The following is a 57,671-nucleotide window of genomic DNA, read 5'->3' as shown; positions in this document are numbered from 1 at the left end:
GGGAACCGCACCCCATTCCGATATTTTTCAGGGCACCTCCAAATCCGGTGGCCTCATGCCCCTTGAAATGATTCAAAGAGATGAAAATATCGGCATCCATGATGGCAGTACCAATCTTTGCTTCCGTGACGAGTTCGCCGCCTTTGACAGGTACGTAAGTCTCGTCGGTTCCTTTCAGACCATCGCCGATAATGATCTGACATCCTGTGGAAAACGGGCTGAAACCATTTTCCAGAGCGCTTTCCAGATGTTCCAGAGCGTCTTTTCTGCGTCCGACATAGAGGGTATTGCAGTCCGTGAGAAATGGTTTTCCGCCAAGTTCTTTTACAACATCCGCTACGGCCTTGGCCCAGTTTGGCCTTAGGAAGGAAAGATTTCCCGGTTCTCCAAAGTGAATCTTGATAGCTGTCATCTTTTTGTCAAAGTCAATGTCGCCGATTCCTGCGCGGCGGATGAGTTTCTTTAATTTTTCCGGAAGGCTTGTGCCCGGAAGGGCGCGGAGATCCGAAAAGTATACCTTTGATTTCTGTGTTTCCATATGTATCTCCCTTTCTGAATGATTTTTGGATCATCGTCTCTTAGTCCACAGTGAGCTCCAAAATATAATCGTCCATGACGAAGCCATTTCCGATATCTGTAACTTCTGAACGGACATTTTCGAATCCGAGATGATGGTACACGGCCAGCGTGTTTTCGTTATTTTTATTGCACGTTAGCCAGATTTTTTTCCATCCGCGTTTACGGCACATCTCTTTTAGGAATGCAGTCGTCTGTGAGGCAAGACCCTGTCCGCGGTAGTCCTTGTGAAGATAAAGCTTGCTCAGAAATACAGAATTTTCTTCCGGATGGATGCCCATATATCCAGCAAACACCCCGTCTGAAAAAATCTGATAGTATTCATAGCCGTCCTTTGCCTGGTCTTTTAGAGCCGGGTAAGACTGAAATTTGCCGACCATGTAATTGACTTGCTCAAGGCCGATGATAGGCACAAAATGTTCGTGCCAGATTTCGTTTGCAAGTGCAGCGATCCTGTCCAGAGCGACGTCAGTCTTTGCATGTTCAATCGAAAATGTTCCCATAAAAATTCCTCCTTCAAGGCTGTTTTTTCAACCCCTTATCTGTTATTATAAATATAAGAAGAAATTACTGCAAGACAAAAGTTGAGGTGTGGCTTATGGAAAGCTTTGTGACATTAAAGGATGTTCGAAAGATTTACAAGATGGGGGAAGTGGAGATACGAGCCGCAGACGGAATCGATTTTGAGATAGAAAAAGGAGAGTTCGCAGTCGTTGTAGGACCAAGCGGCGCTGGAAAAACAACTGTTTTGAACATTCTTGGTGGGATGGATACGGCTACGAGCGGACAAGTGCTGATTGATGGCGAGGATATTACAAAATATAAACCTAAGCAGCTGATCGGGTATCGGAGGGAGGATATCGGCTTTGTATTTCAGTTCTATAACCTGATACCAAATCTTACGGCGCTTGAAAATGTAGAACTGGCATTGCAGATTTGCAAGGAGCCGCTGGATGCAGAGACAGTTCTCCGCGAAGTCGGTTTGGAAAAGAGGATGAAAAATTTTCCGGCCCAGCTTTCAGGAGGCGAGCAGCAGAGAGTTTCCATTGCCAGAGCCCTTGCCAAGAATCCTAAGCTTTTGTTGTGTGATGAGCCTACAGGAGCTCTTGACTATAACACTGGGAAAGCGATTTTGAAGCTTTTGCAGGATACGTGTCGTGAAAAAGGGATGACGGTTATTTTGATCACGCACAATTCGGCCATCGCGCCGATGGCGGATCGAGTCATACATATCAAGAATGGAAAAGTATCGAAGATCATCCAAAATGATCATCCGGTGCCGGTTGAGACGATAGAGTGGTAATGGTGGTGACGATATGAAGAAGAAGGCATTGAGAAAAGAGTTTTGGATGGCAGTCCGGAAAAGCAAAGGCCGCTTTTTCTCCATTTTCTTTATCGTGGCGCTAGGCGTGGCGTTCTTTTCCGGGATACGGTCATCAGAGCCGGATATGCGTATCTCGGGAGATACGTATTACGATGAGACAAACATGATGGATCTGAAAGTGCAGGGTACCATGGGACTTACCGAAGATGATATCACGGCACTTTCAAAGGTCGAAGGAGTGGAGCGGGTCGAAGGGGGATACAGTGTCGATGCCGTCACAAAAATTGGCCAAAATGAAAAAGTTGTACATATTCAGTCGGATCTTCCAACCATCAACGACATTTCTGTGTCCAAGGGCCGGATGCCGGAAACGGTTGATGAGATCCTTCTGGATGAGGATTTCATGGAGTCATCCGGGTATCAGATTGGGGATAAGATCCGTTTTTCTTCTGGTACAGCAGATGAGATCACGGACAGCCTTGCCTCGGAGGAATATGAAATCGTCGGCGCCGGAAGCAGTTCCTGTTATATTTCATTTGAGAGGGGCAGTTCTTTGATCGGAAATGGAGAAATTGCCGGATTTGCAGTTGTCCTTCCGGATGCATTTTCCATGGATGTGTACACGGAAGCATATCTGTTGGTAGAGGGAGCCAGGGAGGAGACTGCTTATACCGACGGTTACGACGAGCGAGTCAAAGAAGTAAAAGAACGTGTGGAAGATATCGCGGATGCCCGATGCGAGGAAAGACTTTCACAGATTCGAGAAGAGGCAGACATCGAAATTTCAGATTCAGAGCAGGAGCTTCAGGAAGCCAGAGAAGAGGCTGACAGACAGCTCGCTGAAGCAGGACAGAAAATCTCGGACAGTGAAAAACAGCTTTCAGATGGCAGACAACAGGTTGTGGACGGGCAGGAGGCGCTGGCATCTGGAAAGGAAGAGATCGACAGCCGAAAAGGGACACTTCAGGAAGCAAAAGATCAGTATGAGTCAGGTATGAGGGAGCTGCAGACAGGGAAAGATGAGCTGGACGCCCAAAGGAAAAGCTTTCAAGCCAAACGGGACGCCGCTTACGACGAGTTTGACCGACAGGAGGCCATACTAAAAGAAAATGAGGAGAAACTTGCCCAGACGGCAGAACTGATTGAAAGCGGAGAAGCGGAGATTGCAAAACAGGAGCCAAAACTGGAAGAAGCAAGAAAATCCCTGGAAGAAGGCAAAGAAAAACTGAATGCGGCAAAGGAGATTTTCCTTAAGGAGAAAGAAAAAGCGGAAGCAGAAATAGCGGAAAAAGAGCAGGAAATTCAGGAAGGTCAGGAGAAGCTCGATGAGCTTTCCAGACAGATCGAAGAAATGGAACGGCAGATTGAGGAAAATCCGGATCTTTCAGATATATTGACACCTGTTCTTGAGGATTTGAAGAAACAGTGGAAAGAAGGAGATGAAAAACTTCAGGACGCAAGGCAGCAGATAGAAGAGGCAAAAACTCAGTTAAAAGAGAAAGAAGAGGAGCTGAATATCCAGGAAGCAAAGCTTGCAGAGATGGAAAAAACTTTGGAGTCATCAGAGCGGATGCTTGCCGAAAAAAAAGAACAGCTTGCAGATGCAAAAGTACAGTATCAAGCGGGAATAGAAAAGCTAAACGCCGGAAAGCAGGCGTTATTGGATGCAAAAGAAGAGGCAGAGAAGGGATTTGCCATGGGGGAAGCCCAGATCCAGGAAGCTGAAGCCAAGCTTCAGTCTGCCGAGACACAGCTTATGGATGCGGAAAATCAGATCATTTCAGGCGAAAAGCTCCTTTCAGAAGCAGAAAACCTTCTTGCCGAAAAAGAAAACCAGTTGAGTGAGGCACAGCAGGCGATCCTCTCCGGAGAAAAAGAATTGGCGGAAGGAAAAGAAGAGTACGAAAAGCAAAAGAGAGAAGCTGAAGAACAATTCAAGGAAGCGGAGCAAAAGATTGCGGATGCCAGGGCTGAGTTGGACGAGATAGGCCTGCCGACATGGTATGTAAGTGATCGGGATATCCTTACCGAGTATACAAGCTACGGAGAGAATGCAGACCGAATGCGGGCTATCGGAGAAGTATTTCCGGAACTTTTTTTCCTCGTGGCGGCACTCATAAGTTTGACGACGATGACCCGTATGGTTGAGGAGGAACGAGGGCAGATCGGGACTTTGAAGGCGCTTGGCTATGGAAAGAAATCCATTGCGGGAAAATATTTGCTCTATGCATTGCTTGCTACACTGGGAGGCAGTGTCCTCGGTGTGCTTGTAGGCGAGAAAGCACTGCCGTACATCATCATTTATTCTTACCGGATCATGTACACACATCTTCCGCATATCGTGATCCCATATCAGTGGAGTTATGCTGCTATGGCGACGGCAGCCGCGCTGGCATGCACATTGCTTGCCACGCTGTATGCATGCTACAAAGCGCTTGCAGCACAGCCGGCAGAATTGATGCGGCCGCCTTCTCCAAAAGAAGGAAAACGGATCCTTCTGGAGAGGATTGGATTTATATGGAAGCATTTGAGTTTTATCTGGAAATCCACTATTCGCAATCTGTTCCGATATAAGAAACGGCTATTCATGACCCTGGCAGGAATCGGGGGATGTATGGCACTGATGGTAGTCGGTTTTGGATTAAAAGATTCTATCATGTGCATCGGAACGCTCCAGTATCAGGAGCTTCAGGTGTATGACGGTATGGTTTATCTCAGCGATACAATAACAGATCAGGAAAAAGCAGATACGAAGGAACTGCTTTCGGATATGAAAAACGTAGATGGATATGCAGAAGCGGATATGAGGCGTGTCCAGGTATCAGCCAATGATCAGGGAGATGCAGAAAGTGTTTATCAATGCATTGTAAGAGATAAAGATGACATCAGCCGGTTCCTTGTATTTCGTGACAGAAAGAGCCAGGAGACCTATGAGCTTACAGATGATGGCGTTATCCTTACTGAAAAGATGGCAAAAACATTGGATGTGAAAAAAGGCGACAAGATTTATCTGGGAGCCGAAGGAGAAGAAAAGAAGGAAGTTACTGTGACAGACATCTGTGAAAACTATATGGAACATTATGTCTACATGACAGAGAACCTTTACGAAGAAGTGTACGGAGCTGTCCCGGAGTATAACACGCTTCTTTTTGATCTGAAAGATAATTCTCAGAAGAAACTCGATCAGACTGGGGAAAAAATATTAAAGCAGGACGGCGTCATGAATGTGACCTATACAAACAGTATAGAAGATCAGCTGAACACAATGCTTAAAAGTCTGAATCTTGTCATCGTCGTGCTGATCATATCAGCTGGAATGCTTGCCTTCGTTGTTCTCTACAACTTGAATAACATCAATATCACAGAAAGAAGAAGAGAGCTGGCTACGCTGAAAGTACTGGGATTTTACGACAACGAAGTAAGTTCCTATGTCTACAGGGAAAATATCCTGCTGACCTTCCTGAGTATCCTCATTGGGATGGGACTCGGATGGATCCTGCACCGGTTTGTCATAACGACAGTGGAAGTAGATGTTGTCATGTTCGGCAGAGTCATCAACTGGCAGAGCTATCTGTACAGTGCACTCTTTACAGTGGCATTCTCACTGTTTGTAAACTGGGTAATGTACTATAAGCTGAAGAAGATCGATATGGTTGAGTCGATGAAAAGTGTTGAATAGGTTGGATTGTTAGCACTCTTTTTGAAAGAGTGCTAATTTTCTATTGACTTTTTTAAATCCCGGTATTAAGATTACTGTTAGATGTCAAAAAGTAAAAAATTTTTAAGGAGTGATAGATATGTCAGTAAAAAAAGGAAGCCTTTCCATCAGCAGTGAAAATATTTTTCCGATCATCAAAAAGTGGGTCTATTCTGATCACGATATCTTTTTCCGTGAGCTGATTTCCAACGGATGCGATGCCATCACAAAAATCAGAAAGCTGGATATGATGGGAGAATACAGTCTGGCGGCAGATTATAAACCAGAGATCCATGTACTTGTAAATCCGGAAGAAAAGACACTGAAATTTATTGATAACGGGATTGGTATGACAGCCGATGAAGTGGAAGAGTACATTACACAGATCGCATTTTCCGGAGCAACCCAGTTCCTGGAAAAGTACAAAGACAAGACGACGGAAGACGATATGATCGGACATTTCGGACTTGGATTTTACTCTGCCTTTATGGTGGCAGACGAAGTGCATATCGACACTCTGTCTTACAAAGAAGGCGCTGAGCCGGTACACTGGGTAAGCGAAGGCGGAACAGACTATGAGATGCAGACCGGGAACAAAGAAGAGATCGGAACAGAGATCACACTCTTCCTGAATGAAGACAGTCTCGCATTTGCCAATGAATACCGCGCTCGGGAAGTACTCGAAAAATACTGTTCCTTCATGCCGGTGGAAATCTATCTGGCAAAAGAAAACGCAGAAAAAGAGTATGAGACGATCGATGAAAAAGATCTGAGAGATACCGATATTGTCGTGGAACATATCCACGAAGATGCAAAGATGGAAGAACGGGAAAAGGACAACGGCGAAAAAGAAATGGTAGAAATTTCCCCGGCACAGGACAAAGTAAAGATAGAAAAACGTCCGGTTCCGATCAATGATATCCATCCGCTTTGGGCGAAACATCCGAACGAATGCAAAAAAGAGGACTATATCGAATTTTACAGAAAAGTATTCCTCGATTACAAAGAACCGTTGTTCTGGATTCACCTGAACATGGATTACCCGTTCAATCTGAAAGGAATCCTCTACTTCCCGAAGATCAACACGGAATACGACTCTATCGAAGGAACGATAAAACTGTACAACAATCAGGTATTCATCGCGGACAACATCAAAGAGATCATTCCGGAATACCTGATGCTCCTCAAAGGTGTTATCGACTGCCCGGATCTGCCGCTGAATGTGTCAAGAAGTGCACTTCAAAATGACGGCTTCGTAAACAAAGTGGCAGAATATATTTCCAAGAAAGTGGCAGATAAGCTGACTGGAATGTGTAATACAGATCTTGAGAACTATGAAAAATACTGGGATGATATCAGCCCGTTCGTCAAATTCGGATGTCTCAAAGATCAGAAATTCTGCGATAAAATGATGGACTCCATCCTCTTTAAAAATCTTGACCATAAATACCTTACGATGAAAGAACTCATCGGAGAAGCACCGGAAGAGACAGAAGAAAAGAATGAGGATACAAAAGAAGAAGCAAAAGAACCGGAAAAGAAGACAATCTATTACGTGACAGACGAACAGCAGCAGAGCCAGTACATCAACATGTTCAAAAGTCAGGGACTGGATGCAGTCATTCTCTCCCACAATATCGATTCTCCGTTCATCACACAGTTAGAACAGAGAAATCAGCATATCCACTTCCAGAGAATTGACGCAGAAGTAACAGATCAGTTCAAAGAAGAAGTGCAGGAAGACGAAAAAGAAGCCTTTGAAAAACGCTCCGGCGAAATTGCGGAAATCGTGAAAAAAGCACTCGCAAACGATAAGCTGAATGTCAAGATCGAAAAACTCAAAGACGAAAATGTGGCATCCATGATGGTACTCTCCGAAGAATCCAGAAGAATGCAGGAAATGATGAAAATGTACGGTATGACAGGTATGGATCCATCTATGTTTGGGACAGATACAACACTTGTACTGAATGCAAACCACCCACTTGTACAGTATATTGAAAACCATAAAGACGGAGAAAACACAACGATCATTTGCCAGCAGCTCTATGATCTGGCAATGCTCTCCAATAAACCGCTGAATCCGGAAGAAATGACAGCATTCATCAAACGAAGCAACGACATTATGATGATGCTCACAAAATAGCAAATTTGTTAAAGGGGGACGGGTTCCGATGAGTCGGAACCCGTCCCCCTTTGAGTAATCTGTATTTTTCGTCTTGCCCTTTCTTGTATTGTTTTACAGTATTTCTTCAAACTCCAGTCTTTTTTTCATAAAGTATTTTGGTACTAATCTGTCCCAGGCATGTTCCAAGCTTTTGTCCATGGTAAAGAGATTGAGTGATGTACCCGTAGTGCAGACAAGTTTTGTACCGTCGTATTTGAAGTTCAGATACAGTCCTTTTACATCGCCGGGACGAAGGGGAAGACCTTCTGTTTCCAGGAGTTTTCGGATATTTTCCGGGGGCAGGGAGAAGATGAGGCGGAAGTGCAGAGGTGTCTGTTTTCCTTTGATAAGAGAAAAGCAGTATTCCCGGATCTGTTTCCAGCGGATCTGCCTTTCGTCCGGGGTTTCCGCTGTGTCCCCGTAAAAGGATGGATGATAGGTTCCATCAATCTGAAACGTGCAGAAGGTCGTGATTTCTCCTTCGATAAAAGAGAAGGAGTCAAAAGCGTCCGATAAGAGGAGAGCGGACATGCATTTTTTTGTATTCATGTGATAACTGTTCATAGGAACCTCCCGAAGCAAGTATGCTATTACAGTATAGCAGAAGCTATTTGATGGATGCAAGAGCGTTGATGAGAGTCTCTTTGTCCAGCATGCCTTCTCCGTATGCTTCGATCTTCCCTTCGGAATTGATCAGATATGTTGTCGGGAATGCGCGGATGCTGTAAGCGCGGATGGCTTCCATATCCACATCGTAATAGACAGGAAAGGTAAAGCCGGTTTCCTGGATATAGGTTTTCCCGGATTCCAGCGTCTCCCCGTTCATGCCGACGGTATCTACCATCACGAACTGGACATCTGGATTTTTTTTGTGTACCTCCTCAAAATCAGGCATTTCCTGACGGCATGGAGGACAGTTGCTGTTCCAGAAGTTCAGGACGATCGGTTTGCCGAACAGATTGGAGAAGGTTACCGTATTACCGTCTTCATCCTGCACGGTAAAATCCATGGCATCTGGAAGAGACGTGGAAGGTTTATCGGATCCGGATTCTTTTTTGCTGTCCTTTTTTTCTTCGGAGGAGGAAAGACCACCTTGTTTTTCCGTATCCTTTAAGGCTTGGTACAAAAAGACAGAAACGCCCAGGATCAGGGCAAAGACAATGATCGTGATGATCAGATTTTTCTTGGATTTCATAGAAAGTCCTCCTTATGAGAGTATCGTTAACAAGTTTCCAAAAAGCCCGGTCATCATTAGAATTCCGACAAAGATCAGAAGAAATCCGGAGATGCGGTTGATAACCTGGTAGTGACGGCCGATCCAGCTGATGGCCGTGTTGAGCTGGTGGATCAGGACAGCGCTTAGGAGAAATGGGATCCCAAGACCTGCGGAATAGCACAAAAGCAAGAAGATTCCCTTAAAAACTGATCCCTGCTGGGAGGCCAGCATGAGGGCAGAACCGAGAAAGGCTCCTACACACGGAGTCCAGCCGACAGAGAAAATAATTCCGAATAGCAGGGAGGAGAAAAAACTCATTTTTTCTGACAGAAATTTCCCGTCTTTGATACCGGTCAGAAAAGACAGTTTCCAGACACCAAGAAAAGAAAGACCGAAGCAGACCACAAGAAGGCCGCTTATGACATTCACGACAGTCTGGTATCGGGAAAGAAGCATGCCGATAGATCCTGCGAACGCTCCCATAAGAAGAAACATAAATGTAAATCCAAGCACAAATCCTACGGCATTGGTAAAGGCGCCAAGACGCCTTGTTTTTCCGGAAGCTGCTTCCTCTCCGGCCATGTAGGAAAGATAAATTGGAAGCATAGGAAGAAGGCACGGAGAGATAAATGTGATCAAACCCTCGAGAAATGTGACAAAGTATTGCATGCAAGTACTCCTTTCAGAATAAGTGCAAATAGTATATCGCATTTGTTAGGAAGAGTAAAGACCAGTCGTTGACTTTTGCACCCTTTCTCAGTAAGATAAAGATAGTGCTCGTCATGTTGTAAAAGAGCAGAAAGAAGATGGAGGATGATACGATGAATGAGATAGAAAGACTGCTGGCGCTTACCGAAAAGGCGGTATCACCGTTCCACACGGCAGAAGCAGTAAAAGAAACTTTGGAAGAGAAGGGATTTGCCCCTCTTTGCTGGAAAGAAGAATGGAATCTTCAAAAAGGTGGAAAATATTATATCATACACCACGGAACGACGATCTTTGCGTTTACAATAGGAGAGGATTTTGAAGGAGAGAGTATCCGCATGGCGGCAGCTCATGGGGACTTTCCGGGATTTCGCCTGAAACCATCCCCGGAGATGAAAGCGGAGGCATATCTGAAACTGAACACAGAGCCGTACGGCGGAGTAAATCTTGCAAGCTGGATGGACCGGCCGCTTTCCATTGCAGGGAGGGTTGCGGTAAAAAGTGAGGATGTTTTCCACCCGGATCTGTATCTTGTTGACTTTGAAAAACCGGTGCTCACTATCCCAAATATCGCGATCCATCTGGACCGGGATATGAATAAAGGCAGGGAACTGAACCGGCAGACGCAGATGCTGCCGCTTGCAGGCATGGCAGGACAAGAGACGACAGATGGCTATATGAAGAAGCTTCTTGCCGACAAACTTCATGTGATGCCGGAAGATATCCTGGAATATGAGCTGAATATCTACAATGCGGATACCGGAACATGCGTTGGATTTGACGGGGAATTTGTCTCCGCGCCGCGGCTCGACGATCTGACAAGTGTTCAGGCTATCATTGATGGGATCACGAAAGGGGTGCGCCGGGAAGGGCTGAATGTAAGCGTCGTATTTGATCACGAGGAAATCGGAAGCCGTACAAAACAAGGAGCGGGATCCACCCTTTTGATGCTTGTGCTGGAACGCATTTATGAAGGGCTGTCCATTCAAAGGACAAAGCTTTTACAGGGACTTTCTGAGGGAATGCTCCTCTCAGTAGATGTTGCACATGGACTGCACCCGAACTATCAGGAAAAAGCCGATCCTACGAATCATCCGGTGTTAAACGGAGGATTCTGTATCAAAGAGTCCTCTTCCCAGAGTTATGCCACAGATTGTGAGGCTGTTGGTATCGTGCAGTCCATCTGTGACCGGGAGGGAATCCCATATCAGAAGTTTGCAAACCGCTCGGATGGAACTGGAGGCGGGACGCTTGGCGCTATCGCATCCGCTATGATTCCGGTCAAAACAGTGGATATCGGCGTGCCGCTTTTGGCGATGCATTCCAGCCGGGAATTGATGGGAAGAAAAGATATGGAGGCACTTTCTGCATTTTCAGCCGCTTTTTTTACCATGGATCAGAGAGGGTAGGCCAGTGGGAAACCAGATCAGAGAACAGTTTGAAAAGCGGTCTCAAAGAGAGACAGTCAGACTGAACAAATATTTAAGTGAATCGGGCATATGTTCAAGAAGAGAGGCGGATCGCCTGATCGGCGAAGGCAAGGTAACGGTAGACGGCAAGAAGGCCGAAAGAGGGATGCAGATCCTTCCGGATCAGAAAGTGTGCGTCGATGGAAAGCCGGTCAAGCCGGAAACCAAAATGGTCGTGCTGGCAGTCAACAAGCCGGTAGGAATCGTCTGTACCGAAGAAAAAAAAGAACCAAACAATATCATCCGTTTCCTGGATTATCCGACGCGCATCACATATGTGGGAAGACTTGACAAAGATTCGGAAGGCCTGCTTCTTATGACGAACAACGGAGATATCATCAACAAAATGATGAGGGCAGGAAACTGTCATGAAAAAGAATATATAGTAAAGATCAATCAACCGGTTACAGACGACTTTTTAAGAAAAATGTCGCAAGGCGTTCAGATCCTTGACACGGTCACAAGGCCTTGCAAAACAGAAAAGATTGGGAAAGACACATTCCGAATCATATTGACCCAGGGGTTAAACCGGCAGATCCGCAGGATGTGTGAGGCCTGCGGATGTAAAGTGATCAAGCTTAAACGGATCCGCATTATGAATATCCATCTTGGAAATTTGAAACCGGGAGAATACCGGCCCCTTACGGACAGCGAATTAAACGGGCTGTACCGTATGATCGCGCATTCTTCCAATACGACCGTCATTGGCAAAGGAGAAAAAAGAACAGGAGAAAGAAATAAATGGCACAGACAGAAATCAATACACAGGATAAGAAAGAACGGATGCAGGAGCTTGTAGAACTTCTGAACCGGGCGGGACGTGCCTACTATCAGGAAGCAAGAGAAATCATGAGCAATTACGAATACGACAGACTGTATGATGAGCTCGTCTCTTTGGAGAAAGAATTGAACATGACAATGGCGCTAAGTCCGACTGTGCACGTGGGATACGAAGTCTTGAGCGAGCTTCCAAAAGAGCGCCACGAAAGACCGATGCTTTCCCTGGACAAAACAAAGGAAGTAGGGCGCCTGAAAGAGTTTTTAGGAGACCAGAAGGCACTTTTATCCTGGAAGATGGACGGACTGACCATTGTCCTTACCTACCGGGAAGGAGTCCTTTTCAAAGCAGTCACAAGAGGAAATGGAGAAATCGGAGAAGTCATTACGAACAATGCAAGAGTATTCCGGAACATCCCGCTTAAGATCGCTTACCAGGGCGAACTGATCCTGAGAGGAGAAGCAGTCATCCGGTACAAGGATTTTGAAAAAATCAATGAAGAGATCGAAGACGTGGATGCGAAATACAAAAATCCAAGGAATCTGTGCAGCGGATCTGTCCGTCAGCTGAACAATGAGATCACGGCAAAGAGAAATGTGCGATTCTATGCATTTTCCCTTGTGAGAGCGGATGGAGTGGATTTTGAAAATTCGAGAGAAAAGCAGATGGAATGGCTTTTAAGCCAAGGATTTGAGACAGTGGAATATCGCATGACGACAAGGGAGACAGTGGAAGAAGACATTGCCTGGTTTGCAGATCGTATCCAGGAAAATGAAGTTCCGTCCGACGGACTCGTACTTGTCTATGACGATATCGTATACGGGGAATCTCTTGGGGCCACGGCAAAATTTCCGCGCGATTCATTTGCCTTCAAATGGGCGGATGAGACAAAGGAGACGACGCTGACCGAAATCGAGTGGAGTCCTTCCAGGACCGGACTCATCAATCCGGTGGCGATCTTCGAACCGGTAGAACTGGAAGGGACTACTGTTTCCAGGGCAAGTGTCCACAATATCAGTATCATGGAGGAACTGGAGCTTGGAGTCGGAGACAGGATCGAGGTGTACAAAGCAAATATGATAATCCCGCAGATTGCTCAAAATCTCACAAGAAGCGGAGTAAAGGATATTCCGGAGACATGTCCTGTATGCCAGGGAAAGACACAGATCCGGCAGATCATGAACGCCAAAGCGCTCTACTGCACCAATCCTTTCTGTCAGGCAAAACAGATCAAAGCATTTACCCTGTTCGTAAGCAGGGATGCTATGAATATTGACGGCCTTTCAGAAGCAACGCTGGAAAAATTTATTGGGAAGGGCTTTATCCATGAATTTGCAGATATCTACCATATTGACCAGCATCGGGATGTCATTACGGAGATGGATGGATTTGGGGAAAAATCCTGCGCAAACCTTCTGGAAAGTATCGAAAAATCAAGGGAGACAACACTGCCAAGACTTGTCTATGCCCTTGGAATTGAAAACGTAGGGCTTGCAAACGCAAAACTCATCTGCAAAGAGCTGGACTATGACCCGCAGAAGCTTCTGGAAGCGGACGAGGAGACATTGAGTGCGATCCCGGGCATCGGGGAAGTCATCGCGAAAAACGTGACAGCTTACTTCCGGGAGGAAAAGAAGCGGCAGCAGTATCTCCATCTGTTAAAGGAAGTAAATCTGCAAAAAGAGAATATTCAGGAAGCTCAGATCTTTGAAGGTATGACCTTTGTGATCACGGGAAGTGTGGAACATTTTAAAAATCGTGGGGAAATCAAAGCTGAGATAGAAAAACGTGGTGGAAAAGCCACCGGTTCTGTGACATCCAAGACGACGTACCTGATCAACAACGATGCCAATTCCACTTCTTCCAAGAACCGAAAGGCAAAAGAGCTTGGTATTCCGATCCTTTCGGAAGAAGAATTTTTGCGTCTAATGGAAAATGAGGGATAAAAATGACTCAAAAAGAAGAAACTATGCTGGAAGACTATCTTCCGTTTTTTGAAGAGCTATCGGAGACGGACAAAGAACAGATCCGTAGCCACACACGGCTGATGCATGCAGAAAAGGGAGAGATGATTCACAAGGGGAACGAAGACTGTCTTGGGTTCCTGATTGTAAAGAAAGGACAGTTCCGCAGCTATATTATTTCGGAAGAAGGGAAAGAAATCACGGTATACCGGCTTTTTGAAAGGGATATGTGCCTTTTTGCGGCAAGCTGTATTTTCAGGAACATTGATTTTGACATCTGGATGGAAGCAAAAGAAGAATCGGATTATTGGGTTATTGATCCGGGAGTATATGGGAAATTGATGGAGACCTCTCTTCCGGTCATGAAGTATACAAACGATCTGATGGCTTCTCGGTTTTCCGATGTGATGTGGACAATGGAACAGATTTTGAGCAAAAGTATGGATAAAAGGCTGGCGGCATTTCTGATGGAAGAAGCGGAAAATGAAGGAGCCGAGGAAATCACATTGACCCATGAGATGGCAGCAAGAGAACTAGGGACAGCAAGAGAGGTTATTTCACGGATGATGAAATACTTCCAGCAGGAAGGATTTGTGGCAGCTTCCAGAGGGAAAGTGCGGATTCTCGATAAGAACGCGCTGTATGAACTGGCCGAGGGAAGTCTGCGGTAAAACCGGGTTTGTGACTTTGTTACGGAAAGTGTTCTGGGATAGAGTATAATAGATGTAACGATATTAAAAGAAAATTGATACAGGAGGAATATGATATGTCAGAAGTATTGAAAATAACAAATGAAAATTTTGAGCAGGAAGTGTTAAAATCTGAAAAACCGGTACTCATCGATTTCTGGGCAGAATGGTGCGGACCTTGCCAGACCTTTATTCCGATCCTGCATGCATATGCGGAAGGAACAGACGCAGTGAAAGTCGGAAAAGTCAATGTAGATGAAAACAGAGAACTCGCAAAACAGTTTCGAATTCTCAGCATTCCGACAGTCGTACTCTTCAAAAACGGGGAGGCAGTAAAACGCCATTCTGGAGTGATGATGGAAGCAGAACTGAAAGAGTGGGCTGAAGAATAAGAGGAAACACAGAGAAATTGCGGGGGAAAAGAGGATTTAAGAAAAAGTTTACTTGTCCGAATGCTGTATCTGGTCTATAATATCCACTATACGGGAATAGAAAGGGATATAGCTATGTCAGATGAAAAAAATACAACGATAGACGAAGAAAAGACAGATGAGCAGAAACTGGAAGAAGCAGTCAAAGGCGTTGTGGAAGATACGTCCAGAGACGACAGAGAGTATGAAAAAATATGTTCCATCTGTCATCGACCGGAGAGTGTGGCCGGGAAGATGGTAGACCTCCCGAACAATCTGCATGTCTGTCCGGAGTGTATGCAGAGAAGCTTTGACATGATGAACAATGGGCAGATCGATCTGAACCAGTTGATGCGTATTCCGGGAGTGCAGGTCCTCAATATGCAGGATCTGGAAAATATGATGCCAAAGCAGCAGAAAGTAAAGAAGAAAAAAGAAAAGACAGAGAATCAGCCGGAACTGGATCTGAACCATATTCCGGCTCCTCATAAAATCAAAGCCAAGCTGGATGAATATGTGATCGGTCAGGAATATGCAAAGAAAGTGATTTCAGTAGCTGTTTATAACCATTACAAGAGGGTAGCCACTGATACGATGGATGATATCGAGATCGATAAATCCAACATGCTGATGATCGGACCGACGGGATCTGGAAAGACCTATCTTGTCAAAACACTTGCGAGACTTCTCGATGTGCCGCTTGCCATCACGGATGCAACATCTCTTACCGAGGCGGGTTATATCGGCGACGATATCGAAAGCCTTGTGTCCAAGCTCCTGGCAGCTGCGGACAACGATGTGGAGAAGGCGGAAAGAGGGATCATATTTGTGGATGAGATCGACAAGATCGCCAAGAAAAAGAACACAAACCAGCGGGATGTAAGCGGCGAATCGGTTCAGCAGGGAATGCTGAAACTTTTGGAAGGAAGTGAAGTGGAAGTACCAGTAGGAGCAAACAGCAAGAATGCCATGGTACCTCTCACAACAGTCAATACGAAAAATATTCTTTTTATCTGCGGCGGCGCCTTCCCAGGGCTGGAACAGATCATAAAAGAGCGGCTCAATAAGCATTCTTCCATCGGCTTTATCGCTGATCTGAAGGATAAGTATGATCAGGATAAAAATCTGCTGTCAAAAGTCACGGTAGAGGATCTTCGCAATTTCGGTATGATACCGGAATTCCTTGGACGTCTTCCGGTCATCTACACATTACAGGGGCTGGATAAAGATATGCTTGTCAAGATTCTCAAAGAGCCGAAAAATGCAATTTTGAAGCAGTACCAGAAGCTGCTTGCTCTGGATGAAGTCAGACTGGAATTTGAGGAAGACGCTCTGTATGCGATTGCAGAAAAGGCAACAGAGAAAGACACAGGCGCACGAGCGCTCCGTGCCATCATTGAGGAATTCATGCTGGATATCATGTATGAAATACCAAAAGATGACAATATCGGGGAAGTGATCATTACAAGAGCATACATAGAAGGAACTGGCGGTCCGGTCATTAAACTGCGCGGGCAGGAAGTCCCAAAACTGGAAATAAATTAATTTGGAACCTCATATACTTACAAAAAGTATATGAGGTTTTTTGACATGAAAGACTGTAAAGAGGCAATCTTATCGGAGTCATACAGAGATTTTATGTTTAATTCAAGATGGATGCAGCTTTTGGACGGGCTGGATCCTAGAAGCTGGTGTCGGAAAGAAGCAGGACAGATGTATTGGAATGTTTATATCCAGGAAGAGGAGGCGGATCGTCTTCCCATCAATGATATCCCCTATTACTCGATTCCAAAATGTTTTACTCTTCTCGATCTGGGGCCGCTGAACGCGGCAGGAATTACTCCTGTACAGAGTTATCCTTCTCTGGAATTGAAAGGGCAGGGGATTTTGATGGGATTTTTGGATACCGGACTTGACTACCGCAATCCAGTGTTCCGGAATCTGGATGGCTCCACGCGCATCCTGGGAATCTGGGACCAGACGATACAGGATGGAAACCCGGAAGAGCATTTTGGGTACGGAAGTGTCTACACAAGGGAGGACATCAACCGCGCTCTGCAAAGCGAAGATCCTCTTGCCTTTGTACCGTCACAGGATACAAACGGACATGGGACTTTCACGGCAAGTGTGGCGGCCGGAAGTGCAAATGTGGAAAATCAATTCCTTGGGGCAGCGCCGGAATCAATGATCGCCATGGTCAAACTGAAGGGGGCGAAACAATACCTGAGAGATTACTATTTTATCAAAGAGGGGGCAGAAGCATTTCAGGAAAATGATATGCTGGCAGGGCTTTTTTACCTGAACAGTCTGGCGAAAAAATATGAGATGCCCTTGGTTATCTGTGTCCCGCTAGGGTGCAGTCTCGGGGGACATAATGGCACGGCCCCCATCTGTGAGGAGCTGGAAGTTTATGCCAATATGAAGAACCGTGTTGTTGTAACGGGGACAGGAAATGAGGCGGATAAACGTCATCATTATAAAGGAATGACCGGCACACAAGGGGAAGGCACGGAGGTGGAGCTCCGGGTAGGGGAAAATGTAAAAGGATTCCAGATGGAAGTGTGGACTGATATCCCAAATGTGCTGGCCGTGTCCTTAACCTCGCCGTCCGGTGAATCCATACAGAAGATTCCCATCCGCCAAAACAGCAGGAATGAGTACGAATTTTTATTTGAGCAGACGAAGATTGTGATCGATTACCGGCTGCTTGTGGAACGGACTAACTCGGAACTGATCATTGTGCGGTTTGAAAACCCTGCGCAGGGGATATGGAAGATTGGGTTGGAACCGCTCCAGAGTATTGATGGGCTTTTCCATATCTGGATGCCTGTCACGGAATTTCTCACAGGGGAAGCTTACTTTCTGAGATCCAGCCCGGATGAAACCATACTGGAACCTGGCAGCACGCCGTCGGCTATTACTGCTTCTTATTATAACTGGGAAGAAAATTCGGTTGCGATTCAGTCGGGCAGGGGATATACTAGAAATAGAATGATAAAACCCGAGTTTGCCGTTCCCGGCATGTATGTGACCGGAGCGGTGCCGGGAGGAAATTTTACGGAGCGTTCAGGCTCCAGCGCCGGAACAGCTATTGCAGGAGGAAGCGCAGCGCTGCTTCTTCAGTGGATTACGCAGAACCAGAATTCCCAGGCATCCTCCGCCCAGGTCAAAAATATCCTGATCCTGGGCACAAGAAGAAAGGAGAATACAGAATATCCAAACCGGCTTTGGGGGTTTGGGACGATGGATCTGTACCACACGTTGGAAGAAATCCGGCAGTTGTAACGAAAGGAGATAATACAGGATGAGCGATTTTTTTAGTGAACTTGGAAAAAAATTTACAGAAACAGCAGATATTGTAGGGAAAAAAACAACAGAGATTTTAGATACAGAGAAATTTAAAAGCCAGATACGAACGCTGGAGAGGGCAAACGAGAGAGACTATATCGATATTGGAAAGAAGATCTACGAAAAATTCCGGGAAAATGAGATTCAGGATATGGACTGTGTTGAACTTTGCGAAGCTATCGAAAAGAGAGAAGAATCCATTGCAGATATCCAGAAAGAAATTGCAAAGATTAAAGGAGAATAGAACAGATGAAAAAAAGGATACCGATCCTTTCCTTGTCGCTTCTGGGTCTGGATCTGTTTTTTAAATATAAAACAGAAAAAAAGCCGGATTCCCAAAAAGAAACGGCTCTTTTTGGGGAAAAGATCCTGATCAGGAAAGTGCATAACCATGGAATGGCATTTAACATTCTGGACGGAGAAGAAAAGATCGTAAAAGCGACATCCGCAGGATCCGCGGTCCTGCTTCTTCTGACAAGAATCTGGTATGGACGTTTCAAAAAAGGGTTTGGACAAAAAGCCGGTCTGGATCTGATGCTGGCAGGAGGATTAAGCAATCTTTACGATCGATTTTTCCGTGGATATGTGGTGGACTATATCGGATTTCCTTTTAAAAAGGAGAGAATCCGCAATCTGACATTTAATATCGGAGATTTTTGCCTTGCGGCCGGAGTACTCCTTTTGGGAGCCTCCGCCGCCATAGCGGCCGCCCGAAAGAGATGTGCGGCCTTATGTCCGCTGCGAAAGATCAGATTCCGAAATATTCTCTGATTTGTCCAAAGATGATTTCCATAAGTCGTGTGCGGGACTCCACAGCGGCCCAGGCGATATGTGGTGTGATCAGAAGTCTGCGGCTGTCCTTGATCCGCAGGAGCGGATTATCAGAAGCCATCGGCTCCTCACGGAGGACGTCCAGACCCGCAGCGGCAATCACACCGTTTTCCAGAGCCAAAGCCAGGTCCTCTTCCACGACAATAGGGCCACGCCCAAGATTCAGAAGGATACAGGAAGGCTTCATTTTCGCAAGAGCAGCGGCATCGATCAGATTCTCCGTGCGGTCGGTTAGAGGAGCATGGATGGAAATGATATCCGATGTGCGAAGGAGAGTGTCTAAGTCTACCTGATGATAGCCTTTTTGACAAGGGGCGTTGGATGAGGAATAGTAGACCACATCCGCGCCAAAGCAGGAAGCGATATCTGCGACACGTCTCCCGATATTTCCAAGACCGATGATGCCAAAGCGCATTTGTGACAGTTCATGGAACTGCTCACTGAAATGTGTGAAAATCCGATCATTGACGTAATGTCCGCCTTTTACATATTCATCATAATACCGGAGCTTTTCCAGGAGGAAGAACAGCATGGCAAAGGTATGCTGTGCTACAGACTCCGTAGAATACCCGGCTACATTGCGCCACGAGATTCCTCGGCTTTCCAGGTACAGTTTATCCAGATTGTTTGTTCCTGTGGCGGTCACACAGACAAGTTTCAGATGCTCAGCCTGCCCAATCGTGCGGGCGTTGATCTCTGTTTTATTCACGATCAAAACGTCCGCCTCCTTTGAGCGGACAAAAGCCTCTTCCGGAGAAGAAAAGTCATAAAGAACCACTTCGCCAAGCGATGAGAAGGCACTCAGATCAATGTCAGAGCCGATGGTTTTTGCGTCCAGAAAAACAAGTTTCATAAAGATCTCCTTTCTTTCAGAGGTAAGCCCCCTTCTTCAGACTATTATAGCTGTGGACGGAAAAGCTGACAAGAGAAAGGAAAAAAGGGTTGACATTTGTCATGAAATCAAGTTATACTAAATCCCGAAGAAGAGCATTTGCGAATTATATTTATAGTTTGCAGGTGTTTTTTTTTGGAAAAAACGGAAAGAAATACATATAAACCATGGAAGGAGAGAATCGTTTTATGAAAAAATTCGATGCAAAAAAATTTGGCATTGATATCTTGATGGACATTATCGGCGGAATCCTGATCGCTGTCGGGACTTACAACTTTGCAGCTACAGCAAAATTTCCGATGGTAGGATTCAATGGTATTGCCTTGATCTTTTATCATCTGTTCGGTCTGCCGATCGGTACGGTAGCCATGCTTCTGAATATCCCGGTAGCTATTGCATGTTTTAAGATCCTGGGAAAAGACTTCTTCGTCCGTTCCGTGCGAACTATCATCATCACATCTGTGATCATGGACGTTATCGCACCGATGTTTCCGGTCTATTCCGGAGATCGTATGTTGGCAGCCATCTGTACGGGAGTCCTTTCCGGACTTGGGTATGCCTTGATTTATATGAGGAATACTTCCACTGGGGGGTCGGATTTTATCATGCTTTCCATCAAAGCATTGAATCCGCACCTGTCTCTTGGGAAAATTTCTTTTGCCCTGGAAGCCCTCGTTGTTCTGCTCGGTACGGCTCTTGTATCACGGGATATGGACAGTCTGATCTATGGAATGATCATCAGTTTCCTTCTGTCCATGGTAGTAGATAAAGTGATGTACGGAATTGACGCGGGAAAGATGACTCTGATCGTGACCGATTACGCGAAAGAAGTAGCAGAGCGTATCGATCAGGCAGTAGGAAGAGGAAGTACTTTCCTGAAAGCGACAGGAAGTTTCTCACAGGAAGAAAAAGATGTGGTGCTCTGCGCATGCAACAATAAAGAAATGTATGGAATCAGGCAGGCTGTAAAGGAAATCGATCCAAAGGCTTTTATTATCATCGTCGAATCCAATGAAGTACTTGGAGAAGGATTTAAGTCACATTAAAGAAAATAATGAAAAGATTTAAAGCCTCTGGCGGGGAGCAAATGAATGCTTCACTGCCGGAGGCTTTTTATCTGACATTTATTCAGCGTATAATTTTACGATTTCGACAACAATATCAGTTGCGTGATCCATACCTTCTACTGTGATGTGTTCGTATGGACCATGGTATGCATGTCCGCCGGTTCCCAGGTTTGGACAAGGAAGTCCGCGGAAGCTGAGCTGGCATCCGTCTGTACCGCCGCGGATTGGAAGGATCTGAGCAGGTACGTTGGCGATTTCACAGGCTTTCTTGGCATTTTCGATCAAGTGCATGCAGCCTGCGACAATCTCAGACATGTTGCGGTACTGCTGTGTGATCGTCAGTTTGACTGTTCCTTCTCCCCATTTTTCATTGAGATCTTTTTCGATCAGGCGGAGAGTTTTCTGGCGCGCTTCAAAAAGATTGCTGTCGTGATCGCGGACAAAATAATGAAGCTCTGCATGAGCTACATCGCCTTTCATACTCATCAGATGATAAAATCCTTCATAGTTTTCAGTTCCGCGAGGTGTTTCGCATCCCGGGAGCATACTGTTGATCTCGCATGCCACAAGGCTTGCGTTGATCATTGTATCTTTACTGGATCCTGGGTGTACTGCAAAACCAGTAATTTCAAAATCTGCTTTGCAGGCATTGAAGTTTTCGTACTGGATCTCTCCTTCGCCATCGCCGTCTAAAGTGTAACCAAAGTCAGCGTCAAACTCTTCGACATTGAAGTGGGAAGCGCCTGTTCCTACTTCTTCGTCCGGTGTGAAGGCAACGCGGATTGGGCCATGTGGAATCTGTTCTTCGTTGATACGTTCGATCATTGTCATGATTTCCGCAATGCCGGCCTTGTCATCCGCTCCGAGGACGGTTGTGCCGTCTGTCGTGATCAAAGTACGGCCTTTCAGGTTCGTAAGATGTGGGAAAGCCTGTACGGAAAGTGTTCTTCCGCTTGTACCAAGCACCACATCCTGTCCATCGTAGTCCGGATGCAGCACGGGAACGATATCATGGTCGCAGTAATCCGAAACAGTGTCCATGTGGGCGATAAAACCGATTTTCGGCTTGTTTTCGAGACCTGGAGTTGCAGGGATTTTCCCGTAAACAAAACTCTTTTCATCCATATGAGCCTCTACCCCAAGATCTTTTAATTCCTGTACAAGGATTTCAGCAAGGTCAAACTGACATTTGGAAGATGGGACTGTTTCGCTTGTCTCATCGCTTGGTGTTCTTACCACCGCATATTTCAGCAATCTTTCATAAGCTTTCATTGGAATACCTCTCCTTTAATTGTTTATTTTGCTACATACCATTATAGCATCTTTTGAGAGATGTACAAGTGAAAAGAGTGAAAGGAAGTTGGAAAATCTTATAGATACAATTCGTTCCGCTTTCTTACAGTGCAAGTTTCTTTGACCTTCTCAGACAGTGCAAAAACCATGTTGTGGTCTACTTTTCGAGCGGACTGCGGGCATTTTGCCACACAGCGCATGCAGGAGATGCAGGCGCTGCTGTCTGTTAGATTTGGCTGATCTTGGCTGATTGCGTGAGCTGGGCATATGTTTGCACAATGGCCGCAAAGATTGCAGCTTTCATCTGCTTCCGGGATCAAGTTTGACACTTTGTATTCTTTGTAAGGATGGTTTCCAGGAATCTGTGGAGGAGATGCCAAAGGAGAATCCGTCTGGATTTTTTCCAGAATTCTTCGGGCAAAATGCCGCAGTTCCTCTTCATCCTCCCCGTCCGGTCTGCCGGCGGCATACTGATGCATAATGGAGTGTTCAGCAACGGCAGCGATTGCGGCGATGACATGAAAACCGTTTTTCTCTGCAATATCGTTTAATTCTGTCAATGTATCCTCATAGGCCCGATTTCCGTAGACACATATGAGGATACATTTTGCCTGATTTCCGTCAATCTTTGCAATTCTCTGGGAAGCAAGGGCAGGAACACGTCCGCCAAAAGAAGGAACAGAAAGGACAGCAACATCCTCCTTCCCAAAAGTTGGGAAATCGGGACTGATTTTCTCATCTGTCAGATCCAGTCTTTGTACCGGCATATTCCATTCTCCGGTAATGATATCTGTGACCCGCTGTGTTCCGCCGGTAGGGCTAAAAACAATTTGTACGATACTCATAAGTATTCCTCCTGCTTTTTAATTTACATTTATTATAGGCAGGGTAACATATTGTGTCAATGTGAGAAAAAATAGGGAAAAAATAGGAAAAGTCCTGATATACTAAAGAACAAAAAGACCAAGAGGGGAGAGTGATACCATGGAAAAGATTTTGATTGCGGATGACGAAGAAGGAATCCGTATGCTTCTAAAAGATTATTTTGAGATTCTTGGATATGAGACAGAGACGGCGGCCAATGGAAAAGAGGCCATAGAAAAGGCGTTGATGGGGGGTGGATCTGATCCTTCTTGACATCAATTTCCCGGATATAGACGGGATGTCCGTGTGCAGGAAAATCCGGGGAGAAGTTAGCTGTCCAATTTTATTTCTGACGGCAAAAATAGAAGAACAGGATAAGATCAACGGACTGCTTTCCGGAGGGGATGATTATATTACAAAACCATTTTCTATTGAAGAGCTAAGTGCCAGGGTCGCAGCCCACCTGCGAAGGGAAAAAAGAAACGCTTTGTCAGGGCAGGAGTACCACAGCGGGGGGGCTGCGCATCCGCTATGACGAGCGGAGTATTTCTTATAATAAAAAAGAGATCCGTCTGACAAAAACTGAGTTTGACATCATGGAGTTTCTATCGATGCACCCGAGACAGGTGTTCAGCAAAGAGCAAATCTATGAGAATGTCTGGGGACTGGAAGGAGCAGGAGACAGCAGTATCGTGATGGAACATATTCGTCGGATGCGCGCAAAGATCGCAAAACAAGCAGACAGGGATTTTATCGAGACGGTATGGGGAGTGGGATATAAATGGATTGGATAGATGAGAAAATTGAGAAGATCCGGGACAAAATCCGAAACCTTCCGATTCGCAAAGCACTGCCGGCCTATCTGTGTATCTTTGCCCTGGCTGGTTTCCTTTTGACGGTCATCACAGTGGGGATATGCGGGAAATGGCAGGATATTCTGTATGAAAAAAGTTCTGAGATCCAGGTCGTCTACACTGCAAATGGGGAAAGAGTGTTCGGCTATACGCAAGACTTCTTATCCCTTTCCACAAGCAGGAAGGCGGCGGTCATGATCCTCACGGCAGTACAGAACTGGTGTCCATATGTGTATGCGGTTGTCAGCATGTTCATCACAGCAGTTTTGTTTTATCGGAGACGGCTGAAAAAGCCGTTTGATATACTGGAAGAAGGCATGCGAAATATCAAAGAGAAGAATCTGGAATTCAAGATGGAATATAATTCCCGGGATGAAATGGGGAGGCTGTGTGAAGCTTTCGAAGAAATGAGAGGACATCTGGTAGAAAATCAAAAGGAAATGTGGAGACTTGTGGAAGAACAGAAAAAGTTAAATGCGGCATTTGCACATGATCTGCGCACGCCGCTGACGGTCATCCGTGGATATTCCGACTTTCTTGTCAAATATATTCCGCAAAGAAATATCAGTCAGGAAAAGTTAAAAGATACGCTGCGGCTGCTTTCTGCACAGGCGGAACGTCTGGAAAAGTTCAGCCAGACAATGAAGGATGCAAGGAGTGTCGATGATATCCCGTTTCATCCGGAGAAGACAGACTGTGCATATCTGGATAAAAAGATCCGAGGGATGGCAAATGCCCTCAACGAGGCAAAAGAAATCCATCTTTCATACTCTGTCAGAGGGTGTGAAAATACAATGCTTGCAGATGAAAATATTATTTTGGAAGTGCTGGACAACCTTCTCTCCAATGCGATCCGTTATGCCAGGCAGGAGGTGGAAATTGAGACAGAGTGTGATGGAACGATGTTTTACCTTTATGTGGCGGATGACGGTCCGGGATTTTCCGATGCAGCTCTTCAAAATGCAGGGAAAGCTTATTTCAGTGAAGGGGAAAACAGGGAACATTTCGGGATTGGTCTTCATATCGCATCTGCTTTATGCAAAAAGCACGGAGGGGAAATAAGTTTTGCAAACCGTATCGGGCAAGAAGGTGCAATTGTAAGTGCTTCCTTTCGTCTGTCATCAGAAAATCTTACACATGTCTAGGGAGAATCTAGAGAATTCTGCGGTAGGATAGAATCATCAATCAGGAAAGGAAGGCAGAAATAGTGAGAGAAAGGAAAGAATCAAACATGGAGATACGGATCCGCGGTCTCAGCAAATACTATGGGAAAAAACAGGCTTTAAAAAATATCAGTCTGACTATACCAAGAGGAATGTTTGGCCTGCTGGGACCAAATGGTGCGGGAAAGACGACGTTGATGAAGGTACTTGCAACACTTTTGAAAAAACAGGAAGGGAGGATCGAAATTTGTGGCATTCCGATTGAAAATGCAGCTGCGGTAAGGGCTGTTACGGGTTATCTGCCTCAGGAATTCTCGCTTTATCCTAATATGGGAGTTTATGAAGCTATGGATTATCTCGGTGTGCTTTCTGGGCTTGGGAAAGCAGAACGAAAGAAACGGATCCCAATCCTTCTTCGGAAAGTCAATCTGCAGGACCAGACAAAGACAAAAGTTAAAGCGCTGTCGGGCGGGATGAGAAGGAGACTGGGGATCGCACAGGCTATCCTCCACGACCCGAAAGTATTGATCGTGGATGAACCGACTGCGGGGCTGGATCCGGAAGAGAGAGTCAGATTCCGCAATCTGCTCTGTGAGATTGCAGAAGAGCGTGTGGTAATCTTATCGACGCACATCGTGGGAGATATCGAGGCCACATGCGAGAATGTGGCAGTGCTGGATCACGGAGAGATTCTTTATCACGGTACGGTCACAGAATTGATCCGGATGGCGGACGGAAATGTCTATACAGCAACGGTTAGCAGGAAGGATATGGAAAAAATCAAAAGTGCGTATCTGGTAACAAGCATGATGACAATGGGAAACAATGTAACTGTGCGGTTTCTGTCAGAAAGCGTACCAGGTATCAGGGCAAAAAAATGCGAGGCGGGAGTGGAAGACGCATACATGTACCTGATGCATGAAAAGGAGGGGGCTGGCCATGTTCCTGAGTTTGTTTAAAAAAGAATGCACACAGGTTTTTAAAAGTCTTATATACTGGCTTTTTATCACATGTCTGGCTCTGTTTTTCTTTACTCAGATGGGAAAGATAAGTTTTGCATCGAAACCGGTAAAAGGCCAGGAGGGTGGATATGGATGGAAGCAGTCCACAGAAAAAAGTGATATTATGGAGGGAACCCTGGGAATGCTGGCGAGAGACTATGATCAGGACAGCTTCACAACGGCGCCTGTCGGTTTTACAAAACATATCACGTTAGATGCATCCGAAAAGGAGAAAATCGCTCGCATACTGGAAACATGCACCGGGCTTTCTATATCGGAAATACAGGACAGGTATCAGGAGTACGTGAAAGAAAATACGGTAAAACTTGCAAATGGGGCGAGTATGATGGCGGCAGATAATTTTAAGCTGCCGGCGAAAAAAGGAATGTCTTACAAAGAATTTGAAAAAGAGATGGGAAAAGTCAGCAGGATCCTTGGACCGGGTTCTTCCTACACAAAAGACCGGATTAAGGACAATGGAATGGTAGAGAAGACTTATGAAGATGCGCTGGCAGAATATGAGGATCTGATGGAAAAAGATGGATTTACAGGGGGATATGCCAGAATGTTCTGTGATTATATGGGAATCATACTTGGCATTCTCCCGGTGTTTGTGACTGCCACGAGAGTGCTGCGCGACAAACGTTCTGGAATCCGGGAACTGATCTTTGTCAGGAAGGCGTCTTCTTTTTCCATCGTCTGCAGCAGATATCTGGCATTGTGTGTGACCATGTTCCTTCCAGTTTTGATCCTTTCCTTCTACCCGTTGGCAGAATGTATCGGATATGCAGCAGGAAAAGACTTGGCACTTGATTACACAGCTTTTTTTCAGTACAGCTTCGGCTGGCTTCTTCCGTCCATTTTGATCGTGACAGCGCTGTCTATGCTTATTACAGAATGGACAGAGACAGCAGCGGCAGTGCTTGTTCAGATAGTCTGGTGGTTTTTTTCTATCTTCAGCGGCCAGAATGCGATGCGCGGGGGAGCGTATGGATTCAACCTGATTCCAAGGCACAATACAGAGCTGAATTACACCGGATTCCAGGCAGACTTTTCCACTCTTGTATGGAACCGGCTGTTTTATACGCTGCTTGCTGTGGTTCTTGTTGTAGCTACAGTGCTGATTTATGAGGCAAAAAGAAAGGGGCGTTTTGGAAATGGAAAGATATCTTGCAATAGGAAAAGAAACCATACGGTATCATTTGATCTGGCAGGTACTCATTAGCATTGGTATTTTGTGTGCAGCGCCGCTTGTTTTGGGTGTCCGTAATCTGAATATACAGGAGACAGCGCGAGTCGTCGAATATTACGCAGTCTTTCCGGGTATCGTCCTTTTAGTTCCAATATTTTTGCCGGAGCAAAACAGAGATATCCGGGATCTGATCCGTTCGAAATATACAGCTGTGGGGGCAATTTATGGGATTCGTCTCGTTCTGTCTATTGTAGTAATGATGGCGGTCTCCGCCCTGTTTCTGTACGCACTTAAGATAGGGGAGTGTGAATTTCCATTTGACACATTTTATCCAGGTCTGCTGGCTGGAATGGTGTTCCTGGGAGGAATTGGTCTTCTGTCCTACGCACTGTGTGACAATGTTGTCGTCGGGTATATGATGCCGCTGTTGTTTTATATCGTATCTATGGCATCGGGAGAAAAATATCTTGGGAAATTTTATCTTTTTTCTATGGAAACAGGAAGCTATGAAGAAAAGTGGTATCTGGCGCTGGCAGGAATGCTGTTTTTGGGCGTCGGGATTGCCGTACGTTCAAGAAAAGAATCATAAAAAAGAAAAACTTGCCTTTTCCGCCCCAAAGCGTTAGCATATGGGAGAGATTACGTTTGGAAAAGGAGAGTACATCATGGAGAAAATAACGATTGGAGCCATGTTTGTGTGCATGATCCTGGCAGCTCTTTGTTTTGCACATGCGTTTGTGTTCGGATTCATGGGAGAAAAGAGTATCTGGCTTGTACCGAGTTATAGAAAGCTGCCGAAAGAGAAAAGAGAGGCCTACAGTGTAGAGAAAATCTGTACAGGAGCCAGAAATACATTGGCTCTTTGGGGACTTTGGTTCATCCTTGGGACAGTGGCATGCTATTTTCTGAACCCGCTTATTGTGCTTGTATTTGTCGGAGGATGGATCGCTATGCTGATCCCAAGGATGAGCTTTCGTGAAAAAAGATACGACAAATTCCGAAAATAGACTTATCGATCCAGCCATGTGAGTTCCAGTTTTTCACTTGCGCTGAGAAGCTGCTTTTTCAGAAGCAGTAAAATGAGAACGATAAGCAGCAAAAAGACAGGGAAAAGCAAGGCGGGAAAATCCAGGTAAACAGTAAAGAAGAGCGATAGCTGCAGAATTCCTGGATGCCGCTCCGAAGATTTCCGGTACACATGACAGAAATATAGGATAAACCTTTCAGAGAGTGGAAGGCCTGTGTCTGAAGAGCACACACAAAGGAAATCCCTGTGTTGACAAGATGATCCATCGTTCCATGCGGGACAGGGATGAAAAGAAGCAAAAGTGTGATCTCCATAATCAGGATGATATGCCGCCATTTAACAAAACGGTCATCCCCGATGCGGATATGTATCTGTTCAGCCAGAAAAATACCGCATATAAAAGAAAAAATCGGCAGCGGATAATAAAGTGCATTCCGATAATCTTGTTCTGCCAGACGCATGCCCAGCAGAACAAGATTTCCGGTCTGACCGTTGGCAAAGACTTTGCCTCTGCAGAGATAAGTATAGGCGTCCAGAAATCTGCCTGCTATGGTAAGAAGCATCCCGACGATGAGAGTTTCCGAAATCCGAAGCTTCTGTGTCCCGTGCAATCAGTTTGCATATTCGCCGCTCAGAACGGCCTCGTCTAAAATGTGCCCTTTCATCTGGCGATACATTTCATTCATGTAAAAACCATTTTTCAAATCCAATATCGTATCAAGGGCATAGACGTGGATGTCATAAATATGCGGCGCATCAGGCGGAGCCATACCTCCATAGTAACTGCAGGATTCGGCAGGGTGCTGTCCGCCCTGCATGCTGAGCCAGGAATTGACACCCTGTACAAAATCGGATGCAGTCTGGCTTTCGTTTTCCAAAATTTCTGTACGACAGATATTTGCCGCAACCCAGTGCACCCATACAAAGCCTCCGCTTACAGGGAACGCATCTTTATCGTCGATTACGAGGGCAAAGCTCTTTGTCCCTTCCGGTGCATCATGAATGGATATCGGGAGAGAATACGTAGGCATTCCAAGCGTATTGAGTTCGCCTCTTTTTCCATATTTGTCCTGAATGATCCCATCAATGATTCCATTGCTTGTAATTTTCATTCTTTCACTCCTTCCAGATCATAGTATCCTAAGTATACCTTAAAAGCAGGGGGAAGTATGTTGCATTTGCAACGCATCTGATTTTATATTGTTATCAATGTGAAATGATTTTTAGAATAAGAAAGAATCCCCTCTTTTTGCATTTTTGAAAGTTCTCTGGACAGCGCGCAGCGGTCGACAGAGAGATAGTCGGCCATTTCCTGTCGGTTAAACGATACAGTAAATGTGGATGTCCCGGTTTTTCGGTATTCTTCTGTAAGGAAGGCCGAGATTTTTTCACGCAGGCTTCTGTGTGAGAGGATTTCGGCTTTTCGCATATAGGTAAGCTTTTTCTCCGTGATTACAAGAAGCAGATTCAGATACAGTTTTTGAAGCGCGGTATCCGGAGAAAGAGGAAGTTTTAAAAATGCTTTTGTGTCAAGAAAAAGAATCCGGGAATCTTTTGCGGTCTTCAGAGAAAAAAACATCGGATTGCCGGAAATACTGTGGGCTTTCCCAAAACAATCCCATTTTGAAAATTCGGAAATAATATTTTGGTTGCCCCAGAAATCCTCAGATATCATGTGGACGCAGCCATCCAGTATGACACCAATTTCTTTTAACGTGCTGCCAGGATGAACGAGAAACTCTCCCGCGTCTATCAGACGGATATGAGGCTTAAGAATTTCCTCGAGACATCTAAGCTCTGACGCTGTGATTCCTTCAAAGAGTCGAGTATTGGCAGCCAATTCTTTTTGCAAAATCATTGTGTTTTCTCCCGTTAAAAATTTTTGTGTTTTCCATTTCGGAAAATTGTTTCTTTTGCTATGATAATGCAGAAGATTTAACTTAATTATAGTATGAGCGGAGGCAGACCGCAAATAAAACGAAACAGAAAGGACCAGACAGAATGGAATTATTAAAAAGACCGCGTCGTCTGCGGGGCACAGAATTGATGAGAAAGATGGTAAGGGAGACGCGGATGAGTCAGGAGTCTCTGATCTATCCGATGTTTGTTGTAGAAGGCAGCAGGAAAAAGGAGGAAATCTCTTCCATGGAAGGCCAGTTCCGATACAGTGTCGATCAGATGCCGTATGAACTGGAGCGGGCAGCAAAAGCCGGTGTAAATCATATTCTGTTGTTTGGCATTCCAGACAGAAAAGATGAGGTTGGGAGCCAGGCATACGCGGAAGATGGAATTGTACAGAGGGCACTGAGGGAGGCAAAAAGACAGTTTCCGGATCTTCAGTATATTACCGATGTCTGCATGTGCGAATATACATCCCATGGACATTGTGGCATCTTATGCAGAAAGGATGTGGAAAATGACCGGACTTTGGAATATTTGCAGAAGATTGCGCTTTCCCATGTGCAGGCGGGCGCTGATATGGTGGCCCCTTCCGATATGATGGACGGCCGGGTACGCGCCATCCGCGGAATACTCGACCAAAATGGGTATGAGAATGTCCCAATCTTGTCTTATGCAGTAAAATATGCGTCCGGATTTTACGGACCGTTCCGGGATGCCGCAGAATCAGCTCCTGCTTTTGGAGACAGGCAGACATACCAGATGGATTTTCATAATAGCCGGGAAGGAATCAGAGAGGCTATTTTGGATGTGGAAGAGGGAGCGGACATCGTCATGGTAAAACCAGCGATGTCATATCTTGATATGGTATCAAAAGTCCGTGAGGCAGTCAAAGTACCGGTAGCGGCCTACAGTGTAAGCGGAGAATATGCCATGGTAAAAGCGGCGTCAAAAAATAACTGGATAGATGAAGAGAAGATCATGTGTGAAATGGCAGTAGCCGCATACCGTGCAGGGGCACAGATTTATATTAGCTATTATGCAAAAGAGTTGGCGAAATGTATGACAGAGGGGAAAATAGGATAAGATAGGGGGAAATAAGATTATCAAAATTAGCACTCACTACTTGACAGTGCTAACAATAAGTGTTATTGTTATATTGTTGGTAGAACAGAAAACAAATAAAATTCAAAAAAGATAGAGATTCGTAAGGAGGAGTGCAGTATGAATATCAATAAATTCACACAGAATTCTATGCTTGCGGTACAAGGTTGCGAGAAAGTCGCAGACGAATACGGTCACCAGGAGATCGAGCAGGAGCACCTGCTTTATTCTTTATTGACACAGGATGAAAGCCTTATTTTAAAACTGATGGAAAAAATGGGTATTTCAAAAGAACTGATCGTAAACCGCGTGGAAGAATCACTGAGGAAGCGGCCAAAAGTCCAGGGCGGACAGGTCTTTATCGGTCAGTATCTGAACAAGGTACTGATCCACGCAGAAGACGAGGCAAAACAGATGGGAGACGAATATGTATCAGTAGAACATATTTTTCTCGCCCTTATCAAATATGCAAATAAAGAAATCAAACAGATTTTCCGGGAACTTGGCATTACAAGAGAAGGCTTTTTAAAAGTGCTTTCCGAAGTCCGCGGAAACCAGAGGGTTACGACAGACAATCCAGAAGCGACATACGACACGTTGAACAAGTACGGGTATGATCTCGTGGAACGGGCAAAAGAGCAGAAATTGGACCCTGTCATCGGAAGAGACGCCGAGATCCGAAATGTGGTAAGGATTCTTTCACGTAAAACGAAAAACAATCCGGTTTTGATCGGAGAACCTGGAGTAGGTAAGACTGCAGTTGTCGAAGGGCTGGCACAGAGAATTGTTCGAGGAGATGTGCCGGAAGGTCTGAAAGATAAACAGCTCTTTGCTTTGGATATGGGCGCCCTTGTTGCAGGAGCGAAATACAGAGGAGAATTCGAGGAGAGACTCAAAGCAGTTCTGGAAGAAGTCAAAAACAGTGAGGGACAGATTATCCTCTTCATTGATGAACTTCACACGATCGTAGGTGCCGGGAAAACAGACGGGGCCATGGACGCGGGAAATATGTTAAAGCCAATGCTTGCAAGGGGAGAACTTCATTGTATCGGTGCGACTACACTGGATGAATACAGGGAGTACATTGAGAAAGATGCCGCTTTGGAAAGACGATTCCAGCCGGTAATGGTAGACGAGCCGAGTGTGGAAGATGCCATCTCTATTTTGAGAGGGCTGAAAGAACGGTATGAAGTATTTCACGGTGTAAAGATTACGGACGGCGCGCTTGTTGCTGCCGCAACTTTGTCCAATCGGTATATATCAGACAGATTCCTCCCGGACAAAGCCATTGACCTTGTAGACGAGGCATGTGCACTGATCAAGACAGAATTGGATTCCATGCCGACCGAACTCGATGAACTGAGACGGAGGACAATGCAGCTGGAGATTGAGGAGGCTGCCCTCAAAAAAGAAGATGACCGATTAAGCCGTGAACGGCTGGAAAAACTTCAGCAGGAACTGGCGGAAAACAGAGAAGAATTCGCCAAAAAGAAAGCACAGTGGGATAACGAGAAAAACTCCCTGGAGAGAGTACACCGACTGCGGGAAGAGATCGAAAATGTCAACCAGGAAATCCAAAAAGCTCAGAGTTCCTATGATCTGGAAAAAGCAGCAGAACTCCAATATGGACGTCTTCCGCAGCTGAAAAAACAGCTGGAAGAAGAAGAAAATAAAGTAAAAGACGAAGATCTCTCCCTTGTCCATGAAAGCGTGACTGACGAAGAGATTGCCAAAATCGTATCCCGGTGGACGGGTATTCCGGTTGCAAAACTGAATGAAAGCGAAAGAAGCAAGACACTGCATCTGGATCAGCAGCTTCACAAGCGTGTGATCGGGCAAGATGAAGGTGTAACAAAAGTAACAGAAGCCATCATCCGGTCAAAGGCAGGCATCAAAGATCCGTCGAAACCAATCGGCTCCTTCCTGTTCCTCGGACCAACCGGAGTAGGGAAAACCGAATTGGCCAAGGCACTTGCAGAAAGCCTGTTTGACGATGAAAGCAACATGGTACGGATCGATATGAGCGAATACATGGAAAAATATTCTGTGTCCAGACTTATCGGAGCCCCTCCGGGATATGTAGGATACGATGAAGGTGGACAGCTGACAGAGGCGGTAAGAAGAAAACCATATTCTGTCGTACTCTTCGATGAAGTGGAAAAAGCACATCCGGATGTGTTCAATGTACTTCTGCAAGTACTTGATGACGGACGGATTACAGATTCCCAGGGACGCACAGTAGATTTCAAAAATACGATTCTGATCATGACATCAAATATCGGATCCGCCTATCTACTGGAAGGAATCGATGAAGAAGGAAATATCAAACCAGAAAATGAACAATATGTCATGAATGACCTGAAAGCCCACTTCCGCCCGGAATTCTTAAACAGACTCGACGAAATCATTATGTTTAAACCACTTACAAAAGCAGATATAACTCAGATCATCGATCTCCTTTTGACAGATGTCAATAAACGTCTGGCAGACAGAGAACTAAAAATCGAACTGACAAAAGCAGCAAAACAACATATCGTAGACGGCGGCTACGAACCAATGTACGGTGCAAGGCCGATGAAACGATACCTGCAAAAATACGTAGAGACACTGGCTGCAAAACTCATCCTGGAAGGCAATGTAGGAACCGGAGAAACCATCATCATCGATGAACAAAACGGAGAACTGACGGCCAAGACAGGGGGACGTGTTCCGGCTCAAAGGTACACGATGTAAAATTCAGACAATTTCAATAAACCGCGCAAAATCAAGCTTTATAGGGGGACGTGTTCCAAATTATAGGAACACGTCCCCCGTTTAAATATTTATAGAAAATCCTTTTAACAATGGATGTTTATAGGAAATAGCGATTAGTGTAAATTTGATATTTGTGTTAGGTTATTAGTAGAATTGTTTGACAAAGGGTGGAGTGTGTGCTGATTCGTGATTTTTTATGTTTTTCTGGAGGGTCTGAGGAGGAGGTAATGCAGCTGATCCGTATGAAGCGGCTGCCGATTCCAGACATTTATACAGAGTGTGAATGGATTGTGAGGTTTGCCATGATGGAGAGGAACAGAAGTGGCAAGCCGTTTTGTACTGTGCCGTTTGACCATACTTTGGAGGCGCAGGCGATGGGAGGGCGAGTCAGATATGGCGATGGGACAGCTGGCCCGAGGGCGTGTGATTATATCTGTCAGTCTCTTGAGGAGGTGGAAAAGCTTCCAGGGATAGACATTGAGAATGGCAGGATGAGAGAGACGTTGGAGGCAGGAAGGATTCTTCGGGAATCGGGATATGAGGTGCTTTTTCAGATTTCGGGACCTTTTACTATATGGAATACACTGATTGACATAAAATCTATTTTCAAGGGTATCCGGAAGGAGCCAAACAGGATGGAGAAGCTGTTTGGCCGGATGGAGGCGGAGCTTTTGGGGCTGATCGGTGCGGTTCGCAGATCAGGAGTGCGTTTTTTCAGCTATGCGGATTCAGCCGGTGGCATGAGAATACTTGGACCTCATATGATGGAGTGGGCCACAGAGTATTTTACCTATGGATTTCTGAAAAAATCGGAGGAGCTTTTAGGGAAGGACGGTATTATGATGTTGTGTCCTCAGACAGCCTATGCCCTTAAAGATATGGGATATGCGCAGACCGAGGAAATCACGCTCCCGGAGACGATGAGTTATGGAAATGCATGCCTTTTTTTGCCGGGGAGAGCAAAATTTGTGGGTCAGATTTGTATCAACCGCCAGAACCAGATTTTGGAAGACAGGAAGATACAGACAATTGCATTGAAATGATCACACTAATATCAGTATTAAAGTACAATGGGAGGATTAGCATGAGTTTAAAAGAAGAATTGTTAAAGAGAATGTCTGACGGGGTTGTTGATATGGAAGAAGACGAGGTCGCGGAGGCAGCACAGGAGTTTATTGACTCGGGTTTCCCTGCATTTGAAGGGATCATGAACGGATTGATCGATGGAATGAACCGGACCAGTGTCCTGTTTGAGGAGGAGGAATACTTTGTGACGGATGTTCTTCTTTGTTCTGACGCCATGTATGCAGGGCTCAATGTCCTTAAACCGTATCTTCCGGAGGAGTCCGGGGATAATAAGAAAAAGGCGGTCATCGGCGTCGTGGAGGGCGATACCCACGATATTGGGAAAAATCTTGTGAAAATTATGATGGAGACAGCTGGATTTCAGATGATCGATCTTGGGAGAGATGTGCCTTTACAGAAATTTGTAGATACAGCAAAAGAAGAACAGGCAGATCTTGTATGTCTTTCCACTTTAATGACGACTACGATGGGAGGCATGAAGACGGTAATCGAATTGCTGAAAGACGCAGGGATACGGGATCAGGTAAAAGTTATGGTTGGTGGAGGACCGGTTTCCCAAAGTTTTGCAGCTAAGATCGGCGCGGATGGATATTCTCAAAACGCTGTGGAGGCAGTGAGGCTTGCCAAAGACCTTCTGCAGACGGCATCGTAGAACAATGGAGGGGAAAGGGGAGAGGAAATGCTGACACCAAAGGAAAGACTTCATACTGTTTTGGAAGGAAACAAAGCGGACAGGCCTCCGTGTATCTGTCCAGGCGGAATGATGAATATGATTACAGAGGAGCTGATGCAGACAGTACGGATTTACCTTCCGGAAGCGCACACAGATGCGCAGAAAATGGCAGGACTTGCAAAAGCGGTCTACGAACAAGGATGTTTTGAAAATTATGGAGTGCCGTTTTGCATGACAATAGAGGCAGAGGAGATGGGTGCAAAAGTGAATCTTGGATCCAGAATCTATGAACCGCACGTCACGGGATATGTCATTGATACTGTCAGTGATTATGGAAAACTTCCGGAGATAGACTTGTCCAAAGGACGGGTAAAAGTAGTGCTGGATGCCATTCGTATCCTCAAAGAAGAGGGAGATGTGCCGGTTGTAGGAAATCTGACCGGACCAGTCAGTACGGCAAGCTCTGTCATGGAGCCAGTCGTTTTTTATAAAGAGATGAGAAAGAAAAATCAGGAAACACACGCTTACATGGAGTTTATTACCAATCAGCTGATCAAATTTGGGACGGCTCAGATTGAGGCGGGAGCGGACGTCATCGCAATCTCAGATCCAAGCGCTACAGGAGAAATTCTTGGCCCAGGATTTTTCCGGGAATTTACGATAAAATATATAAACAGGCTCATTGATATATTCCGTGAAAAAGGGGCTCAGACCATCGTCCATATCTGCGGAAATATGAATCCGGTCTATGAAGAGGTAAACGGAATCCGAAGTGATGCCCTAAGTTTCGATTCTGTCGTCCCGATGAAGGAGGCACGGACGAAATTGGAAGGAAGGGTACTGATGGGGAATGTAAGCACCTACGCGCTGGAATTTGCTGAACCGGATAAAGTGAGGACACTGGCAGAAAACTGTGTGAAAAATGGATCTGATATCATTTCACCTGCATGCGGACTTGGGATGAAGTCGCCCCTTGCCAATATCCGAGCCATTTTGCAGGCGGTAGCCAAGGAGGAAGAATATGCCAGTCATTAAAATAAAAGGGACAGATATAAGGCTGAACTGTGAGCAGGCGGAAAACCTGCTTACAGTTCTTTTAAGAGAACATATTTTGTGGAAAATCCGTGCAGCGGAAAAGGAACCTGCGGAAAATGCAGAGTGCGTCTTCTTGGGGAATGGGAAAATAAGGTTTCTGAGACAGAGGAAAAATTTCTGAAAAAAGAGGAGATCAAGGAAGGAATACGGCTTGCCTGCTTGACAGATGTGACAGACGACATGGAGATCGAACTCCTGACACAAGAAAAGGCAGGAAAAGTGATGACATCCGGATATATGCCGGATTTTCAGAAAGAATTCCGACAGGGCTTTGGCATTGCTGTGGACATCGGTACAACGACAGTGGTAACAGAACTTGTAAATATGAAAGATGGGATGATTCTGGCCCAAGATTCCATGATCAACCCTCAAAAACAGTTCGGGCTTGATGTGCTTACACGCATTACCTATGAGTATGATCATCCGGACGACGGCGTGGGCAAACTACAGAAAGCGATCGTGGATGCGCTGAATCATATGATTGAAAATATGTGTACAAAGGCCGGCGTTTTCCCGGAAAATATAGCGGAGATCGACGTGGCGGCAAATTGTACGATGCTGCACATGCTTTTGGGAATTGACGCGAGACAAATCGGTCATGCACCGTACCAGCCGGTTTTTAAAGAGGCACAGACGATAAAAGCACAAAAAATCGGAATCCGTGCAGGGAAGGAGACCATCCTTTACTGTCTGCCGTCAGTATCGTCCTATATCGGGGCGGATATCGTCGCGGGAGCTTATGTATGCGGACTGCAAAAAGAGAAGGAAAATGTCCTGTTTATCGATATTGGCACAAACGGAGAAATCGTGTTGGCATCCGGCGGCAAACTTCTCTCCTGTTCCTGTGCAGCTGGACCAGCACTGGAAGGAATGAATATTACATGCGGAATGAGAGCTGCCGACGGGGCGATAGAGGAGGTTCACATCAAGCAAGGAGGAGTAAAGGTACAGGTCATCGGCGGGGAATCTCCAGAAGGTCTTTGCGGAAGCGGGATCCTGTCTGTCATGAAAGAGCTGCTTCGTACGGGGATTGTAAAAAATACGGGTGTGTTTGTAAAAAAAGAAGCGATTCCGGATTCGGATTTCCGCTCGTCTCTTATACGTCTGAACGGAACAAAAAGGGAGTTTATAATAAATCATGATCCGGAAATTTTTGTCACACAAGGTGACATTCGCCAGATACAGCTGGCCAAAGGAGCGATTCTTTCTGGATTTTTGGCACTTCTAAACCGGGCCGGGATTTCCATGGAAGAGCTCTCAAAGGTTCTGATCGCCGGACAATTCGGAGCACATCTTCCTGCAGAATCTCTTGTTGGTACAGGCATCTTGCCTGAATTTGTCAAAGACAAGATCATCTATGTGGGAAATTCTTCCAAAACCGGGGCGTACATGACACTGATGTCAGCGAAGGCAAAAAGAGAAATAGAAATATTGGCAGAGGATATCAGCTATATGGAACTGGCAGAGACGGAAAATTATGAGAGATTATTTACGGAGAGTATGATCTTTCCGGGGAAAGGACGGGAAAAGTGGAAAAGATGATAAGAGCAGAAAAATATACAGCGGATCAGATGACTCCAAAGGAGCGAAAGCAGGCTACGGAAGAAAAAAGCTCAATAGATCGTCTTCCGGTCATTCCCTTTATAGGAGAGATTACAGGGAAACTGACAGGTACAACAACGGATGAATACTGGCACGATGCGAAGAAGATGGCAATGTCGGAAATAGCGGCATTCAACAGGCTAGGTCACGATGAACTGAGCTGCGGGCCAAATACGATCGGGATTTCGGAGGGACTGGGAGCAGAAATCTGTTATCCGAAAGAAGGAATGCCTTATTTTTCCGGCAGGTTTCTGACAGATTACAAAATGTTGGATCAAATGGAGCCGCTGCGGACAGACTCGGAAAGAATGAAGTTCTTCAGGGAAGCAGGAGAACAGATCCGGGATGCCGCAGATGGGATTGTGGACGTCTGCCCAAGTATCGGGGGCCCGTTTACGATCGCGGCTAATCTTCGAGGGTGTGAGTATTTTCTGAGAGACTGCAGAAAGGAGCCGGAGATGGTACACCGGCTTTTGCGCATCGTGACAGACAGCATGAAAAATGCCATTGATATGATTTCCGGGTATGCAGATGGGTTCCGAATGGCAGATCCGGTGGCGTCGCCGGCACTGATCTCGCCGAAATATTTCCGGGAATTTGCGTTCCCGTACCTGAAAGAACTCATGGAGTATGGGTTTCAGAAAATCGGACAAAGGCCCTCTTTGCATATCTGCGGAAATACGTACAAAGTATGGGGATATTTTCGGGAAATGCCGATACGTGCCATCAGCCTTGACAATATCATGGATCTTGCGAAGGCCAAAGAAGAACTGGGACATCAGATGATTCTTATGGGAAACATAGATCCGGTAGGAATCATCCTGCACGGGACAAAAAGCGAGCTGCAGCAGGAGATCCGGCGAGAAGCCGGAATCGCAAAAGACAGTGAAAAAGGCTATATCATGGCCAGTGGATGTGATGTTCCATACCAGACAGATTGGAAGAAATTAGATATCTGGATGGATGAAGTAAGAAAGCTTACATTATGATAATAATGATAATAGAAAACACCTATAAGATCATAAAAAATAACGATTTGCTAACAAGAGGAAGAAATAACTATAATAGTGTCTAAGCAAAACGTGATGAATTAAAGGAGGAGAATGATGAAAAAGAAAATGATCAGTGTACTTCTGTGCGCTGCAATGGTAAGCGGTCTTTTGGCAGGATGCGGCGGTAAATCAGAAGATAAGGGGAAAGATGGGAAAGAGAAAATCTCCATGTGGGTGCCTGCACTTGACGACGCTGTGGAAGAAAACTGGACACCGCTTTTGGAGAAATTCGAAAAGGAAAATAACTGTGAGATTGACATGGAAGTGCTTCCTTGGGAAAACTATGAAGAGAAATGGGCTACAGGAGCCGCTTCCCAGGATTTGCCGGATATCGGATACATGTATGCGGAAATGTTCCCAACATACATTGATTCAGGGGCGGTAGCTGACATGAGTGAATATATTACTGATGAAGACAAAGAAGAATACCTGTACCTGGATCACGGATACATGATGGACGGGCAGTATGGTTTTCCGGTTGTGACAGGGGTTCCGTTTGTTTTGTACTACAATGAAGATATCCTGAATGAGCTGGGAGAGCAGCCGCCGGAAACATGGGAAGATTTCAAGCGGATCTGCGAAAAAGCGACGAAAGATACTGACGGAGACGGAAAGATCGATCAGTACGGCTATGCGGTCGGATTCAACAATGGAAGCATGAATATGCTGTATCTTTTGAACGCTTACTTTTACAGCCTTCTGTGGCAGTCAGGCACAGATATCTACAATGACGATCTGAAGAGTGTGAAGTTTAATGACGAAGCGGGAGTAGAGGCGGCGGAGTTTTTCCTGAGCCTGAAACCATACATGCCGGAAAACTTTATGTCCCTTGCGGCGGAGGATGCATTTTCCACCATTTTTGGGCAGGGAAAAGCGGCATTTGGAGTGACGCGTTCCTCATCTATCCAGGAAGGATTGTTTAAAGAATCATATCCGAATCTGAACTGGAATTATGTGACGTCATTGAAAAATAAAGATTATGGCACATTCGGGGCGACAGACTGTATGACGCTGTCTTCTCAGGCAGAAAATCCAGAACTTTGCATGAAACTGATCAAATATATCACAGGTTCTGAATTTATGACAGAATACCACAAAATCGCTTCCGGCGCTCCTCTCACAAAGAGTGAGCCGTATCAGGGAGATGAAAAGATGGAACGGATCGTTACAGAAGACCGCGACAAATATCGCCCGCTTCAGGTAGGACCTTGTGGTAGCGATATCCTCACAAACCTTGCATCCGAGCTTCAGGCTATGATGGAAGGAAAGAAAGACGCAAAGACCGCCATGGATGATGCGGCAGAATATGGGGATGCGGCGCTGGAAGAATACTGGGCAGATAAAGAGTAGTGTAAAGGAGATATGATGAAAAAACAGAGAAAATTCTGGAGAAGTATAGCGCCATACGGATATGTGATGCCGATCAGCCTGATTCTTCTGACTTTTGTGGTTGCCTCCCTTGTGATTTCGGTTATTTTCAGTTTTATGAAATATAACTTGCTGCTGCCGCCGGAATTTCTGGGACTGGAAAATTATAAAAGACTTCTGACAGATGAGAAAATGCACCTTGCTTTAGGAAACACACTAAAGATCATGATCATGGTGGTTCCGCTTCAGGTCGTGCTTTCTGTTCTTTTTGCCACGCTGATCGCGGCAAGAAAGAACAGTCTGGCAGGAAAGATTGCAAAAGCGGCGATTTTTATCCCTGTTATTTCATCGAGCGCAGTTGTAGGGACAGTGTGGAAAACAATGTTAAACGGAAGAAACCCTGTGATCCAGGGTTTCTTCTCTGCGTTCGGAATTGACACGGGCATGCTCCTTGGCAGCAGTACAACAGCGATCATTACAGTGGCAATGATCATGGTGTGGAAAAATTTTGGATACTATATGGTACTGAACCTGGCTTCTCTTACTGCGATCCCAGACAGCTATTATGAGGCGGCAAAAGTGGACGGCGGAGGGGTAATGCAAAGATTTATCCATATTACGCTCCCTCTTCTGAAACCAGCCATCATCATGGATGTTTTTTTAAGCGTTGTCATGTCGCTTCAGAGCTTTGACCTGATCTATACGATGACAGGGGGAGGTCCGTCCAACTCCACTTTGACGATGGTCATGTACGCGTATGACCAGACATTTCAGAACGGGAAAGCGGGATATGCCATGGCAGTATCCAATCTTCTGTTTCTGATCGTCCTTTCCCTTCTTATGCTGCAAAAAGGGTTCATGAAGCGGGAAGCTTCGGAAATATAGGAGGATGAGAACATGAAAAAAAGAATTCCAAAAGTAATCTGCGATGTACTGCTGCTCGTGACAGCGCTGTTCTGCGTACTCCCTTTTGTATACATGATCCTCATGTCTTTGAAGAGTACGCTGAACGCATATGATTTTTCCTTTTCCCTTTCCGACGTCACATTTCAGCACTATGTAAAGATATTTACCACAGGCCATTTCTTCCGGTATTTTATGAACAGTGTCATCGTGGCGTTAGGAGGAGTCGCATTGGCGTTATTGTGCAGTTCCCTTGCCGGTTATTCGTTTGCGAAACTTAAATTCAAAGGAAACGATAAGATTTTTCTTTTTCTGATGATGACAATGATTGTTCCGTCAGAAGTGATCATTGTACCCCTTTACCTGATCATTCGGGGATTCGGATGGATCAACACGTTCAAAGCCCTGATTTTGCCGCTGCCGACAGCTTTTGGCGTTTTCATCATGAGACAGGCGATACTGGGCGTGCCCAAAGAGCTGATCGAATCCGCAAAAATCGATGGAGCAGGGGATGTGAAAATACTGTGGAAAGTAATCCTTCCGCTTGTCAAGTCATCCATGCTGACACTTGCGATCTTTACGTTTGTCGGTGCGTGGAACAACTTCTTATGGCCGCTCGTATCGACGACACAGTCTGAGATGAGGACGCTGCCGATTGCTGTAAGCTCTATGAAAACGGCGTATGATACGGATATGGGGTTAGTTATGGCAGGGGCTGCCGTGACCTTCCTTCCACCGTTTATTTTCTATCTGATCTTGCAGTCCAAGTTCCAGGAAGGGATTACGATGAGCGGAATGAAAGGGTAGGAACATGCTCCACAATCTTGCAAAAGGCATTAAATGTGTACTGGATATGCACTTTGTAGGCTTCATCTTCGGTCATGGAAATTTCCCCTCTCTGATAATAGTGCGGGGCGACAGCACTCCTTGATGTCGCCCCATGATTGCCTACCAGCAAAGTCGGGCGGGACTGTCAACGACGGCGCGAAGCGCCGTTCATTTTCTAAATCTGGTGTACTTTGCTTGCTTTCCCATTTAGAAACAGCTTGTCTTGAAACACCGACTTTATCTGCAAGATCCTCTTGTGATATTCCTTTTGTTTTTCTTAACCTTGCACGCACTCAAATATTTTAGAGATTTCCCGCCCCTCTCTGGATATATAAAGCGAAACGATTGATTGTATCCACTTGATACGCAGGGAAAAGGGGCATTTGTGGTTCTGAATATCTTTCCCAATGATAATGCCAACCGGTTCGCCGTCTATCTCTGCAACTCTTGTAAAGGTTTGATTGGTAAGGCAACTGTTCAAATATACTTTTGCCATTTTTGCTGCTGTTTTATGGGAACAGAAGCGGTCATATTTTCATGCTTCCCGCACCACATTTTCCAGTGCTTTCTGGTCTGTTTTCTGATACGCTCTTAAAATAATCTGTTCACTCATTCTCACGGTGTTCCTTTTCTTTTCTCTCTAAAATTGTTTTAGGTATCTCCTGATACCTTTTTAGCAAATAATCTCTTCCTTTTGTGTGCCATTTATAGGCCGTGATTGCCAGCCCGCCTATAAAAATCAATACAGCTATTCCTAAACTGTGTCTATAACCGGCTGATTCAAGAATAAAGTAACTGATAACGGACGAAACCACTGCGGCTGTAAGATAAATTCCTATGGCATATTGTTGTACCTTTGCTTCTGGCAGAGATAGAAAAAAATTATCCCATTCATCAGAGTTAAATCGAAGCTGCCTACCCTTTATCCAAAATGCTAATAGAAAAACGCCTATTGCTAACCCTTTGCATAATAGTGTTTTTAACCCTATGATTGCGATTAGAAGTAATAAATACATCGTAAATTCCCCCTTTCTGCGTTTCCCGGATTACCTGTTCCAATGCCGGACGGTCGGATTCCTCAAATTCCCGAAAGATAATGGATTCGCTCATTTTGTTCTGGTTCTGTTCTCTTCGTGACTTCCTGTTTCTGCTATAACTTTTGTCTTAGACAATCCAAACAATATCCTACCGAGTGCATGGGTTTGAACAGCGATAAATTCATTACCTGAAATACTCCCACCATGACACAATATTTCCATATTTCCACTGACACCCTGTATAAAAACGCCAGAAGATTCAAAGCCGTTTTTCAAATAAAACCGTTTCCGGGCGATCCTCTGTTCAAGGTTATGAGCAGTTTCGTCTATTTCTTCAATCAGCAGCAAGATACGCTGATTCTCATACTGTCTGCATATTTTACCGAGTATTTTGCTACCGGTTCCTTTACTGCGTATCTGATTTGAAACAGCTAAATATTCAACCAAAATCATATCGTGATAAGGGATAAGCACAATAAATCCGGCGACAACACCGTTTTCCGACGCTACCCAAATTTCCGATTTTTCTTTTCGGACAGCACGTTTTAAGAGAAAAAACGGCTTTCTTTCCGCTTTTGGAAAGGCTTCCAGATAGATGTTTTTTACATCACTCCATTGGTTCTGACAAATCCTTTTTATCTCCATGACCCATACTCCTTTTTATCGGCAAACTGTTTGTTCTTTCTTTCCACATGAAGTATAATAAACTATACTGTAACAGGATAGGCAAGGGGGATTTTGAAATGCTTTCAGAACATAACAAATTGTTTACAATCGGGCAATTTGCAGCCATACACGGAGTAACTAAAAAGACCTTGATGTGGTATGACGAAATCGGTTTGTTAAAACCTGCTGTCGTTGGAGAAAACGGGTATCGCTATTACACTTACTTTCAAAGCCCCACCTTGGAAACCATTTTAATGCTGCGAGAATTAAATGTGTCGATTCCAGAAATCCAGACTTTTTTGTCAAACCGTTCTGCGGAGAATATGGAGCAGCTATTGCGGGGAAAAATTACCGAGTTAAATCACACGATTTCTAATTTGAAAAGTATTCGACAAGCTTTGGTAAGCCGTCATCAAGATATGTCAACAATCCTGAACATTGATTTAGCAAGTATTTGTATCATAGAGCAGAAAAAATCATACTTAGTTACTGTGCCGACAAATGAAAACGCAAGTGCTGAAACAGAAATTGAGAGCATGATTAACAAAACAAAACAATACCAGTTACACCATCTGCATGATGCCGCATACGGCTCCATGATTCCGGTCGAAAGTCTATACCGGGGAGATTTTCAAAACTATTCCGCTTTATACTTTGAACTTCCAACCCCTATATCAAAAAGAGGATTGCATACCAAACCCGCCGGAAAATATCTGAGGGCTTTCTGCAAAGGCAGTTGGGATAAGCTGCCGGGCAGATACAAAGAAATCCTTGATTATGCCGATAAGCAAAGATTCTCTTTGACGGGGTATTCTTATGAAACGGGTATCAACGAAACAGTTATTGACAATTTCAACGACTATATCACACAAATTGAAATACCAATCAAATTGGAATAATGTAGGCTGCTGTCTATCAAATTCTTGTGTGTTACTTTATGGCACATGAGCATTGAGTTAAGGATGCAATCTGGAAAAGAGACAGGATGAGACTGGAATCCTGCCTCTTTTGCTGTTAATATAGAGATAGATTTGGAGAATATCCTGCACCCTGAACAAGTGCAGTCCGAAAAGCAAAGGGGGAACTGCTATGTGTCCGACAATCTTTCATATTGATGTGAATTCGGCGTATTTGAGCTGGACAGCCATAGAGTATCTGAAAAAAGGTGCAGACGAGGATCTCAGAGATATCCCGTGCATTATCGGAGGCGACCGGGAATCGCGTCACGGGGTGGTGCTGGCAAAATCTATCCCGGCAAAACGATTTGGCATCCGAACCGGCGAACCGGTTGTAAATGCCCTGAAAAAATGCCCGGATCTCAGAATGGAGCGACCGGATCATAAACTCTATGCCTGGTACAGCAGACAGATGATGAATCTTTTAAAAGATTACACACCGGATATTGAGCAGCTTAGCATCGACGAATGCTTCCTGGATTTTACCGGGATCGCATATCGCTTTTCAGATCCCATAGAAGGAGCTTTTGATATTAAAAACCGGATCCGAGATGAGCTTGGATTTACTGTCAACATCGGGGTTTCTACCAACAAATTGCTGGCAAAAATGGCATCCGATTTTGAGAAGCCGGACCGTGTTCACACACTTTTCCCAAAGGAGATGCCGGAAAAAATGTGGCCCCTTCCAGTGTCTGAGCTCTATATGGCGGGACGCTCCAGCGTAGAAGTGCTGAGAAAGCTGGAGATCCGGACGATAGGAGAGCTGGCAAAAGCAGATCCGAACTTCCTCTCCCTTCATCTGAAGAGCCATGGCAGGACACTTTGGGAATTTGCCAATGGAATCGGGGATGATATCGTTCGCTCGGAGGCGGAAGAAGCAAAAGGGATAGGAAATTCCATCACACTTTCCAGGGATGCAGAGACGGCGGAAGAGGCCCGGAAGGTTCTCCTTTCATTGTCGGAAAGCGTCGGGCGAAGACTCAGAAAGGCGCAGAAGAAAGCGGGAATGGTAAGTGTGGAGATACGCTATGCCAACTTTCGGAATGTATCCCATCAGGCGATACTGGACACACCTTCACAGGCGGACAGTGTCATCTATAAAGCAGCGTGCAGACTGTTCGGAGAACTATGGAGCGGAGAACCCATCCGGCTTTTGGGAATCCGTACCGCCAAGCTTCATGAAGAAGACGTCCCTTTGCAGATGAATCTTTTTGACTATATGGAAGAAAAAAAGAAGGATGAAAAGCATCAGAAACTTGACCAGGCTCTCGATGAGATTAAGAAGAAATTTGGGGATGACGCGGTATTCCGTGGGACGCTGATGGACGGGAAATAGCGTTTGACAGCATTTTCTGTGAGAGGTATAATAAAATGATGTGAATAACGAGAAAAGAGGAAGAAAAAGATGGAATTTGTGCAGAGAGAATTCGTACCTGTACTCCTTGGAGGGGACATCAACACATACAGTGTGGCAAGAGCTTTCTATGAGCAGTACAAGGTAAAGACATATATCTTCGGGAAATACCCGACAGGTCCAAGCTATCAGAGTAAAATGATCGAGTATCATGCCAATCCGAAGATCGATACCGATGACTATTTTCTGAAAACAGTCAACACATTTGCAAAGAAACGTAAAGATAAGAAGATCGTGCTCGTAGGATGCGGAGACAGCTATGTAGCGCTCATCAGCAAGCACAAAAAAGAGCTGGAGCCGAATATCATTGCTCCATATATCGACTTTGACCTGATGAACAGTCTGCAGCAAAAAGAAACTTTTTATAACCTGTGTGAAAAACACGGAGTAGATTATCCAGGTACATTTGTTTATAAAAACGGCATGTCCATGGATTTTAAGATTGACTTCCCTTATCCGGTTATCCTGAAGCCATCTGACAGCATCAAGTACTGGGAGCATCCTTTTGATACACAGAAAAAAGTATATACCATCGAATCAAGACAGGAGCTGGAGACTGTGATCGGCCAGATTTACGGCGCAGGGTATGATGATGATCTGATCATACAGGATATGATTCCGGGGAACGACGAATATATGCGCGTGCTTACTTCCTATTCGGACAGAAACGGAAAGGTAAAAATGATGTGCCTTGGCCATGTACTTTTGGAAGAACACACGCCGCACGGTATCGGAAACCATGCAGTGATCATTACAGAACCAAACGACGGTCTGATGAAGCGTGTCAAAAATCTTCTGGAAGATATTCACTATGTGGGATTTTCCAATTTTGATATCAAATACGATAAAAGGGACGGGAAATACAAATTTTTCGAGATCAATACAAGACAGGGGCGCAGCAACTATTATGTGACTGGCTCTGGATTCAACGTTGCAAAATATATAGTGGAAGAGTATGTCTACGGCAAAGAACTGAAATTTGAGACGGCCAAGGAGGAGCATCTCTGGATGGTTGTCCCGAGAGCGGTAGCATTCAAATACGTGAAAGATCCGAAATCAAAAGCTCTGATGAAAAGGCTGATAAAAGAGAAGAAGATGGTCAATCCTGTATTTAAGAGGGGAGATCTGGGACTGCACCGCTTCTACCGCATGGTTCGGACTCATTTCAGTCACTTTATCAAATTTAAAAAGTACTATAGCTAAGAGCAGGAAAGGGCATCTTTGCACTATATAAGGAGGGGACTATGAAAGGAAAATTAGGAGTCATCGGCGGTATGGGACCCGAGGCAACCGCATATTTTTACGAAGAAGTCATCCGCCATACGAAGGCAGACTGTGACCAGGAACATATCAATATGGCGATTTTAAGCCATGCCCAGATGCCGGACCGGACAAAAGCCATCATAAGCGGAGAAGACAAAGAGCTGTTGGAAGCCATGAGGGAAGATGTACATGCCATGGAGCTGCTTCATGTGGACCATATCGCGATCCCATGCAATACGTCACACTATTTTTACGATCGGATCCAGGCTATGACAGATATTCCCATCATCCATATGCCAAGGGAAGCGGTAAGATACGCTGCAGACAGATATGAAGGTGTCAGAAAGATCGGCATTATGGGGACAGACGGAACGATTTCTTCCGGTATCTACCACAAAGAATGCGAAAGGCTGGGGATCGAGGCTGTCTCACCGTCCGAACAGAGACAAAGAGATGTGATGTCTCTGATCTACGACGATGTAAAGGCAGGAAAAAAGGGGGATTACCAGAAATTTGAGCGGACGATGGAAGAGTTTATCAAAAAAGACTGTGATGCGGTCATCCTCGCATGCACGGAGATTTCCGTCTTTAAAAAAGATCACGTCCTCCCGGCAATCTGTCAGGATGCTATGGATGTCCTGATCCGGGAATCCATCCTGCGCTCAGGCGCACAGTACAAATAAACAGCAATAAAGGAGAAAACATATGGCACAGATGAAAAGCGACACGCTGAAAACATATGCCGAACTTCTGAAAGAAAAGGGGATGCTTCTTGAGGCGGAACTTTTCGGACAGGAAGACAAGAAAGCCCGAATATTAACCTATGACTCCCGGGAAGTAAAGGAAGATACGATCTTCATCTGCAAGGGGGCTGCGTTTAAGGAAGAGTATCTGCAAAGTGCAGTGGAAAAAGGCGCTGTCCTTTATGTAAGTGAGAAAAAGTACAGCCTTACAAAGGATGTCCCATATTTGATCGTAAAGGATGTCAGAAAGGCTATGCCGGTCCTTGCTGACTTCTTCTACCATTCTGCGTGGGAAGATATGACGGTTATCGGAATCGGAGGAACAAAAGGAAAATCCACCTCTGCCTACTATATGAAGGCTGTCGTGGATGATTATATGGAGCACCTCGGGAAGAAAGAAAGTGCGGTCATCTCATCTATCGATATTTATGATGGGGTAAGTCGAGTGGAATCACACATCACGACGCCCGAAGCGGTAGAGCTTCAAAGACATTTCCGAAATGCAGCTGACAGTGGAATCGAGTTCGTGGAAATGGAAGTGTCAAGCCAGGCATTAAAATACAATCGGGTAGATAATCTGATCTTTGACGTGGGAATTTTCCTGAATATTTCAGAAGATCATATCAGCCCTATTGAACATCCTGATTTTGCCGATTATTTTGCTTCCAAGATGAAAATGTTTGCCCAGACAAAACATGCGGTCGTCAATCTCGACGCAGACTTTTCAGATCGGATCCTGGAGGAAGCGAAGGCGGCCGGGGATATGGTTACTTTCAGCACAAAATGTGAAGAAGCAGACTATTATGGTTATAATATCCGAAAAGACGGACATGAAACGAAGTTTTCCGTGAAAGCAAAAGACTTTGACGAAGAATTTATTCTGACTATGCCAGGTCTTTTCAATGTGGAGAATGCACTGGCCGTAATCGCGGCGGCGGAGATTCTTGGTATTCCGAGACAGTTTGCCCATTCCGGACTCCAGAGGGCACGTTCCAGCGGGCGGATGGAATTGTACGCAAGCAAAGACAAGAAGATCATCGCCATCGTAGACTATGCGCACAATAAACTGAGTTTTGAGAAGCTTTTCTCTTCCACAAAAGAAGAGTATCCGGATTATGGAATCGTTTCGATCTTTGGATGTCCGGGGAAAAAAGCTTATATCCGCAGAAGAGACCTTGGGACTATCGCCGGAAAATACGCTGAGAAAGTATATCTGGCAGCTGAAGATCCTGGATATGAGCCGGCAGAGGACATTTCAAAGGACATTGCCCAGTATGTGGAAGCGCAGCATTGTCCGTATGCCATCATCGAAGACCGTGGGGAAGCCATCCGTACCGCCATCCGGGAAGCGAAAGACAAGACGGTTCTTCTCGTGACTGGAAAAGGCAATGAGACGCGGCAGAAATATGGATGTGAGTATATTGACTGTCCGTCCGATGTGGAATACGTAAAGAAATATTTAGAAGAATACGATAGCGGGAAATAAGACGAAAAGCGGACAGGAAGCCTAACGGCTTCTTGCCCGCTTTCTCTCTCGTTATGACGCAATCGGAGTAAAAACACAAATGATGCAAACTAATACTGCGTCAGTCAGCCACCCATACCAATATTTCTGCACGGAAGAAAACAGAGAACAGATGCTGCGCGAGTTAATACACATAGCCAGAACAAAATATGGTGCAGAGCCGACATTTACGTTTCAACTTATTGTTGTATCAGGTATTTTTTCAATTCTTTCCTGATTTTTCGATAAAATCCACAAGTTCAGAGACGAAATCAGCAGTCCTGTTGCCCTTATCGTACTCCTGATTGAATTCCACAATGTCGTACGAAAGGATGTGAAGTTCATTCATAAGCCTGCGGAACATCAGAAACACATCTTCCTCGTCAAATCCGCCCGGTACAGGTACGGAGACGCCCGGCATGATGTCAGGATCCATAGAATCAATGTCGAAACTCAGATGAATGTGGTTCAGATGAGAAAGATGTCGGATCGTCTCGGTAAGACATTGGTCAAGCCCTTTGTCACAGATTTCCTCATAGGTATAGTAGAGAATCTTCTGCTCGTTGAGGATCGTAAGTTCCGGTGGATCAATATCCCGAAGTCCCAGGTAAACGATATTTTCTGGCTTGTATTTCGGCCCCTCTTTTAAAAAGCCAGTCAGTTTCGGGTTTCCCATTCCCAGGAGCGCAGAAACCGGAACACCGTGGATATTTCCGGTCACTGTCGTCTGGTCTGTATTGATATCCGCATGGGCATCGATGTAGATCAAACCGGTATCTTCCCCAAACGTGTCTTTCACGTAGACACTGGATGCGGAGGCGGATCCCATGACGACACTGTGATCCCCGCCAAGAAAAATCGGAGTTTTTCCAATCTCCAGCACAGAATACATATACTGGGCGATACTCTGGCATGTAGCGGCAACCGTATTTAAATTTTTAAGAGGGGTGGAAGCATCCTCTTCCATGATAATCTCAGGCAGCTTTGCGATCCGGAGATTCTCATACCTGTTTCTGAGATAATCCAGACTGTATTTGAGTCCCGGAGCACCTACCCCATGGTGCATCGGGCATCCAAAAATACTGAACATAAAAACCTCCAATGAAAAATTATTCTTTGACAGGATTTCAGTATAACACGGAAAGTATGAAATAACAAGATGCCCCGATGGAAGTAGGCGGTTGGCGAAAAGTAACAATTATGTTATGATTACTTATATTGATAGAAAGAGCTATCGGGAACTCATGGAATATGAAACTTTCGGGACTTCTTCATACGATCGCATATGAAAGGCTGGAAGGCACGAAAGAAATCCCTAATACGGAGGTCACAGGAGTATTTAGCAATTCCAGGGATGTGATCCCCGGAAGTATTTTCGTCTGCATCAGGGGAAGTGTCTGCGATGGAATCACATATGGAAGGGAAGCCATAGAAAAAGGAGCGGCGTTGGTAGCCGCACCAAAAGAACAGAAAGAAGAGCTAAAAGCCATTTTGAAAGCCGGAAATGAATGTGCAGGCATTCTCGTGGAAGATGAAAGGGAGGCGTTGTCTGTTCTTGCAGCCGCCTACGAAGGATACCCGGCAGAGTCACTTGTCATGATCGGCGTGACTGGGACGAAGGGAAAAACAACAACCGCTTATATGATACGGCATATTCTGGAAGATGCAGGATATCGTGTCGGGCTTTTAGGAACAATCGAGCAGTTCGATGGGGAAAAAAGCATTCCCTCCGTGCACACAACGCCAGACGCAGTATGCCTGCATAGAGAGTTGGGGAGAATGAGAGAAAACGGCTGCGATATCTGTGTGATGGAAGTTTCCAGTCAGGCACTTAAGCTTGAACGGACATATGGCATCATGTTTGATATCGGTATTTTTCTGAATCTCGGGAAAGATCATATCAGCCGATTTGAGCATAGCGATGAGGCGGAATATCTGGAGTGTAAAAGAAAACTTTTTCTCCAGAGTGATTTCGGGGTCGGAAACCGGGATGACAAAAGATATGACGCTGTTTTCCGTGATACTCCGTGCCGCAAGATCACTTATGGGATACGAAGCGGAAGATTCCGGGCAGAGAATATTTTCACGGATACGTGGGTCGATGGAAGGCCGGGGGTAATATTTACACAGGACAAAACGGAGTACGCGATCCCTGTCCCAGGGGAATATACGGTGTACAATGCGCTGGCGGCGATCGCGGTCTGCCGGATGATGGGTGTGGACAAAGAAAAAATCCGAAAGACTCTGAGACAGTTTTCAGTAAAAGGAAGAGCCGAGTTTATCAAAATTCCGGGAGGTGCAGTGGCTGTCATCGATTATGCACACAACGCTATGAGTCTTAAGAGCTTTCTTGACACAATGCGTAAGTACCGGCCGCATCGGCTTATTACCGTCTTTGGATGCGGTGGGGGGAGGGCAAAGGACAGAAGATACGAAATGGGGCGCGTATCGGGTCTGCTTTCGGATCTGACTGTTATCACGTCGGATAATCCACGATGGGAAAACCCGGAGGATATCATGGATGATATCGAAGAGGGAATCCGGGAGACGAAAGGGGATTATATAAAAATCCCGGACCGAAGAAAGGCGGTGGACTTTGCGGTAGGGATGGCTCGAGAGGGGGACATCATTGTGGTGGCTGGAAAAGGCCACGAAACATACCAGGAAATACAAGGAATAAAATATGAAATGGACGAACGGAGATTGGTAAAAGAAGCATGTATGCACAGATCATCATAGACATCACACACGAAAAGCTGGATCGTATTTTCGAATATCGTGTTCCGGAAGAGCTGGAAGGACAGCTTATCATTGGAGACGGAGTTATCGTGCCGTTCGGCAAGGGGAACGCGAGACGGAAAGGATACATCGTAGGATTTGCAGACGACTGCCGTTATGATCCCGCAAAGATCAAGGAAATCCTGGAGAGGGCCCCGCATACGATGGCGGTGGAAGAGACGTTTCTTTCCCTTGCAGCCTGGATGAGAGAGCATTACGGAGGGACGATGATCCAGGCTCTCAAGACAGTCCTTCCTATCAAAAAGAAAGAAAAGAAGAAAGAAAAGAAGATCGTAAGACGGCTCATATCAGAAGAAGAAGGAAAAACACTGCTTGAGTCGTTCCTTCGGAAAAATCAGCGGGCGAGAGCGCGTCTTCTTGCTGCGCTTCTGGAAGATGAGGAAGTTGACTACACATGGATTACGAAAAAACTGAATATCACATCTCCTGTTATCCGGGCTCTGGAAGAAAAAGGAGTGTTGGAAGTTTCAGCCGAAAGGATTATTCGAAATCCTGTGAGACATAAACCAGCTGAATTGAAAGAACTTACCTTTACGCCAGAGCAAGAGAACGCAATTTCCCATTTTCGGAAGGATTATGAAAGCGGAAAGCGCGGCACTTATCTCGTATACGGTGTGACGGGAAGCGGAAAGACGGAAGTATACATGGAGATGATACGTACGGTAACGAAGGCGGGAAAACAGGCGGTAGTCCTGATTCCGGAGATTGCACTGACTTATCAGACAGTTATACGCTTTGTGAGAAATTTTGGCGACCGGGTGTCAATCATGAATTCCAGATTATCCAAAGGCGAGAGGTATGATCAGACCGAACGTGCAAAAGCCGGAAAAATCGATGTAGTCATCGGCCCGCGATCGGCGCTATTTACGCCATTTCCGGACCTTGGGCTCATTGTGATTGACGAAGAGCACGAGACCACGTATAAAAGCGAACAGATGCCCAGGTACCATGCTAGGGAGACGGCAGAAAAACTGGCACAGCTTTGCGGGGCAAGCGTAGTGCTAGGCTCTGCAACCCCTTCTATGGAAGCGTTTGACCGATGCAGGAAAGGGAAATACACATTGCTCCGTTTGAGAAAAAGGGCAGGAAGCCAGAGTATGGCGAATGTGACCACGGTAGATATGAGGAAAGAACTGAAAAACGGAAACAGGTCCATTTTAAGTGACTGCCTCAGCCAAAAGATAAAAGAACGACTTCTCAAGCGGCAGCAAGTCATGCTTTTTCTTAACCGGAGAGGATTCGCGGGCTTCCTGTCTTGCAGGTCATGCGGATATGTAGTAAAATGTCCTCATTGTGACGTATCGCTGTCCTGGCACAAAGGAAATCGGATGGTATGTCACTATTGCGGGCATGAAGAACCTGTGCCGACGGTATGTCCGGCATGCGGATCCAGACACATCGGGGCTTTTAAAGCAGGCACGCAGCAGGTTGAAGACATGGTAAAAAAGGCGTTTCCCGAGGCGCGAGTCCTTCGGATGGATATGGATACGACGAGAGAAAAGGAAGGATATGAGAAGATCCTGTCCTCCTTTTCCAATCAGGAGGCGGATATCCTGATCGGGACCCAGATGATCGTCAAAGGACACGATTTTCCAAATGTGACGCTTGTAGGTGTCCTTGCTGCAGATATGTCTCTTTACACGAGCGATTACCGCGCAGCAGAGCGGACATTTTCTCTTCTTTGTCAGGCTGCGGGGAGGGCCGGAAGAGGGAGCGAACCTGGCGAAGCGGTCATCCAGACATACAGTCCGGATCACTACAGTATCCGGGCGGCTGCCAAACAAGATTATGAGACGTTTTTTGAGGAAGAAATGCGCTACAGAGAGCTGATGGGGTATCCGCCGGCAGAGCATCTGATGGCTGTGCTGATGAGTTCCGAGGACGGTGCATTATTGGAAAAGGGTGGATATTATCTGAAAATGTTCACAGAAAAGACAAAACACAATGATAAGATGGAGATTATAGGTCCAGCCAGTCCGCCGATCGGGAAGATCAAGGATGTGTACCGAAAGGTACTGTACGTAAAGCATCCGGACTACGAAGTGCTTGTAAAAACAAAAAACAAAATGGAACAGTATATAGAGGTCAATGCCGGATTTTCAAAAATACGAATCCAGTTCGATTTTGATCCGGTACAGTCCTTTTAAAATTTATAGAAAAAGAGAGGGAAAATCATGGCAATCAGAAAGATACGAGAAGTCGGAGATGAAGTTCTGACAAAGAAATGCAAAAGCGTAGACAAAATGACACTGCGGACACAGATCCTGATCAAGGATATGTTTGACACAATGTACGACGCTATGGGCGTGGGACTTGCTGCGCCGCAGGTGGGCATCTTAAAACGCATCGTTACGATCGATGTGGGAGAAAACCCGATCGTGCTGATCAATCCGGAGATCCTTGAGACAGACGGAAGTCAGACAGGGGAAGAAGGATGCTTAAGTCTCCCGGGCAAATACGGCGTTGTTACGAGGCCGAATCATGTGAAAGTGAAGGCGCTGAATGAAAATATGGAAGAGGTCATCCTGGAAGGAGAAGGCCTTCTTGCCAGGGCTTTCTGTCATGAGATCGAGCATCTGGACGGACTGATGTACATGCGGCTTGCAGAAGATGGGATCCATGACAACAGTGCTGAGTAAAGAGGAGGAAGACAATGAAAGTCATTTTTATGGGGACGCCGGAATTTTCGGTAGGTACGCTAGAGGCACTGATCGAGGCTGGGCACGAGGTTGTTCTTGCGGTAACACAGCCGGATAAGCCAAAAGGACGGGGACACGAGATGCAGTTTCCGCCGGTCAAAGAAGCGGCTTTAAGATACGGGATCGAGGTATATCAGCCAAGGAGAATCCGGGAAACAGAATGTATAGAAAAGCTTCGGTTCTATCAGGCGGACATTATGGTAGTAATTGCTTTTGGGCAGATTTTGCCAAAGGAGATTCTGGAGATGACGCCGTATGGATGTGTCAATGTCCATGCATCGCTTCTGCCGAAATACAGAGGTGCGGCGCCGATCCAGTGGGCGGTCATTGACGGAGAGCAGGTAAGCGGTGTCACGACAATGCAGATGGATGAAGGTCTTGACACGGGAGATATGCTTCTGAAGACGGAAGTGGTGCTGGATCAGAAAGAGACCGGCGGAAGTCTTCACGACAAACTTGCAAAAGCAGGGGCAGCACTTTGCGTAGAGACATTAAGACAGATGGAAGCAGGAACAGTCATACCAAGCAAGCAGGGAGAAAGCCCGACTGCCTATGCCAAGATGCTGGACAAGACGCTGGGAAAAATTCGCTGGGAAGACAGCGCAGCGTCCATCGAAAGGCTGATCCGAGGTTTAAATCCGTGGCCAAGTGCATATACTACCTGGGACGGGAAAATAATGAAACTGTGGGCGGCGGACGTATCGGAAGAAGAAGGACCGAAAACTGCGGTGCCAGGAGAGATTGTCCGCGTGGAAAAAGATGCGTTCACGGTAAAAACAGGTCTTGGCTTGCTTATAGTCCGGGAACTACAGATCCAGGGAAAAAAGAGAATGGATGCAGGATCCTTCTTAAGGGGAGCGAAGATCAAAGAAGGAACGGTACTTTCATAGTACCGGCAGTATAAAGGAGAGACATACATGCCATTTTTCTATTTTGATCCCACATACAGTCTGGTCATCATCGGCGTGCTGATCTGTATGGCGGCGTCGGCACGTGTGAAATCCACTTACGCAAAATATAGCCGTATGCGGAGTCACACAGGGATGACAGGAAGAGAAGCAGCAGAAAGAGTGCTGAGAGGAGCCGGAATTTATGATGTGCGTGTCGAGCATATCAGGGGAAACCTGACGGACAACTATGATCCGAGAAATAAAGTACTTCATCTTTCAGATACGACGTACAATTCTGCATCCGTGGCAGCCATCGGAGTAGCGGCACACGAGTGTGGACATGCGATTCAGCACGCCAGAGGCTATGCGCCGATAAAGTTGAGAAGTGCGATCGTGCCGGTGGCAAATTTTGGATCAGCCATTGCCTGGCCATTGATTCTTTTTGGACTCCTTTTTCACAGTGAGTCCTCCGCCATGCTGATCAATCTGGGAATCCTTGCATTTTCTTTTGCAGTTCTGTTTCAGCTTGTGACGCTGCCGGTGGAATTCAATGCTTCCAGCCGTGCGATCCGTATTCTTGGAGATACGGGAATGCTTTATCCGGATGAACTCTCTGCAGCGGGAAAAGTGCTCCGGGCAGCTGCCCTTACTTATGTGGCAGGTGCGGCGTCGGCCATTCTTCAGCTTCTGCGAATCCTGATATTAACAGGAGGACGACGAAATGACTAAAACGACAAATGAGAGAGAGCTTGCTCTGGCGGTGCTTCTTTCTGTTTTGAAAGAAGGAGCGCCGGCGCATCTGGCTCTTC

54 protein-coding genes and 1 pseudogene (2 of these 55 only partly in view) are annotated in these 57,671 nt (G+C 45.5%); 40 read left to right on the top strand and 15 right to left on the bottom strand.

From position 1 onward, the window contains the following. Positions 1–538, bottom strand: the 5' end (the start) of a protein-coding gene (locus FLB61_RS02405) for a DUF362 domain-containing protein (RefSeq protein ID WP_221919288.1). The gene continues 593 nt to the left of window position 1, outside the view; the window shows 538 of its 1,131 coding nt (coding positions 1–538); it begins with the start codon at positions 536–538; the stop codon falls past the left edge of the window. Positions 539–578: 40 nt separating this feature from the next. Next, positions 579–1,079 (bottom strand): GNAT family N-acetyltransferase, encoded by a 501-nt coding sequence (locus FLB61_RS02400; protein ID WP_221919287.1) that lies wholly within the window; start codon positions 1,077–1,079, stop codon positions 579–581. A 95-nt stretch (positions 1,080–1,174) separates the two neighbouring features. Here FLB61_RS02400 and FLB61_RS02395 point away from each other — a divergent pair, with 95 nt between their 5' ends. The 3 genes from FLB61_RS02395 to htpG all read left to right on the top strand — a co-directional run bounded on the left by FLB61_RS02395 (position 1,175) and on the right by htpG (position 7,743). Next, positions 1,175–1,879 (top strand): ABC transporter ATP-binding protein, encoded by a 705-nt coding sequence (locus FLB61_RS02395; protein ID WP_221919286.1) that lies wholly within the window; start codon positions 1,175–1,177, stop codon positions 1,877–1,879. A gap of 13 nt (positions 1,880–1,892) precedes the next feature. Next, positions 1,893–5,579 carry an FtsX-like permease family protein gene (locus FLB61_RS02390; protein WP_221919285.1) on the top strand — a complete coding sequence of 1,229 codons (3,687 nt, stop codon included), beginning with the start codon at positions 1,893–1,895 and terminating at the stop codon, positions 5,577–5,579. Positions 5,580–5,697: 118 nt separating this feature from the next. Beyond that, entirely contained in the window at positions 5,698–7,743 is a 2,046-nt protein-coding gene (gene htpG / locus FLB61_RS02385) for a molecular chaperone HtpG (RefSeq protein WP_087211045.1), read from the top strand. A 93-nt stretch (positions 7,744–7,836) separates the two neighbouring features. On the opposite strand, the gene FLB61_RS02380 is transcribed toward htpG, so the two are convergent. The 3 genes from FLB61_RS02380 to FLB61_RS02370 are packed head-to-tail and all read right to left on the bottom strand — an operon-like array spanning position 7,837 to position 9,649. Then, complete coding sequence (locus FLB61_RS02380; protein WP_087200960.1) at positions 7,837–8,328, bottom strand: DUF5721 family protein; 492 nt, start codon at positions 8,326–8,328, stop codon at positions 7,837–7,839. A 43-nt stretch (positions 8,329–8,371) separates the two neighbouring features. Continuing rightward, complete coding sequence (locus tag FLB61_RS02375) at positions 8,372–8,959, bottom strand: TlpA family protein disulfide reductase (protein WP_087200958.1); 588 nt, start codon at positions 8,957–8,959, stop codon at positions 8,372–8,374. Between the two features lie 12 nt (positions 8,960–8,971). Beyond that, positions 8,972–9,649, bottom strand: a complete 678-nt coding sequence (locus FLB61_RS02370) for a cytochrome c biogenesis CcdA family protein (RefSeq protein WP_087200956.1) — start codon at positions 9,647–9,649, stop codon at positions 8,972–8,974. Positions 9,650–9,801: 152 nt separating this feature from the next. Between FLB61_RS02370 and FLB61_RS02365 the strand changes: the two genes are divergently transcribed. The 9 genes from FLB61_RS02365 (at position 9,802) to FLB61_RS02325 (ending at position 19,114) form a co-directional block, all read left to right on the top strand. Further along, a complete protein-coding gene (locus FLB61_RS02365) occupies positions 9,802–11,094 on the top strand; it encodes a M18 family aminopeptidase (protein ID WP_246599063.1) in 1,293 nt (430 codons plus the stop codon). Between the two features lie 4 nt (positions 11,095–11,098). Continuing rightward, positions 11,099–11,953, top strand: a complete 855-nt coding sequence (locus tag FLB61_RS02360) for a pseudouridine synthase (RefSeq protein ID WP_087200952.1) — start codon at positions 11,099–11,101, stop codon at positions 11,951–11,953. Beyond that, complete coding sequence (gene ligA / locus FLB61_RS02355) at positions 11,896–13,878, top strand: NAD-dependent DNA ligase LigA (RefSeq protein WP_246599062.1); 1,983 nt, start codon at positions 11,896–11,898, stop codon at positions 13,876–13,878. Before FLB61_RS02360 ends, ligA begins: the two co-directional genes overlap by 58 nt. Positions 13,879–13,880: 2 nt before the next feature. Beyond that, complete coding sequence (locus FLB61_RS02350; RefSeq protein ID WP_087200950.1) at positions 13,881–14,567, top strand: Crp/Fnr family transcriptional regulator; 687 nt, start codon at positions 13,881–13,883, stop codon at positions 14,565–14,567. Between the two features lie 95 nt (positions 14,568–14,662). Next, positions 14,663–14,977, top strand: a complete 315-nt coding sequence (gene trxA, locus FLB61_RS02345; RefSeq protein ID WP_087200948.1) for a thioredoxin — start codon at positions 14,663–14,665, stop codon at positions 14,975–14,977. Positions 14,978–15,091: 114 nt separating this feature from the next. After that, entirely contained in the window at positions 15,092–16,540 is a 1,449-nt protein-coding gene (gene clpX / locus FLB61_RS02340) for an ATP-dependent Clp protease ATP-binding subunit ClpX (RefSeq protein ID WP_087201085.1), read from the top strand. Positions 16,541–16,585: 45 nt separating this feature from the next. Then, the gene (locus FLB61_RS02335) at positions 16,586–18,280 is read left to right on the top strand and encodes a S8 family peptidase (protein ID WP_246599061.1); all 1,695 of its coding nucleotides are present in this window, start codon (positions 16,586–16,588) and stop codon (positions 18,278–18,280) included. 19 nt (positions 18,281–18,299) lie between these two features. Continuing rightward, positions 18,300–18,587 (top strand): hypothetical protein, encoded by a 288-nt coding sequence (locus FLB61_RS02330; protein WP_087200944.1) that lies wholly within the window; start codon positions 18,300–18,302, stop codon positions 18,585–18,587. A gap of 5 nt (positions 18,588–18,592) precedes the next feature. Continuing rightward, the gene (locus FLB61_RS02325; RefSeq protein ID WP_087200942.1) at positions 18,593–19,114 is read left to right on the top strand and encodes a signal peptidase II; all 522 of its coding nucleotides are present in this window, start codon (positions 18,593–18,595) and stop codon (positions 19,112–19,114) included. Here the strand turns inward: FLB61_RS02325 and FLB61_RS02320 are convergent. Then, complete coding sequence (locus FLB61_RS02320; RefSeq protein WP_087200940.1) at positions 19,092–20,027, bottom strand: D-2-hydroxyacid dehydrogenase; 936 nt, start codon at positions 20,025–20,027, stop codon at positions 19,092–19,094. The genes FLB61_RS02325 and FLB61_RS02320 overlap by 23 nt on opposite strands. A 227-nt stretch (positions 20,028–20,254) precedes the next feature. Here FLB61_RS02320 and FLB61_RS02315 point away from each other — a divergent pair, with 227 nt between their 5' ends. Next, entirely contained in the window at positions 20,255–21,112 is an 858-nt protein-coding gene (locus FLB61_RS02315; protein WP_087200938.1) for a YitT family protein, read from the top strand. A gap of 78 nt (positions 21,113–21,190) precedes the next feature. Here FLB61_RS02315 and pepT read toward each other — a convergent pair whose 3' ends face one another. Together pepT and FLB61_RS02305 are read right to left on the bottom strand one after the other, a co-directional pair. Further along, on the bottom strand, positions 21,191–22,405 hold the full coding sequence (gene pepT / locus FLB61_RS02310) for a peptidase T (protein WP_087200936.1): 1,215 nt from the start codon (positions 22,403–22,405) through the stop codon (positions 21,191–21,193). Between the two features lie 98 nt (positions 22,406–22,503). After that, positions 22,504–23,271 carry a 4Fe-4S dicluster domain-containing protein gene (locus tag FLB61_RS02305; RefSeq protein ID WP_221919283.1) on the bottom strand — a complete coding sequence of 256 codons (768 nt, stop codon included), beginning with the start codon at positions 23,269–23,271 and terminating at the stop codon, positions 22,504–22,506. Positions 23,272–23,410: 139 nt separating this feature from the next. On the opposite strand from FLB61_RS02305, the pseudogene FLB61_RS13435 reads away from it, so the two are divergent. The 6 genes and pseudogenes from FLB61_RS13435 to FLB61_RS02275 all read left to right on the top strand — a co-directional run bounded on the left by FLB61_RS13435 (position 23,411) and on the right by FLB61_RS02275 (position 28,507). Beyond that, a pseudogene (locus tag FLB61_RS13435) lies at positions 23,411–24,084 on the top strand (response regulator transcription factor). Further along, positions 24,072–25,289: a HAMP domain-containing sensor histidine kinase gene (locus tag FLB61_RS02295; RefSeq protein ID WP_221919282.1), complete on the top strand. Its 1,218-nt coding sequence runs from the start codon at positions 24,072–24,074 to the stop codon at positions 25,287–25,289. Before FLB61_RS13435 ends, FLB61_RS02295 begins: the two are co-directional and overlap by 13 nt. Positions 25,290–25,375: 86 nt before the next feature. Further along, positions 25,376–26,266, top strand: a complete 891-nt coding sequence (locus FLB61_RS02290) for an ABC transporter ATP-binding protein (RefSeq protein ID WP_221919310.1) — start codon at positions 25,376–25,378, stop codon at positions 26,264–26,266. Further along, on the top strand, positions 26,247–27,533 hold the full coding sequence (locus FLB61_RS02285; protein WP_221919281.1) for an ABC transporter permease: 1,287 nt from the start codon (positions 26,247–26,249) through the stop codon (positions 27,531–27,533). Before FLB61_RS02290 ends, FLB61_RS02285 begins: the two co-directional genes overlap by 20 nt. Then, complete coding sequence (locus FLB61_RS02280) at positions 27,466–28,089, top strand: hypothetical protein (protein WP_221919280.1); 624 nt, start codon at positions 27,466–27,468, stop codon at positions 28,087–28,089. The genes FLB61_RS02285 and FLB61_RS02280 overlap by 68 nt, the downstream gene beginning before the upstream one ends. 76 nt (positions 28,090–28,165) lie before the next feature. Beyond that, positions 28,166–28,507, top strand: coding sequence for a DUF3784 domain-containing protein (locus FLB61_RS02275; RefSeq protein WP_158095390.1), 342 nt, complete (start codon positions 28,166–28,168; stop codon positions 28,505–28,507). Between the two features lie 58 nt (positions 28,508–28,565). Here the strand turns inward: FLB61_RS02275 and FLB61_RS02270 are convergent, their stop codons facing one another. The 3 genes from FLB61_RS02270 to FLB61_RS02260 all read right to left on the bottom strand — a co-directional run bounded on the left by FLB61_RS02270 (position 28,566) and on the right by FLB61_RS02260 (position 30,385). Beyond that, positions 28,566–29,138: a YoaK family protein gene (locus FLB61_RS02270; protein ID WP_221919279.1), complete on the bottom strand. Its 573-nt coding sequence runs from the start codon at positions 29,136–29,138 to the stop codon at positions 28,566–28,568. Beyond that, the gene (locus FLB61_RS02265) at positions 29,139–29,639 is read right to left on the bottom strand and encodes a YbhB/YbcL family Raf kinase inhibitor-like protein (RefSeq protein ID WP_087211076.1); all 501 of its coding nucleotides are present in this window, start codon (positions 29,637–29,639) and stop codon (positions 29,139–29,141) included. Between the two features lie 83 nt (positions 29,640–29,722). Then, complete coding sequence (locus tag FLB61_RS02260; RefSeq protein ID WP_221919278.1) at positions 29,723–30,385, bottom strand: Crp/Fnr family transcriptional regulator; 663 nt, start codon at positions 30,383–30,385, stop codon at positions 29,723–29,725. A 143-nt stretch (positions 30,386–30,528) separates the two neighbouring features. Between FLB61_RS02260 and hemB the strand changes: the two genes are divergently transcribed. From hemB to FLB61_RS02210, 10 genes are all read left to right on the top strand, one after another. After that, on the top strand, positions 30,529–31,512 hold the full coding sequence (gene hemB, locus FLB61_RS02255) for a porphobilinogen synthase (protein ID WP_087211083.1): 984 nt from the start codon (positions 30,529–30,531) through the stop codon (positions 31,510–31,512). A 138-nt stretch (positions 31,513–31,650) separates the two neighbouring features. Then, positions 31,651–34,263, top strand: coding sequence for an ATP-dependent chaperone ClpB (gene clpB, locus FLB61_RS02250; protein ID WP_087201929.1), 2,613 nt, complete (start codon positions 31,651–31,653; stop codon positions 34,261–34,263). A 248-nt stretch (positions 34,264–34,511) separates the two neighbouring features. Beyond that, positions 34,512–35,327, top strand: coding sequence for a uroporphyrinogen decarboxylase family protein (locus FLB61_RS02245; RefSeq protein WP_221919277.1), 816 nt, complete (start codon positions 34,512–34,514; stop codon positions 35,325–35,327). Between the two features lie 41 nt (positions 35,328–35,368). Beyond that, complete coding sequence (locus FLB61_RS02240) at positions 35,369–36,022, top strand: corrinoid protein (protein ID WP_221919276.1); 654 nt, start codon at positions 35,369–35,371, stop codon at positions 36,020–36,022. Positions 36,023–36,049: 27 nt separating this feature from the next. Then, positions 36,050–37,078 carry a methylcobamide:CoM methyltransferase MtbA gene (locus FLB61_RS02235; protein WP_087201924.1) on the top strand — a complete coding sequence of 343 codons (1,029 nt, stop codon included), beginning with the start codon at positions 36,050–36,052 and terminating at the stop codon, positions 37,076–37,078. Positions 37,079–37,156: 78 nt separating this feature from the next. Continuing rightward, a complete protein-coding gene (locus tag FLB61_RS02230) occupies positions 37,157–38,680 on the top strand; it encodes an ASKHA domain-containing protein (RefSeq protein ID WP_330625472.1) in 1,524 nt (507 codons plus the stop codon). After that, complete coding sequence (locus FLB61_RS02225) at positions 38,677–39,729, top strand: uroporphyrinogen decarboxylase family protein (RefSeq protein ID WP_087201920.1); 1,053 nt, start codon at positions 38,677–38,679, stop codon at positions 39,727–39,729. The genes FLB61_RS02230 and FLB61_RS02225 overlap by 4 nt, the downstream gene beginning before the upstream one ends. A 114-nt stretch (positions 39,730–39,843) precedes the next feature. Continuing rightward, entirely contained in the window at positions 39,844–41,142 is a 1,299-nt protein-coding gene (locus FLB61_RS02220) for an ABC transporter substrate-binding protein (protein WP_330625471.1), read from the top strand. Between the two features lie 12 nt (positions 41,143–41,154). Beyond that, the gene (locus FLB61_RS02215; RefSeq protein ID WP_246599060.1) at positions 41,155–42,045 is read left to right on the top strand and encodes a carbohydrate ABC transporter permease; all 891 of its coding nucleotides are present in this window, start codon (positions 41,155–41,157) and stop codon (positions 42,043–42,045) included. Positions 42,046–42,057: 12 nt separating this feature from the next. Then, positions 42,058–42,870, top strand: coding sequence for a carbohydrate ABC transporter permease (locus FLB61_RS02210; RefSeq protein WP_087201914.1), 813 nt, complete (start codon positions 42,058–42,060; stop codon positions 42,868–42,870). A gap of 62 nt (positions 42,871–42,932) precedes the next feature. Here the strand turns inward: FLB61_RS02210 and FLB61_RS13455 are convergent, their stop codons facing one another. The 3 genes from FLB61_RS13455 to FLB61_RS02195 form a co-directional block, all read right to left on the bottom strand. Then, entirely contained in the window at positions 42,933–43,184 is a 252-nt protein-coding gene (locus tag FLB61_RS13455; protein WP_221919275.1) for a helix-turn-helix domain-containing protein, read from the bottom strand. Between the two features lie 312 nt (positions 43,185–43,496). After that, complete coding sequence (locus FLB61_RS02200) at positions 43,497–43,907, bottom strand: hypothetical protein (RefSeq protein ID WP_221919274.1); 411 nt, start codon at positions 43,905–43,907, stop codon at positions 43,497–43,499. 90 nt (positions 43,908–43,997) lie between these two features. Further along, positions 43,998–44,573 (bottom strand): GNAT family N-acetyltransferase, encoded by a 576-nt coding sequence (locus FLB61_RS02195; RefSeq protein WP_221919273.1) that lies wholly within the window; start codon positions 44,571–44,573, stop codon positions 43,998–44,000. Positions 44,574–44,671: 98 nt separating this feature from the next. Between FLB61_RS02195 and FLB61_RS02190 the strand changes: the two genes are divergently transcribed. The 5 genes from FLB61_RS02190 (at position 44,672) to FLB61_RS02170 (ending at position 50,456) form a co-directional block, all read left to right on the top strand. Next, positions 44,672–45,493 (top strand): MerR family transcriptional regulator, encoded by an 822-nt coding sequence (locus FLB61_RS02190; RefSeq protein WP_221919272.1) that lies wholly within the window; start codon positions 44,672–44,674, stop codon positions 45,491–45,493. A gap of 190 nt (positions 45,494–45,683) precedes the next feature. Then, on the top strand, positions 45,684–46,886 hold the full coding sequence (locus FLB61_RS02185) for a DNA polymerase Y family protein (RefSeq protein WP_221919271.1): 1,203 nt from the start codon (positions 45,684–45,686) through the stop codon (positions 46,884–46,886). Positions 46,887–46,955: 69 nt separating this feature from the next. After that, positions 46,956–48,167, top strand: coding sequence for a carboxylate--amine ligase (locus tag FLB61_RS02180; protein ID WP_087211554.1), 1,212 nt, complete (start codon positions 46,956–46,958; stop codon positions 48,165–48,167). Between the two features lie 41 nt (positions 48,168–48,208). Further along, a complete protein-coding gene (gene cuyB, locus FLB61_RS02175) occupies positions 48,209–48,910 on the top strand; it encodes a cysteate racemase (RefSeq protein WP_221919270.1) in 702 nt (233 codons plus the stop codon). Between the two features lie 22 nt (positions 48,911–48,932). Then, the gene (locus tag FLB61_RS02170; protein ID WP_246599059.1) at positions 48,933–50,456 is read left to right on the top strand and encodes a Mur ligase family protein; all 1,524 of its coding nucleotides are present in this window, start codon (positions 48,933–48,935) and stop codon (positions 50,454–50,456) included. 241 nt (positions 50,457–50,697) lie between these two features. Here the strand turns inward: FLB61_RS02170 and FLB61_RS02165 are convergent, their stop codons facing one another. Then, positions 50,698–51,564: an arginase gene (locus FLB61_RS02165; protein WP_087211557.1), complete on the bottom strand. Its 867-nt coding sequence runs from the start codon at positions 51,562–51,564 to the stop codon at positions 50,698–50,700. Positions 51,565–51,725: 161 nt separating this feature from the next. On the opposite strand from FLB61_RS02165, the gene FLB61_RS02160 reads away from it, so the two are divergent. The 6 genes in view from FLB61_RS02160 to rsmB are tightly spaced (at most 27 nt apart) and all read left to right on the top strand, a layout consistent with a single transcriptional unit that may run on beyond the window. Further along, positions 51,726–53,213, top strand: a complete 1,488-nt coding sequence (locus FLB61_RS02160) for a UDP-N-acetylmuramoyl-L-alanyl-D-glutamate--2,6-diaminopimelate ligase (protein ID WP_221919269.1) — start codon at positions 51,726–51,728, stop codon at positions 53,211–53,213. Continuing rightward, entirely contained in the window at positions 53,192–55,420 is a 2,229-nt protein-coding gene (gene priA / locus FLB61_RS02155) for a replication restart helicase PriA (RefSeq protein WP_221919268.1), read from the top strand. The genes FLB61_RS02160 and priA overlap by 22 nt, the downstream gene beginning before the upstream one ends. A 27-nt stretch (positions 55,421–55,447) precedes the next feature. Continuing rightward, a complete protein-coding gene (def, locus tag FLB61_RS02150; protein ID WP_087201900.1) occupies positions 55,448–55,912 on the top strand; it encodes a peptide deformylase in 465 nt (154 codons plus the stop codon). A 14-nt stretch (positions 55,913–55,926) separates the two neighbouring features. Next, complete coding sequence (gene fmt / locus FLB61_RS02145; RefSeq protein ID WP_221919267.1) at positions 55,927–56,862, top strand: methionyl-tRNA formyltransferase; 936 nt, start codon at positions 55,927–55,929, stop codon at positions 56,860–56,862. A 27-nt stretch (positions 56,863–56,889) separates the two neighbouring features. After that, entirely contained in the window at positions 56,890–57,591 is a 702-nt protein-coding gene (locus FLB61_RS02140) for a zinc metallopeptidase (RefSeq protein WP_087201896.1), read from the top strand. Then, on the top strand, positions 57,584–57,671 hold the 5' end (the start) of the coding sequence (gene rsmB / locus FLB61_RS02135; RefSeq protein ID WP_221919266.1) for a 16S rRNA (cytosine(967)-C(5))-methyltransferase RsmB. Its footprint extends 1,220 nt past the window's final position; only the first 88 of its 1,308 coding nucleotides appear in the window; it begins with the start codon at positions 57,584–57,586; the stop codon falls past the right edge of the window. Before FLB61_RS02140 ends, rsmB begins: the two co-directional genes overlap by 8 nt.

This window comes from Sellimonas caecigallum, assembly GCF_019754295.1.
Classification (GTDB): domain Bacteria; phylum Bacillota; class Clostridia; order Lachnospirales; family Lachnospiraceae; genus Sellimonas; species Sellimonas caecigallum.
Note: the sequence above shows the minus strand (reverse complement) of the source record. Positions and strands in the feature narration are given on the sequence as shown.

What these genes read in the sequence shown, in the direction of transcription:
- FLB61_RS02400 (WP_221919287.1), bottom strand. Translation starts at nt 1,079, where the DNA reads ATGGGAACATTTTCGATTGAACATGCAAAGACTGACGTCGCTCTGGAC.
- FLB61_RS02395 (WP_221919286.1), top strand. Translation starts at nt 1,175, where the DNA reads ATGGAAAGCTTTGTGACATTAAAGGATGTTCGAAAGATTTACAAGATG.
- FLB61_RS02390 (WP_221919285.1), top strand. Translation starts at nt 1,893, where the DNA reads ATGAAGAAGAAGGCATTGAGAAAAGAGTTTTGGATGGCAGTCCGGAAA.
- htpG (WP_087211045.1), top strand. Translation starts at nt 5,698, where the DNA reads ATGTCAGTAAAAAAAGGAAGCCTTTCCATCAGCAGTGAAAATATTTTT.
- FLB61_RS02380 (WP_087200960.1), bottom strand. Translation starts at nt 8,328, where the DNA reads ATGAACAGTTATCACATGAATACAAAAAAATGCATGTCCGCTCTCCTC.
- FLB61_RS02375 (WP_087200958.1), bottom strand. Translation starts at nt 8,959, where the DNA reads ATGAAATCCAAGAAAAATCTGATCATCACGATCATTGTCTTTGCCCTG.
- FLB61_RS02370 (WP_087200956.1), bottom strand. Translation starts at nt 9,649, where the DNA reads ATGCAATACTTTGTCACATTTCTCGAGGGTTTGATCACATTTATCTCT.
- FLB61_RS02365 (WP_246599063.1), top strand. Translation starts at nt 9,802, where the DNA reads ATGAATGAGATAGAAAGACTGCTGGCGCTTACCGAAAAGGCGGTATCA.
- ligA (WP_246599062.1), top strand. Translation starts at nt 11,896, where the DNA reads ATGGCACAGACAGAAATCAATACACAGGATAAGAAAGAACGGATGCAG.
- FLB61_RS02350 (WP_087200950.1), top strand. Translation starts at nt 13,881, where the DNA reads ATGACTCAAAAAGAAGAAACTATGCTGGAAGACTATCTTCCGTTTTTT.
- trxA (WP_087200948.1), top strand. Translation starts at nt 14,663, where the DNA reads ATGTCAGAAGTATTGAAAATAACAAATGAAAATTTTGAGCAGGAAGTG.
- clpX (WP_087201085.1), top strand. Translation starts at nt 15,092, where the DNA reads ATGTCAGATGAAAAAAATACAACGATAGACGAAGAAAAGACAGATGAG.
- FLB61_RS02335 (WP_246599061.1), top strand. Translation starts at nt 16,586, where the DNA reads ATGAAAGACTGTAAAGAGGCAATCTTATCGGAGTCATACAGAGATTTT.
- FLB61_RS02330 (WP_087200944.1), top strand. Translation starts at nt 18,300, where the DNA reads ATGAGCGATTTTTTTAGTGAACTTGGAAAAAAATTTACAGAAACAGCA.
- FLB61_RS02325 (WP_087200942.1), top strand. Translation starts at nt 18,593, where the DNA reads ATGAAAAAAAGGATACCGATCCTTTCCTTGTCGCTTCTGGGTCTGGAT.
- FLB61_RS02320 (WP_087200940.1), bottom strand. Translation starts at nt 20,027, where the DNA reads ATGAAACTTGTTTTTCTGGACGCAAAAACCATCGGCTCTGACATTGAT.
- FLB61_RS02315 (WP_087200938.1), top strand. Translation starts at nt 20,255, where the DNA reads ATGAAAAAATTCGATGCAAAAAAATTTGGCATTGATATCTTGATGGAC.
- pepT (WP_087200936.1), bottom strand. Translation starts at nt 22,405, where the DNA reads ATGAAAGCTTATGAAAGATTGCTGAAATATGCGGTGGTAAGAACACCA.
- FLB61_RS02305 (WP_221919283.1), bottom strand. Translation starts at nt 23,271, where the DNA reads ATGAGTATCGTACAAATTGTTTTTAGCCCTACCGGCGGAACACAGCGG.
- FLB61_RS02295 (WP_221919282.1), top strand. Translation starts at nt 24,072, where the DNA reads ATGGATTGGATAGATGAGAAAATTGAGAAGATCCGGGACAAAATCCGA.
- FLB61_RS02290 (WP_221919310.1), top strand. Translation starts at nt 25,376, where the DNA reads ATGGAGATACGGATCCGCGGTCTCAGCAAATACTATGGGAAAAAACAG.
- FLB61_RS02285 (WP_221919281.1), top strand. Translation starts at nt 26,247, where the DNA reads ATGTTCCTGAGTTTGTTTAAAAAAGAATGCACACAGGTTTTTAAAAGT.
- FLB61_RS02280 (WP_221919280.1), top strand. Translation starts at nt 27,466, where the DNA reads ATGGAAAGATATCTTGCAATAGGAAAAGAAACCATACGGTATCATTTG.
- FLB61_RS02275 (WP_158095390.1), top strand. Translation starts at nt 28,166, where the DNA reads ATGGAGAAAATAACGATTGGAGCCATGTTTGTGTGCATGATCCTGGCA.
- FLB61_RS02265 (WP_087211076.1), bottom strand. Translation starts at nt 29,639, where the DNA reads ATGAAAATTACAAGCAATGGAATCATTGATGGGATCATTCAGGACAAA.
- FLB61_RS02260 (WP_221919278.1), bottom strand. Translation starts at nt 30,385, where the DNA reads ATGATTTTGCAAAAAGAATTGGCTGCCAATACTCGACTCTTTGAAGGA.
- hemB (WP_087211083.1), top strand. Translation starts at nt 30,529, where the DNA reads ATGGAATTATTAAAAAGACCGCGTCGTCTGCGGGGCACAGAATTGATG.
- clpB (WP_087201929.1), top strand. Translation starts at nt 31,651, where the DNA reads ATGAATATCAATAAATTCACACAGAATTCTATGCTTGCGGTACAAGGT.
- FLB61_RS02245 (WP_221919277.1), top strand. Translation starts at nt 34,512, where the DNA reads ATGCAGCTGATCCGTATGAAGCGGCTGCCGATTCCAGACATTTATACA.
- FLB61_RS02240 (WP_221919276.1), top strand. Translation starts at nt 35,369, where the DNA reads ATGAGTTTAAAAGAAGAATTGTTAAAGAGAATGTCTGACGGGGTTGTT.
- FLB61_RS02235 (WP_087201924.1), top strand. Translation starts at nt 36,050, where the DNA reads ATGCTGACACCAAAGGAAAGACTTCATACTGTTTTGGAAGGAAACAAA.
- FLB61_RS02225 (WP_087201920.1), top strand. Translation starts at nt 38,677, where the DNA reads ATGATAAGAGCAGAAAAATATACAGCGGATCAGATGACTCCAAAGGAG.
- FLB61_RS02220 (WP_330625471.1), top strand. Translation starts at nt 39,844, where the DNA reads ATGATGAAAAAGAAAATGATCAGTGTACTTCTGTGCGCTGCAATGGTA.
- FLB61_RS02215 (WP_246599060.1), top strand. Translation starts at nt 41,155, where the DNA reads ATGATGAAAAAACAGAGAAAATTCTGGAGAAGTATAGCGCCATACGGA.
- FLB61_RS02210 (WP_087201914.1), top strand. Translation starts at nt 42,058, where the DNA reads ATGAAAAAAAGAATTCCAAAAGTAATCTGCGATGTACTGCTGCTCGTG.
- FLB61_RS02200 (WP_221919274.1), bottom strand. Translation starts at nt 43,907, where the DNA reads ATGTATTTATTACTTCTAATCGCAATCATAGGGTTAAAAACACTATTA.
- FLB61_RS02195 (WP_221919273.1), bottom strand. Translation starts at nt 44,573, where the DNA reads ATGGAGATAAAAAGGATTTGTCAGAACCAATGGAGTGATGTAAAAAAC.
- FLB61_RS02190 (WP_221919272.1), top strand. Translation starts at nt 44,672, where the DNA reads ATGCTTTCAGAACATAACAAATTGTTTACAATCGGGCAATTTGCAGCC.
- FLB61_RS02185 (WP_221919271.1), top strand. Translation starts at nt 45,684, where the DNA reads ATGTGTCCGACAATCTTTCATATTGATGTGAATTCGGCGTATTTGAGC.
- FLB61_RS02180 (WP_087211554.1), top strand. Translation starts at nt 46,956, where the DNA reads ATGGAATTTGTGCAGAGAGAATTCGTACCTGTACTCCTTGGAGGGGAC.
- cuyB (WP_221919270.1), top strand. Translation starts at nt 48,209, where the DNA reads ATGAAAGGAAAATTAGGAGTCATCGGCGGTATGGGACCCGAGGCAACC.
- FLB61_RS02170 (WP_246599059.1), top strand. Translation starts at nt 48,933, where the DNA reads ATGGCACAGATGAAAAGCGACACGCTGAAAACATATGCCGAACTTCTG.
- FLB61_RS02165 (WP_087211557.1), bottom strand. Translation starts at nt 51,564, where the DNA reads ATGTTCAGTATTTTTGGATGCCCGATGCACCATGGGGTAGGTGCTCCG.
- FLB61_RS02160 (WP_221919269.1), top strand. Translation starts at nt 51,726, where the DNA reads ATGAAACTTTCGGGACTTCTTCATACGATCGCATATGAAAGGCTGGAA.
- priA (WP_221919268.1), top strand. Translation starts at nt 53,192, where the DNA reads ATGTATGCACAGATCATCATAGACATCACACACGAAAAGCTGGATCGT.
- def (WP_087201900.1), top strand. Translation starts at nt 55,448, where the DNA reads ATGGCAATCAGAAAGATACGAGAAGTCGGAGATGAAGTTCTGACAAAG.
- fmt (WP_221919267.1), top strand. Translation starts at nt 55,927, where the DNA reads ATGAAAGTCATTTTTATGGGGACGCCGGAATTTTCGGTAGGTACGCTA.
- FLB61_RS02140 (WP_087201896.1), top strand. Translation starts at nt 56,890, where the DNA reads ATGCCATTTTTCTATTTTGATCCCACATACAGTCTGGTCATCATCGGC.